The sequence below is a fragment of the Streptomyces sp. NPDC048606 genome (genome assembly GCF_040650855.1).
Lineage (GTDB): Bacteria > Actinomycetota > Actinomycetes > Streptomycetales > Streptomycetaceae > Streptomyces.
Genome location: NZ_JBEZIB010000003.1, coordinates 282,596 through 328,105, shown reverse-complemented (window position 1 = coordinate 328,105; position 45,510 = coordinate 282,596). Strand labels below are relative to the sequence as shown.

41 protein-coding genes, 1 tRNA gene and 1 pseudogene (1 of these 43 running past the window's edge) are annotated in these 45,510 nt (G+C 72.3%); 14 read left to right on the top strand and 29 right to left on the bottom strand.

Annotated features, from left to right (window positions below):
- Window positions 1-177 precede the first annotated feature (177 nt).
- The gene (locus AB0D01_RS05645; RefSeq protein WP_363053731.1) at window positions 178-999 is read right to left on the bottom strand and encodes a diacylglycerol kinase; all 822 of its coding nucleotides are present in this window, start codon (window positions 997-999) and stop codon (window positions 178-180) included.
- A 184-nt stretch (window positions 1,000-1,183) separates the two neighbouring features.
- Between AB0D01_RS05645 and AB0D01_RS05640 the strand changes: the two genes are divergently transcribed.
- Both AB0D01_RS05640 and AB0D01_RS05635 read left to right on the top strand, forming a co-directional pair.
- A complete protein-coding gene (locus AB0D01_RS05640) occupies window positions 1,184-2,467 on the top strand; it encodes an adenylosuccinate synthase (protein WP_030228647.1) in 1,284 nt (427 codons plus the stop codon).
- Window positions 2,468-2,646: 179 nt separating this feature from the next.
- Window positions 2,647-3,618, top strand: a complete 972-nt coding sequence (locus AB0D01_RS05635) for an SDR family oxidoreductase (protein WP_363053730.1) — start codon at window positions 2,647-2,649, stop codon at window positions 3,616-3,618.
- A 51-nt stretch (window positions 3,619-3,669) separates the two neighbouring features.
- Here the strand turns inward: AB0D01_RS05635 and AB0D01_RS05630 are convergent, their stop codons facing one another.
- Complete coding sequence (locus AB0D01_RS05630; RefSeq protein WP_363053729.1) at window positions 3,670-4,686, bottom strand: WYL domain-containing protein; 1,017 nt, start codon at window positions 4,684-4,686, stop codon at window positions 3,670-3,672.
- A gap of 156 nt (window positions 4,687-4,842) precedes the next feature.
- Here AB0D01_RS05630 and AB0D01_RS05625 point away from each other — a divergent pair, with 156 nt between their 5' ends.
- Both AB0D01_RS05625 and AB0D01_RS05620 read left to right on the top strand, forming a co-directional pair.
- Window positions 4,843-5,361: a carboxymuconolactone decarboxylase family protein gene (locus AB0D01_RS05625; RefSeq protein ID WP_363053728.1), complete on the top strand. Its 519-nt coding sequence runs from the start codon at window positions 4,843-4,845 to the stop codon at window positions 5,359-5,361.
- A 102-nt stretch (window positions 5,362-5,463) separates the two neighbouring features.
- The gene (locus AB0D01_RS05620; protein WP_363053727.1) at window positions 5,464-6,699 is read left to right on the top strand and encodes a serine hydrolase domain-containing protein; all 1,236 of its coding nucleotides are present in this window, start codon (window positions 5,464-5,466) and stop codon (window positions 6,697-6,699) included.
- A gap of 53 nt (window positions 6,700-6,752) precedes the next feature.
- Here the strand turns inward: AB0D01_RS05620 and AB0D01_RS05615 are convergent, their stop codons facing one another.
- The 5 genes from AB0D01_RS05615 to AB0D01_RS05595 all read right to left on the bottom strand — a co-directional run bounded on the left by AB0D01_RS05615 (window position 6,753) and on the right by AB0D01_RS05595 (window position 11,641).
- Entirely contained in the window at window positions 6,753-7,625 is an 873-nt protein-coding gene (locus AB0D01_RS05615; RefSeq protein ID WP_363053726.1) for an alpha/beta hydrolase, read from the bottom strand.
- Window positions 7,626-7,842: 217 nt separating this feature from the next.
- Complete coding sequence (gene kynU / locus AB0D01_RS05610) at window positions 7,843-9,117, bottom strand: kynureninase (RefSeq protein WP_363053725.1); 1,275 nt, start codon at window positions 9,115-9,117, stop codon at window positions 7,843-7,845.
- Window positions 9,110-9,958 carry a tryptophan 2,3-dioxygenase family protein gene (locus AB0D01_RS05605; protein ID WP_363053724.1) on the bottom strand — a complete coding sequence of 283 codons (849 nt, stop codon included), beginning with the start codon at window positions 9,956-9,958 and terminating at the stop codon, window positions 9,110-9,112. The genes kynU and AB0D01_RS05605 overlap by 8 nt, the downstream gene beginning before the upstream one ends.
- A gap of 128 nt (window positions 9,959-10,086) precedes the next feature.
- Window positions 10,087-10,515, bottom strand: a complete 429-nt coding sequence (locus AB0D01_RS05600; RefSeq protein WP_363053723.1) for a DUF3151 domain-containing protein — start codon at window positions 10,513-10,515, stop codon at window positions 10,087-10,089.
- Between the two features lie 4 nt (window positions 10,516-10,519).
- Complete coding sequence (locus AB0D01_RS05595) at window positions 10,520-11,641, bottom strand: CE1758 family FMN-dependent luciferase-like monooxygenase (RefSeq protein WP_363053721.1); 1,122 nt, start codon at window positions 11,639-11,641, stop codon at window positions 10,520-10,522.
- Window positions 11,642-11,872: 231 nt separating this feature from the next.
- Here AB0D01_RS05595 and AB0D01_RS05590 point away from each other — a divergent pair, with 231 nt between their 5' ends.
- The gene (locus AB0D01_RS05590) at window positions 11,873-13,249 is read left to right on the top strand and encodes a transposase (RefSeq protein ID WP_363053719.1); all 1,377 of its coding nucleotides are present in this window, start codon (window positions 11,873-11,875) and stop codon (window positions 13,247-13,249) included.
- Between the two features lie 12 nt (window positions 13,250-13,261).
- On the opposite strand, the gene AB0D01_RS05585 is transcribed toward AB0D01_RS05590, so the two are convergent.
- The 10 genes from AB0D01_RS05585 to AB0D01_RS05540 form a co-directional block, all read right to left on the bottom strand.
- Window positions 13,262-15,250, bottom strand: coding sequence for a GAF domain-containing protein (locus AB0D01_RS05585; protein WP_363053718.1), 1,989 nt, complete (start codon window positions 15,248-15,250; stop codon window positions 13,262-13,264).
- A gap of 170 nt (window positions 15,251-15,420) precedes the next feature.
- The gene (locus tag AB0D01_RS05580; RefSeq protein WP_363053717.1) at window positions 15,421-16,128 is read right to left on the bottom strand and encodes a BTAD domain-containing putative transcriptional regulator; all 708 of its coding nucleotides are present in this window, start codon (window positions 16,126-16,128) and stop codon (window positions 15,421-15,423) included.
- Window positions 16,129-16,247: 119 nt separating this feature from the next.
- The gene (locus AB0D01_RS05575; protein WP_363053715.1) at window positions 16,248-16,934 is read right to left on the bottom strand and encodes a ScbR family autoregulator-binding transcription factor; all 687 of its coding nucleotides are present in this window, start codon (window positions 16,932-16,934) and stop codon (window positions 16,248-16,250) included.
- A 262-nt stretch (window positions 16,935-17,196) separates the two neighbouring features.
- Window positions 17,197-18,219 (bottom strand): class II fructose-bisphosphate aldolase, encoded by a 1,023-nt coding sequence (fbaA, locus tag AB0D01_RS05570; protein ID WP_363053714.1) that lies wholly within the window; start codon window positions 18,217-18,219, stop codon window positions 17,197-17,199.
- A gap of 263 nt (window positions 18,220-18,482) precedes the next feature.
- Entirely contained in the window at window positions 18,483-19,022 is a 540-nt protein-coding gene (pyrE, locus tag AB0D01_RS05565; protein ID WP_363053713.1) for an orotate phosphoribosyltransferase, read from the bottom strand.
- Window positions 19,023-19,043: 21 nt separating this feature from the next.
- Window positions 19,044-19,832: an aldose 1-epimerase gene (locus AB0D01_RS05560; RefSeq protein WP_363053712.1), complete on the bottom strand. Its 789-nt coding sequence runs from the start codon at window positions 19,830-19,832 to the stop codon at window positions 19,044-19,046.
- A gap of 19 nt (window positions 19,833-19,851) precedes the next feature.
- A complete protein-coding gene (locus tag AB0D01_RS05555; protein WP_363053711.1) occupies window positions 19,852-20,829 on the bottom strand; it encodes an SRPBCC family protein in 978 nt (325 codons plus the stop codon).
- A gap of 139 nt (window positions 20,830-20,968) precedes the next feature.
- A complete protein-coding gene (locus AB0D01_RS05550) occupies window positions 20,969-22,618 on the bottom strand; it encodes a polyamine aminopropyltransferase (protein WP_363053710.1) in 1,650 nt (549 codons plus the stop codon).
- Window positions 22,619-22,722: 104 nt separating this feature from the next.
- Window positions 22,723-23,241, bottom strand: coding sequence for a DUF2617 family protein (locus AB0D01_RS05545; protein ID WP_363053709.1), 519 nt, complete (start codon window positions 23,239-23,241; stop codon window positions 22,723-22,725).
- 297 nt (window positions 23,242-23,538) lie between these two features.
- Entirely contained in the window at window positions 23,539-23,703 is a 165-nt protein-coding gene (locus tag AB0D01_RS05540) for a hypothetical protein (protein ID WP_363053708.1), read from the bottom strand.
- A 288-nt stretch (window positions 23,704-23,991) separates the two neighbouring features.
- Here AB0D01_RS05540 and AB0D01_RS05535 point away from each other — a divergent pair, with 288 nt between their 5' ends.
- Both AB0D01_RS05535 and AB0D01_RS05530 read left to right on the top strand, forming a co-directional pair.
- Window positions 23,992-25,167 (top strand): pyridoxal phosphate-dependent aminotransferase, encoded by a 1,176-nt coding sequence (locus tag AB0D01_RS05535; protein WP_363053707.1) that lies wholly within the window; start codon window positions 23,992-23,994, stop codon window positions 25,165-25,167.
- 3 nt (window positions 25,168-25,170) lie between these two features.
- Complete coding sequence (locus AB0D01_RS05530) at window positions 25,171-26,511, top strand: hypothetical protein (protein WP_363053706.1); 1,341 nt, start codon at window positions 25,171-25,173, stop codon at window positions 26,509-26,511.
- A gap of 10 nt (window positions 26,512-26,521) precedes the next feature.
- On the opposite strand, the gene AB0D01_RS05525 is transcribed toward AB0D01_RS05530, so the two are convergent.
- Window positions 26,522-27,067, bottom strand: a complete 546-nt coding sequence (locus AB0D01_RS05525) for a YbjN domain-containing protein (protein ID WP_363053705.1) — start codon at window positions 27,065-27,067, stop codon at window positions 26,522-26,524.
- A 158-nt stretch (window positions 27,068-27,225) separates the two neighbouring features.
- Window positions 27,226-29,826 carry an ATP-dependent chaperone ClpB gene (clpB, locus tag AB0D01_RS05520; protein ID WP_363053745.1) on the bottom strand — a complete coding sequence of 867 codons (2,601 nt, stop codon included), beginning with the start codon at window positions 29,824-29,826 and terminating at the stop codon, window positions 27,226-27,228.
- A 111-nt stretch (window positions 29,827-29,937) separates the two neighbouring features.
- Between clpB and AB0D01_RS05515 the strand changes: the two genes are divergently transcribed.
- Entirely contained in the window at window positions 29,938-30,342 is a 405-nt protein-coding gene (locus AB0D01_RS05515) for a TIGR03618 family F420-dependent PPOX class oxidoreductase (protein WP_363053704.1), read from the top strand.
- A 226-nt stretch (window positions 30,343-30,568) separates the two neighbouring features.
- Here AB0D01_RS05515 and AB0D01_RS05510 read toward each other — a convergent pair whose 3' ends face one another.
- Together AB0D01_RS05510 and AB0D01_RS05505 are read right to left on the bottom strand one after the other, a co-directional pair.
- Window positions 30,569-30,886 carry a (2Fe-2S)-binding protein gene (locus AB0D01_RS05510; RefSeq protein WP_363053703.1) on the bottom strand — a complete coding sequence of 106 codons (318 nt, stop codon included), beginning with the start codon at window positions 30,884-30,886 and terminating at the stop codon, window positions 30,569-30,571.
- Window positions 30,886-31,173, bottom strand: coding sequence for a hypothetical protein (locus AB0D01_RS05505; protein WP_363053702.1), 288 nt, complete (start codon window positions 31,171-31,173; stop codon window positions 30,886-30,888). The genes AB0D01_RS05510 and AB0D01_RS05505 overlap by 1 nt, the downstream gene beginning before the upstream one ends.
- 102 nt (window positions 31,174-31,275) lie before the next feature.
- Here AB0D01_RS05505 and AB0D01_RS05500 point away from each other — a divergent pair, with 102 nt between their 5' ends.
- Window positions 31,276-32,307 carry a helix-turn-helix transcriptional regulator gene (locus AB0D01_RS05500; RefSeq protein WP_363053701.1) on the top strand — a complete coding sequence of 344 codons (1,032 nt, stop codon included), beginning with the start codon at window positions 31,276-31,278 and terminating at the stop codon, window positions 32,305-32,307.
- A gap of 194 nt (window positions 32,308-32,501) precedes the next feature.
- On the opposite strand, the gene AB0D01_RS05495 is transcribed toward AB0D01_RS05500, so the two are convergent.
- From AB0D01_RS05495 to dnaK, 4 genes are read right to left on the bottom strand one after another with little or no spacing between them, the layout of a single operon-like run.
- Entirely contained in the window at window positions 32,502-32,966 is a 465-nt protein-coding gene (locus tag AB0D01_RS05495; RefSeq protein ID WP_363053700.1) for a helix-turn-helix domain-containing protein, read from the bottom strand.
- A gap of 1 nt (window position 32,967) precedes the next feature.
- Complete coding sequence (gene dnaJ, locus AB0D01_RS05490; protein ID WP_363053699.1) at window positions 32,968-34,152, bottom strand: molecular chaperone DnaJ; 1,185 nt, start codon at window positions 34,150-34,152, stop codon at window positions 32,968-32,970.
- Window positions 34,153-34,197: 45 nt separating this feature from the next.
- Window positions 34,198-34,875, bottom strand: a complete 678-nt coding sequence (gene grpE, locus AB0D01_RS05485; RefSeq protein WP_363053698.1) for a nucleotide exchange factor GrpE — start codon at window positions 34,873-34,875, stop codon at window positions 34,198-34,200.
- Window positions 34,875-36,716, bottom strand: a complete 1,842-nt coding sequence (dnaK, locus tag AB0D01_RS05480; protein WP_363053697.1) for a molecular chaperone DnaK — start codon at window positions 36,714-36,716, stop codon at window positions 34,875-34,877. Before dnaK ends, grpE begins: the two co-directional genes overlap by 1 nt.
- Before the next feature lie 244 nt (window positions 36,717-36,960).
- Here dnaK and AB0D01_RS05475 point away from each other — a divergent pair, with 244 nt between their 5' ends.
- A complete protein-coding gene (locus AB0D01_RS05475) occupies window positions 36,961-37,485 on the top strand; it encodes a sugar transferase (RefSeq protein ID WP_363053696.1) in 525 nt (174 codons plus the stop codon).
- A 110-nt stretch (window positions 37,486-37,595) separates the two neighbouring features.
- A pseudogene (locus AB0D01_RS05470) lies at window positions 37,596-39,812 on the top strand ((Fe-S)-binding protein); the annotation flags it as partial.
- Between the two features lie 892 nt (window positions 39,813-40,704).
- On the opposite strand, the gene AB0D01_RS05465 reads toward AB0D01_RS05470, so the two are convergent.
- Entirely contained in the window at window positions 40,705-41,727 is a 1,023-nt protein-coding gene (locus tag AB0D01_RS05465) for a hypothetical protein (protein WP_363053695.1), read from the bottom strand.
- A gap of 247 nt (window positions 41,728-41,974) precedes the next feature.
- On the opposite strand from AB0D01_RS05465, the gene AB0D01_RS05460 reads away from it, so the two are divergent.
- Entirely contained in the window at window positions 41,975-42,901 is a 927-nt protein-coding gene (locus AB0D01_RS05460; protein WP_363053694.1) for a Yip1 family protein, read from the top strand.
- A gap of 89 nt (window positions 42,902-42,990) precedes the next feature.
- Here AB0D01_RS05460 and AB0D01_RS05455 read toward each other — a convergent pair whose 3' ends face one another.
- Together AB0D01_RS05455 and dcd are read right to left on the bottom strand one after the other, a co-directional pair.
- Entirely contained in the window at window positions 42,991-43,488 is a 498-nt protein-coding gene (locus tag AB0D01_RS05455) for a phosphoribosyltransferase (RefSeq protein WP_363053693.1), read from the bottom strand.
- Entirely contained in the window at window positions 43,485-44,072 is a 588-nt protein-coding gene (dcd, locus tag AB0D01_RS05450) for a dCTP deaminase (RefSeq protein ID WP_125813236.1), read from the bottom strand. Before dcd ends, AB0D01_RS05455 begins: the two co-directional genes overlap by 4 nt.
- 469 nt (window positions 44,073-44,541) lie before the next feature.
- Between dcd and AB0D01_RS05445 the strand changes: the two genes are divergently transcribed.
- Window positions 44,542-44,612 (top strand) — tRNA-Gly (locus AB0D01_RS05445).
- A gap of 53 nt (window positions 44,613-44,665) precedes the next feature.
- Here the strand turns inward: AB0D01_RS05445 and AB0D01_RS05440 are convergent.
- Window positions 44,666-45,073: a hypothetical protein gene (locus AB0D01_RS05440; protein ID WP_363053691.1), complete on the bottom strand. Its 408-nt coding sequence runs from the start codon at window positions 45,071-45,073 to the stop codon at window positions 44,666-44,668.
- Between the two features lie 185 nt (window positions 45,074-45,258).
- Between AB0D01_RS05440 and sigJ the strand changes: the two genes are divergently transcribed.
- Window positions 45,259-45,510: the 5' end (the start) of an RNA polymerase sigma factor SigJ gene (gene sigJ, locus AB0D01_RS05435; RefSeq protein ID WP_363053690.1), read on the top strand. 705 nt of this gene lie beyond the right edge of the window; the window shows 252 of its 957 coding nt (coding positions 1-252); it begins with the start codon at window positions 45,259-45,261; its stop codon lies off the right edge, out of view.

The window sequence follows — 45,510 nt, the reverse complement described above, 5'->3', positions numbered from 1 at the left end:
GGTACACGTGCTTCCGCCCGGCACGCCGAGAGCACGCACCAGACGCCGCAGGGCCGCCCTCCGGGCGACGACAGGAGTTTGACGACAGGCCCTAGCCCGACCCGGCCGCCGGGAGGCCGCCTCGATCGGCCGCCCGGCCGCCCCGGCCACCCCGACCGACCGACCCGACAGCCCCCGCTACCTCGGCAGCGTCAGCGACCACGCCGCCCGCCGCACCGTCCACGTCCGCCGGCGCACCGGCCCGGCCAGGACGTGGTCGGCCCGGTAGCGGAAGTCCGCCCCCGACACCGTGACCGCCTCGGCACACCCCGTCAGCGGCGGGGCCCCGGCGAGCCGGACCACCACCTCGGCCGGGCCGCCGAGCCCGCCGGTGCGCACGGCGACGTCCTCGACGGGGTGTTCCACGTCCGCGAGCACCACCCCGTCGACCTCCACGCGCAGCCGGTGCACCGGCCGCGCCACGGCGGCGGGGTTCGGCAGCAGGGTGCGCAGCAGCGAACGGTAGGTGCCGCCCCAGCGGGTCACGGGCACCGTGCGCCGCGGCACCCCGATGCGCAGCCCGCCCAGCACCACCCCGTCGCTGTCGTCCACCAGCAGGTCCCGGGGGTGGGGTACGCCGTCCAGTGCCGCGCGCGCAGCCAGTACGGCGGACTGCGGCACGCCGAGCGTGCGGGCCAGCCCCAACGAGGCCGCCGGGCCCACGGGCACCAGCGACACCACCGCCCCCTGCGGATCGCGGCGCCGGGCACCCCGTTCCCGCTGGAGCAGCCCCACGACCCGCACCAGGGCCCGGTCGTCCCCCACGACCACCGGCCGCCGATGGCCCCGGCGGGCGAGGGCCCGCGCGAATTCCTCCTGCGAATCCGGGAGGCAGATTTTCGCCGCCGCTCCCGCTGACAACACATCTTTCGCGATTCGCACGGACTCGCCGTCAAGACGGCGGGCGACCGGGTCGACGAGCACGAGCAGTCCGCCTACCGGCGCACCCGCTTGGCTCATGGCGGGCTCTGGAGCCGACACCTCGGTCCTTCCTCGGGTAGCATCTTTGTGCAAGAGGCCCTTGCGCTATTGCGCCAGGGCCTTCGTCTATTCCGGGGCACCGGTCCGACGGCTCAGCCTGCGGTGTACATCGTCGTACGCCCCCTGACCTTGGACATGCCCCATCCGGAAGAGGTGTACGCCTGTGCCCGCTCTTGTGCTGCTCGGAGCTCAGTGGGGTGACGAGGGCAAGGGAAAGGCCACCGACCTGCTCGGTGGATCCGTTGACTATGTGGTGCGCTACCAGGGTGGCAACAACGCCGGCCACACGGTCGTCGTAGGCGACCAGAAGTACGCGCTGCACCTTCTCCCTTCCGGCATCCTCTCCCCCGGATGCACCCCGGTCATCGGTAACGGTGTCGTCGTGGACCCGGCCGTCCTGCTCTCCGAGCTGCGCGGCCTGAACGAGCGCGGCATCGACACCTCCAAGCTGCTCATCAGCGGTAACGCGCACCTGATCACGCCGTACAACGTCACCCTCGACAAGGTCGGCGAGCGCTTCCTCGGCAAGCGCAAGATCGGTACGACCGGTCGCGGCATCGGTCCGACCTACGCGGACAAGATCAACCGCGTCGGCATCCGCGTCCAGGACCTCTACGACGAGTCGATCCTCACGCAGAAGGTCGAAGCGGCGCTGGAGGGCAAGAACCAGCTCCTCGCGAAGCTCTACAACCGTCGCGCCATCGAGGCCGGCGCGATCGTCGAGGAGATGCTCCAGTACGCGGACCAGATCAAGGGCTACGTCGCCGACACCACCCTGATCCTGAACAACGCGCTGGACGAGGACAAGGTCGTGCTCTTCGAGGGCGGCCAGGGCACCCTGCTCGACGTCGACCACGGCACGTACCCCTTCGTCACCTCCTCGAACCCGACCGCCGGCGGCGCCTGCACCGGCACCGGCGTGGGCCCGACGAAGATCAGCCGCGTCATCGGCATCCTCAAGGCGTACACGACCCGCGTCGGCGCGGGCCCGTTCCCGACCGAGCTGTTCGACGAGGACGGCGAGGCGCTGCGCCGCATCGGTGGCGAGCGCGGTGTCACCACCGGCCGTGACCGCCGCTGCGGCTGGTTCGACGCCCCGATCGCCCGCTACGCGACCCGCGTGAACGGCCTGACGGACTTCTTCCTCACCAAGCTGGACGTGCTGACCGGCTGGGAGGAGATCCCGGTCTGCGTCGCGTACGAGATCGACGGCAAGCGCGTCGAGGAGCTGCCCTACTCGCAGACCGACTTCCACCACGCGAAGCCGATCTACGAAACCCTCCCGGGCTGGTCCGAGGACATCACCAAGGCCAAGACCTTCTCCGACCTGCCGAAGAACGCGCAGGCGTACGTGAAGGCCCTGGAGGAGATGTCGGGCGCCCCGATCTCCGCGATCGGCGTCGGCCCCGGCCGCACCGAGACGATCGAGATCAACTCGTTCCTCTAGGCGGTACGGCCGTACGGCAGTTCCACACGCACCACCGCACCACCGCACCACACCGCAGGGGCGGGCCGCGCACATCGCGCGCCCGCCCCTGCGGCGTGTCCGGGCCCGCCGGCTCCCCGCGTCACGTCCCGGAGAAAAGGTGACGTGTTCTGTCGGGTATGGGGTGAACGATGGACGGCATGACCAACGAGGACATGACCATCCGGAACGTCGACCCCACCCTCCCGGAGCGTCCGCTCGCGGGGCGGATCGCCCTGGTGGCCGGCGCGACGCGCGGTGCGGGCCGCGCGCAGGCCGTGGAGCTGGGCCGGGCCGGCGCGACCGTCTACGTCACGGGCCGCACCACCCGCGCCCGGGCCAGCGAGGTCGGCCGGACCACGGAGACCATCGAGGAGACCGCCGAGCTGGTCGACGCCGCCGGCGGCACCGGGATCGCGGTGCCCACCGACCACCTCGACGAGGATCAGGTGCGCGCCCTGGCCGCGCGGATCGACGCCGAGCACGGCCGGCTCGACGTCCTCGTCAACGACCTGTGGGGCGGCGAGCACCTGCTCGTCCGCTCCGTCTTCGGGAAGCAGAGCTGGGAGACGCCGCTCGCCGACGGTCTGCGGATCCTGGAGCTCGGCGTCCGCTCGCACGTGATCACGGCGGCGCTGCTGCTGCCGCTGCTGATCCGTTCGGACGCTCCGCTGCACGTGGAGGTCACCGACGGCACCGCGCGCTTCAACCGCCGCTACCGCGACAACATGTACTACGACCTGGCGAAGAACGCCCCGATCCGGCTCGCGTTCGGCCTGGCCCAGGAACTGGCGCCGTACGGGGGCACGGCGGTCGCGGTCACCCCGGGTTTCCTGCGCTCCGAGCAGATGCTCGCGCACTTCGGGGTCGCGGAGGAGAACTGGCGCGACGTCGTCGCGCACGAGCCGTCGTTCGGGATCTCGGAGTCGCCGTACTACCTGGCGCGGGCGGTCGCGGCGCTGGCGGCGGACCCCGACCGGGCCGACCGCTGGGCCGGGAAGTCCACGTCCAGCGGTGAACTCGCCCGGGTCTACGGGGTGCGGGACGTGGACGGCAGCCGGCCGGACGCCATCACCTACTTCGAGGAGGTCGAGTTCGGCGGCAAGGAGGCCCCTCCGGAGGACTACCGCTGACCCGGACGACCGCCGGCCCGGGCCGTCACCGGTCCGGGCCGTCGCCGACCGCTACCCGTAGAGGGTGGCCAGGGCCCGCGCGCGGTCGCGGAAGCGGGCGCGCAGGGCGTCCGGGGCCAGTACCTCCGCGTCCGCGCCGAGCCCGGCCAGCTGCTCGAACGCCACGTCCTCGGACTCGGTGGGCAGGTCGAGCGTGACCAGCCCGGCGGCGTCGGGGGCGCTCGCGCGGGCCAGTGCCTCCTCGACGGCGGCCCCGTCCACGACGGCGGGCAGCCGGCGCAGCCCCCGGGCCGTCAGCCGTACGGTCACGGTGGTGCGCAGCAGCGCCCGCGCGAAGGCGGCGGCCTGGGCCCGCCAGTGCGCCGCCAGGTCGAAGCCCGGCTCGCGCGCGAACGGCTCGGGTGCCCCGGGCGCGGGCGCCAGGGCCGTGATCCGATCGACGCGGTGGGTGCGCCAGGCGGCGGCCCGGTCCTCCCGCGCGGCGTCCGGGAGGCGGACCACGACGTACCAGGTGCCGGCCTTCAGGACGAGCCCGTACGGCTCGACGGTACGGGTCACCGTGGCGGCCGGGGCGCCGCCCCGGCCCGGGCGGGCGTAGGACAGCTCGACGGTCCGGTCGTCCCACACGGCCCGGGCCAGCTCCGGCAGCAGTTCGGGCGTCGAGGGCTCGCGGAACCAGGCCGGGGCGTCGAGGTGGAAGCGGCGCACCGAGGACTCGGCGGCCTCGCGCACGGACGGGAGCAGGGTGGCCGTCAGCTTGAGGCGGGCGACCTCGGCCGCGTCCGACAGCCCGAGGTCCCGCAGCGCCGACGGCAGCCCGGACAGGAACAGGGTCTCCGCCTCGCCGCGGTGCAGGGTGGTCAGCCGGGTCCGGTGGCCCGGGGCCAGGAAGTAGCCGCCGACCCGGCCCCGGTCGGAGCGGACCGGGATCCCGGCGTCCTGGAGGGCCTGGGCGTCACGGATCACGGTCCGCTCGGAGACCTCCAGCTCCCGGGCGAGCGCGGCTCCGGTCAGGCCGGGGCTCGACTGGACGAGGAGGGCCATGCGGATCAGGCGGGCGGCGCGCATGCCCCCAGCATCGCGCCCGGGACCGGTCGCGAAAAACCGGCCGGGAGAAACCGGTCGCGAAAACCGGCCGGGAAAAACTTCCCGGTTCCCGTCACATCCGCGCGCTCCCCCGGGTCATCGCAGTGAAGCCGCCGAACGATCCCGAGGAGAGCAGCCATGACGAACGACAACGCCACCGCCCCCGCCACCACCTCGACCTCGATCTCCCGCATGCCGAACCCGGGCGAGTTCGTGCCCGAGCTGGCCGACGTCAGCGCCGCCCTCTTCCGGGCCACCGGCAACCGCTCGGTGCCGCGCGCCACGATGAGCCTGGTACACCTGCGGGCCGGTCAGATCGTCGGCAACACCTACCTGACGGTCCTCAACACCGGCTTCCTGCGCAAGGCCGGGGTGTCCGAGGAGCGCATCACGGCCGTCTCCTCCTGGCAGGACGCCCCGTACTTCACCGACGCCGAGCGCGCCGCGCTCGCCCTGGTCGAGGCCACCCTCCAGCCCGCCCCGCACGGCCGGGAGCGCGTCACGGACGAGCTGTACGCCGAGGTGGCGAGGCACTACGACGAGAAGGCGCTGGCCACCCTGACGATCGCGATCGGGCAGATCAACTTCTTCATCGCCCTCGCCGTCATCGGCAAGCCGCAGCCGGTGGCCTCGCTCGCCGATCAGCAGTGGGACTGACCTCCCGTCCGCGCGGGGGGGGCGGGGCCGCCGCGCGGCCCCGCCGGTCCGGGCCTAGCCTGGGTGGACCGTCCAGGTCCCCCGGACGACGGGAGAAATCAGATGAACCCCATCCCCGTACGGGTGCGCCGGGCCGCTCTGGCCGCCGCGGCGGCGGCCCTGCTCATCGCTCCGGCGGGCACGGCGGGCGCGGTGTTCGCGCACGGGGCGACCGCCGCCCCGACGCCGACGCCCACGACGACCGCACCCGTCGCCGCCGACGACACGCCCTTCCCGCAGCTCACCCCGGCCGTGGCGGCGAAACTCGACGCGGCCATCGCGAAGACCCTGCGCGAGACGAAGGTGCCCGGCGCGGTCGTCGGACTGTGGGCCCCGGGCAAGGGCTCCTACGTGAAGACCTTCGGGGTGTCGGACAAGGCGACGAAGGCCCCGATGGCGACGGACATGAACTTCCGCATCGGCAGCGAGACCAAGACGTTCACCGTCACCGCCCTGCTCCAGCTCGTCGACCAGGGCAAGGTGGGCCTGGACGACCCCATCGGGAAGTACGTCGCGGGCGTCCCGAACGGCGACCGCATCACCCTGCGCGAACTCGCCGGCATGCGCAGCGGGCTCTACAACTACAGCGAGGACCCGGACTTCGACAAGGCGCTCCTCGCCGGGCAGACCTTCACGCCGCAGCAGCTGCTCGACTACTCGTTCAAGCACGGGGTGCAGTTCGCGCCGGACGCGGAGTTCGAGTACTCCAACACCAACCTGATCCTGTTGGGCCTGGTGATCGAGAAGATCACCGGCAGACCGCTCCGACAGGTGATCAACGAGGACGTGGTGAAGCCGGCCGGACTGCGCCACACCCTCTTCCCGACGGGCGCCGAATACCCGAGGCCGCACCCGCAGGGCTACACCGACGACGGCGGCAAGAGCGTCGACGCCACGGACTGGGACCCCTCCTGGGCGTGGGCCGCCGGCGCGATGATCTCCGACCTCGAAGACCTGCGGAGCTGGGCGAAGACGCTGGCCACGGGCACGCTGCTGAAGCCCGCGACCCAGGCGCAACGGCTGGCGGTGAAGCCGATCGGCGGGATCCCCGGCGCGGGCTACGGCCTGGGCATCTTCGACGTGCAGGGCTGGATCGGCCACAACGGGTCCCTGCCCGGCTACGAGAGCCTGACCGTGTACCTGCCGCAGGAGCGGGCGACGATGGTGGTCCTGCTCAACACGGACTCCCTGGTCGACGGGCAGGAGCCGAGCACGCTCTTCGGGGAGGCGATCACCTCGATCGTGACCCCGGACCACGTCTACCCGGGCAAGAAGGAACCCCTCACGCGTCCCCGCTGACCCCCGCGCAGGACGGCCGGGCGGCCGGGCCACCGGGCGACCGGGCCACCGGGCTACCAGGCGAGTTGGGAGATCTCCTCGCAGACCACCGCGCAGGCGTCCGCCGCCGGGTCGATCAGCGGGAAGTGCCCGACGCCCTCCACCAGCGTCAGTCCCACCATCTCGCCCGCCTTGGCCGCCGCGGCCACGTACGACTCGGCCACCGCGGGCGGGACCACGATGTCCTCCCGCCCGTGCACCACGGCCGTGGCGATCCCCGTCGGCAGCAGCGCCGCCGGGTCGGCGGACGGCAGCCGCTCGTCCCAGTGCTCCGGCCCGCCCAGCAGCTGCCCGGACGCGCCCCCGCACACCCCCAGCCCCTGCGCCACCGCGAAGTCCGCGATGGGGGCCAGGGCCACCACCCCGCGCAGCGGCGGCGGGGAGGGGAGCCGCCACGGGGACCCGTACGGCAGGACGTGTCGGGCGGCGGCCCACAGTGCGAGGTGGCCGCCCGCCGAGTGGCCCGTCACCACGGTCCGGCGGACGTCGGCGGCGGGCAGTGCCGCCGCCGCCAGTTCGGGCAGCGCGTCCATGGCGGCGGCCACGTCGTCGAAGGTCTCCGGCCAGCGCCCCGCGACCGGCCCCTCCGCGTCCTGGTGGGGCAGGGAACTCCCGCGCCGGTACTCGACGTTGGCCACCGCGAAACCGCGTCGGGCCAACAGGTCCGCGAACGGGGTGACGTGCCGGCGGTCGTACGGGGCCCGCCAGGCCCCGCCGTGCAGGAGCACCACCAGCGGGGCGGGGGCGCCGGCGCCGCGCGGGGCGTAGAAGTCGACGACCTGGTCGGGGTGTTCCCCGTAGGCGGCGGTGGCGTCGGGGGCGACCGGGGGGTGGGCGAACGCCGACGCGGCCTCGGCGGCGTCCCGTTCGACTGCGGGGTCCGTCATCGGCTCCACCTCTCGGTACGAGTAACGCGTGGGACAGCGGGGCACAGCGGGGTACAGCGGGGACAGATGTTCCGGTGTTTCCCGTGTTTCCGGCAGAGCGGGACCGTATCAGGCCGGACCGCGCCGTTCCGGGGCGGGAGAGGGCCACGCGACGACGGGCGGGGCCGCAGCCCCGCCCGTCCCGCGCCGTGACGTTTCGCTACGGCGTGCTACCGCGTCACCCGAAAATGTGACCCAGTGTGCGGGCCGCGCGCTCGGCGTCCGCGAAGGAGACGTAGAGCGGGGTGAACCCGAAGCGCAGCACATCGGGGGCCCGGAAGTCCCCGACGACACCGCGCGCGATCAGCTCCGTCATCACCGCGCGGGCGTCGGCGGTGCGCAGCGAGACCTGGCTGCCGCGTTCGCCGTGCCCGGCCGGGGTGACGGACTCCACCGCCCCCTCGGGGACGTACGCGGCCACGCACTCCAGGAAGAAGTCCGTCAGCGCGAGGGACTTGGCGCGGACGTCCTCGACGTCCACCCCCTCCCACACGCCGAGGGCCGACTCCAGGGCGAGCATGGACAGGATGTCCGGGGTCCCGACCCGGGCGCGGGCGGCGCCCCGTGCCGGCTCGTACTCCGGGGTCATCGCGAAGGGCTCGGCGTGGCTGTTCCAGCCCGGGAGCGGGGAGTCGAAGGCATCCTGGTGGCGTGCGGCCACGTAGAGGTACGCCGGGGACCCCGGGCCGCCGTTGAGGTACTTGTAGGTGCAGCCCACCGCGAGGTCGACGGCGTGCGCGTCGAGCCCGACGGGCAGGGCGCCGGCCGAGTGGCACAGGTCCCACACGACGAGCGCGCCCGCCGCCCGCGCCGCCCGGGTGAGGGCGGGCAGGTCGTGGAGCCGGCCGGTGCGGTAGTCGACGTGGTTGAGGAGGACCACCGCCGTGGCGTCGGTCATCTCGCGCACCGCGTCGGACGGGTCGACGGGGACGACCTCCAGGCCTGTCAGCCGGGCGGCGGAGGCGGCGATGTAGCCGTCCGTCGGGAAGGTCGTGGCGTCGACCAGCATCCGGGTGCGGCCGGGTGCGGCGAGCCGGGCGGCGCCGACGAGCGCCTTGAACAGGTTGACGCTGGTGGAGTCGCCGACGGTCACCTGGCCGGGGGAGGCGCCGACCAGCGGGGCGATCAGGTCGCCGATCCGCTCGGGCGCCGTCCACCAGCCGCTCTCGTCCCAGGATCGGATGAGGAGTTCACCCCATTGGCGGCGCACCACGTCCTCGACGGCGCCCGGGACGGCGGCCGGGAGGGCGCCGAGCGAGTTGCCGTCGAGGTAGACCACCCCGTCGGGGAGGGTGAAGCGCTCGCGGAGCTTGGCGAGCGGGTCGCCGTCGTCGAGCCGGGCGGCGCGGGCGAGGAGATCGGCGCGGCCCGGGAGATCGGCGCGGCCCGGGAGATCGGCGCGGCCCGGGAGGTCGCAGGCGCCCCCGCGGCCGGGGGCTATGGCGTCAGACATGGCTGCGCGCCGTCCACAGCTCGGGGAAGACGTTCTTCTGGGCGCGCTTCTCCAGCCAGGTCACCCCGGCGGAGCCGCCCGTGCCCGTCTTCGCGCCCATCGCGCGGCGGGTCGCCACCAGGTGGTCGTTGCGCCAGCGCCAGACCAGTTCGGCGACGTCGGTCAGGACCTCGCCGAGGCGGTGCAGGTCGGAGTGCTCGCCGCGCGGCTCGGCGTACAGGGCCGTCCAGACGGCCTCGACCGCCGGGGAGGGCTCGTAGCGCAGCGCGAGGTCGCGCTCCAGGACCTCGGCCGGGACCGGCAGGCCCCGGCGGGCCAGCAGGCGCAGGGTCTCGTCGTAGAGGCTGGGCTCCTGGAGGGCCTTCTCCAGCTCGCCGTGGACGCGGGGCGCGCCCCGGTGCGGGACCAGCATCGACGCGGACTTCTCGCCGAGCAGGAACTCCATGCGGCGGTACATCGCCGACTGGAAACCGGAACCTTCGCCCAGGGCGCCGCGATAGGCGTTGAACTGGGCGGGAGTGAGCTGGGCGAGGGGTCGCCAGGAGGCGTTCAGGGCCTCCAGCTCGCGGAGGGATCGTTTCAGCGCGTCCATCGCGACGGGGATGTCGTCCTCGCGAAGGGCGCGGGCGGCGGTCTCCCACTCGTGGACGATCACCGTGAACCACAGTTCCATGACCTGGGTCGTGACCAGGAACACCATCTCGCCGGGATCGTCCGAGCGCAGGTGCTGGAGGTGGGTGAGGACGTCGGCCTGGACGTAGTCCTCGTAGGGGGTCGTGCCGGCGAAGTCGAGGTTCGGGGTGTCCGAACCGGCTCCGGAGGCATCAAGGGCGTGCGACATTTCTGTCTCCTCGACACGTGCTTCCGGGTAGCGGTCCGCTCCTTCCGATGAGGTAAGTGGAGCCCCGGTCCCCTGCCTCGCATCATAAGCGGGGGATCCGGAGCGCCTCTAGGGGAGACTTCGCGTGGTTATGCGAGCGTGTCCGGGGCGAGCACGTCCGCGGCGGTCTCGGAGGAGTCGCGCAGGAACGTCGAGCAGCGCGCGTACTCCTCCTTCTCGCCGATGGCGCCGGCCGCGCGGGCCAGGGCGTTCAGCGCGCGCAGGAAGCCGCGGTTCGGCTCGTGCTCCCACGGCACCGGGCCGTGGCCCTTCCAGCCGGCGCGGCGCAGGGCGTCGAGGCCGCGGTGGTAGCCGGTACGGGCGTACGCGTACGACTCGACCGTGTTGCCGGCCTCGAAGGCGCGGTCCGCGAGGGCCGCCCAGGCGAGGGACGAGGTCGGGTGCGCGGCGGCCACCTCGGCCGGGTCGGTGCCGGCGGCGAGGGCCTCGCGGGGCGCGGGCTCGTCGGGCAGGTGGGTGGGGGCGGGACCCCCGAGCAGGTTCTGGTGAATCGACATGGGATCAGTGTGTACCGACGGCGCCGGCGACGGGGTCGAGGGGCCCGCGCGCGGCCGGCCGGCCGGGGCCCACGGGGACCGCCGGCGCGGGCCCGTCCGGGACCCCCGGGCGGGGGGTGGCCAGCTCCCGGCGCAGCGCGGGCACGATCCGCTCGCCCAGCAGGTCGATCTGCTCCAGCGCGGTCTTCAGCGGCAGCCCGGCGTGGTCCAGCAGGAACAGCCGGCGCTGGTGGTCCCCGCAGGCCTCGCGGGAGGCGAGGAGCTTCTCGACGATCTGGTCGGGGCTGCCGACGGCCAGCGGGGTGCGGGCGGCGCACTCCTCCAGGGAGCCGTGGCCGCCGTAGACCGGGGAGCGGTCGAAGTAGGGCCGGAACTCGCGGAACGCGTCCTGTGAGCGCGCCCGCGCGAAGAGGTGTCCGCCGAGGCCGACGACGGCCCGTTCGGCGGGGCCGTGGCCGTGGTCGGCGTACCGCGACCGGTACAGGTCGACGAGGCGGGCGTGGTGCTCGACGGGGCCGAGGGGGTCGTGCACGAAGAAGCCGTCGCCCCAGTACGCGGCCCGCTCGGCGGTGTCCGCGGAGCGCACGGCGGCGTGCCACACGAAGGGCGGTACGCCGTCCAGCGGGCGGGGCACGGAGGTGAAGCCGTCGAGGCGGGCGCGGGAGCGGCCCCGCCAGTCGACGTCCACCTCGCGCCACAGGCGGTGCAGGAGGGCGTAGTTCTCGCGGGCCAGGTCGAGGCCCTGGCGCAGGTCCTGGCCGAACCAGGGGTAGGCGTTCGGGTTGTTCCCGCGGCCCGTCATCAGGTCGAGCCGGCCGTCGGCGAGGTGCTGGAGCAGCGCGTACTCCTCGGCGATCCGCACCGGGTCGGTGGTGGTGATCAGGGTGGTGGCGGTGGAGAGGAGCACCCGCTCGGTGCGCGCCGCGAGGTAGCCCAGCAGGATCGGCGGCGAGGAGGTCACGTGCGGCGGGCCGTGGTGCTCGCCGGTGGCGAAGACGTCGAGCCCGACCTCCTCGGCCCGTACGGCGAGGGCCGTCATCGCCTTGATGCGCTCGTGCTCCGTCGGGATCCTGCCGGTGGTCGCGTCGGGGGCGACGTCGCCGAGCGAGAAGATCCCGAACTGCACCCCGACCCCTTCACGGCTTTCCGTCCGAACTGCCCCGTGCCTCGACCGTGCCGGACGCCGGCCGGCGGGACCAGGCCCGTCGGGGCAGTCCGTCAAGTCGTCGCCGATCCGCCCGGGGTGGTGACAGGCCCACCACCTTTCGCCGAAGTGCGGTGGTCGGACCACCTCCCGAGAAAGGGGGTCACGGCCCGACGGTAGAGGGCAGTGGACGCACGCCGGGGGAGGCATGACGTGAACGCGATCACCCAATGCAGCACGGACAGCAGCACGGACAACGCCGTCGGACACGCCGTCGGACACGGCATCGAGCACGGCATCGAGCGGGGTACGGACCGCCGCTCCGCCCGCGACACCGACGGCGGTGCGGGCCGGGCGCCGGCCGCCGCACCGCACCACCCGCCGGCCCGGCGGGAACCGACCCGACGCGACCCGGCCCGACAGGCCGCCGACGACCTGTGCGACACCGTCTTCGCCTCGCTGCGCCGCAAGGACCAGCGGGAGAAGGGCCGCCAGTACGTCCAGGGGCTGCTGTCCCTCCCGGGCCGCAAGTCGATGCGGGGCATCGCGGGCCGGCTCGGCGGGCCCGCGGCCGAGCAGAGCATGCACCACTTCATCTCCGGTTCCACCTGGGACTGGGAACCCATCCGCGCCTCGCTCGGCGCCTTCCTCCAGTCGGCGACCCCGCTGACCGCCTGGGTGGCCCAGCCGATGGCGATCCCCAAGGGCGGCGAGCACTCGGTGGGCGTGGCGCACCGCTTCGACCCGCACCAGGGGCAGATGTTCCGGGGGCAGCAGGCCTTCGGCACCTGGTTCGCCTCCGCGGGCCTCGTCAGCCCGGTGGGGTGGCGCATGTTCCTGCCGGGCGAACCCGAGGCGGAGCCCGCCGGGGGTCCCGACCGGCCGCGGGCGCGGCGGGGACCGCTGACCGGTCCCGACCTCGCCGCCCGGGCCGCGTACGAGGAGAGCGCCTACGCGGAGTCGGCGACGGCCTCCGTCATCGAGACGGTGCGGCGCGGCGGCGGGGCCCCGCGCCCCGTGGTCCTCGACATCATGCGGATCGGCACCCGCTCGACGATGAACCGCTTCGCGGAGGCCGGGCTGCCGGTGATCGCCCGCGTCAGCCCGACGACCCCGCTGCTGGTCACCGATCCGGCGCTGCCCGGACACGGCGGCGGGGCCCGCTCCGCCCGGGAGATCCTCCAGTCGGTCAAGGGGCTGTGCACCCCGGTGGAGTGGACCGACCCCGACCCCAGGCACCCGACGGGCCGGCACCGCAGCACCCTCGCGGTGGCCGTCCGCGTGATGATGCCGGACCCCTCCCCCGCCCGGCGCCGGCACCTGCTGCTGGTCGGGGAGTGGACCGATCCCCGCCGTCCGCCCGCGCACATGTGGGTGACCGATCTCGTACGCCTCCCCGTGGGCCCGCTGCTGCGGCTGACGAAGCAGGGCCTGCGCGTGGGCCACGCGGCCGAGCACAGCGGCCGGGAGGCGGGGCTGCGCGACTTCGCGGGCCGCGCCCTGCCCGGCTGGCACCGGCACGTCACCCTGGCCTCCGTCGCGCACGCCGCCCGGGCCCTGACCGGGACGGAGCGCTACCCGCTCGCGTAGCGCGAGGAGTCCCTACGGGGCTTCGCCCGCCGTGCGGCGGTCGTGCAGGACGGTACGGGCCCGGCGCAGGCGCAACGCCATCTGGATCTCCAGCGCCCGGCCGGGCTTCTGCCAGTGCTCGCCGAGCAGTTCGGCGATCCGCTCCAGCCGGCGGGAGACCGTGTTGGGGTGCACGTGCAGGGCGTCGGCGGCGCGGGTGGGACTGGAGCCGGAGGCGAAGTAGGCCTCCAGGGTGCGGGTCAGCTCCGTCAGCCGGTCCGCGTCGTAGTCCAGGACGGGCCCGACGGTGGCCGCGATGAAGGACTCCACGTCGTGGTCGGCGGACAACAGCAGCCCGAGGAAGCCCAGTTCGCGCAGCGAGGCGGTACCGCCGACCCCGTCGAGGGCGGTCAGCGCGTCCAGGCAGCGGACCGCCTCCGCGTACACCCGGGCCACCGCCCCGGGGCCTTCGGTGGGGCCGGCGGCGCCGGTGGAGACGGCGTGGCCGAGCAGCGGCGACAGCTCGCCGGAGGCCCGGTGCGCGACGGCGGAGGCGTCGGTGCCGGGCAGCACGAGCACGATGCAGCCCCGCCGCACCCCCTTGAGCCCGCCCATCCGGTAGGCGTACGAGGACGCCCAGGCGACGGCCTTGCCCAGCTCGCCGCCCTCGGGCCGGGCGACGACCACCACGTGCGGGCGGTCGAGGTCGATGCCGAGGCGTCGGGTGCGCTCCAGCAGGTGCAGGTCGACGGAGTGCGGCCGGTCCAGCAGGTCGGCGAGGATCTCGTCGTGGACGGGGCCCTCGGCGGCGGCCGTGCCCCGCTGGATCAGCATCAGCGAGGCCACGCACTGGGCGGCCAGCTGGAGCAGGCGCACGTCCTCGTCGGAGAGCGGGGCGGAGGCGCTGAGCAGCAGCACCCCGAGGTCCTCGGCGCCCGCGAGGACGGGCGCCAGCCACAGGTCACCGGGCAGTCGTACGGGCCACCGGTCGGTGAGGGCCTGGAGGGCGGCCCGGGTCACCGCCTCCTCGTCCAGGTCGGGGAGTTCACCGGTGGCGGTCAGTGGGCGCCCGCCCGGGTCGCGCACCTGGAGCACCCCGTCCAGGGCGTCGGCGGTGGCGCGGGCGAGGGTGGCGAGGCCGGCGCCGTCCAGGACGAGCCCGGCGAGCCGGGCGTGGCACTCCCACAGGTAACGGACCCTGGTCAGGGCCGTGTTGGTGCGCGAGCCGAACGCCTCCAGTTCGGTGACCTCGTCGCGGGTCTGCTCCAGCAGGCGGGCCTTCTCGATGGCGACGGCCGCGAGGTCGGCGAGGGAGAGCAGCGTGCCGATCTCGTCGGGGGTGAACTCCCGCACCGAGCGGTCGGATCCGTAGAGCGCGCCAAGGGTGGAGTCGCCGCGCCGCAGCGGGACGGCGATGATCGCGTGCAGGCTCTCCGCCTTGACGACGGCGTCGATGCCGGGGGCGTGCGCGATGGCGGGGTCGTTCAGGTAGTCGGCGGTCCACACCGGGGAACGGCGCGCCTGGGCGATGCTGCCCAGGCCCCGGCCGGTGCCGAGTTCGAGGCCGACGTTCAGCGCGGTGGTCTCGCCCTCGGAGGTGCGGACGTACGCCGATCCGTCGGGCCGCGACAGCGACAGCCAGGCCATGTCGAAGCCGAGGAGGCGACGGGCGCGGCGGGTGATCAGGCGCAGCAGGCCGTCGATGTCGTAGGGGGAGGTCAGGTCGTGCGCGGTGTCGACGAGGGCGGTGAGGGCCGCCTCGCGCTGCTTGTGGCGGCTGGCGCGGGCCCGTACGGAGCGGGCCAGGTCGACGGCGCGGGCGATGTCGGCGAGCGCGGGCCCGTCCGGCCCGTCCGGGCCGTGCGCGTCGGCGGCGCGGGAGCGGGCGCGGGCCAACAGGTCGTCGTAGGCGCTCTGCGGGGCGTCCGCCGCGAGCAGTTCCAGTACGGCCAGGGCGTCGCGGCCGTCACGGCCCTCACCACCCTCGCCGCCGTCGCCGGCATCGCCGTCGACCTCACGCATCCGCGGTCCCCTCGTCCCCCACCCGACCAGGCGTTTTCCAGCCCGCCCCGAACCTAGGTTCCGGGCGGCGGGGGGTCAAGGCGGCCGCGGGGGACGGAGGTCCGGGGCACGGGCGCAGGCGTGGGGCGCAGGCGTGGGGCGCAGCCGGACGCGTGGGGCGCGGGGCCCGGTCAGCAGCCCGTCGTGCACGCCAGGCTCGGGCCGACGAGGGGGTGGGCGCCGCGCGCCGTCAGGGAGCGGTCCTCGGCGCGGCGCAGCGCGGCCAGGTAGTCGTCGCCGAGGGGACGGCCGCCGGCTCCGCGCAGTCCGGCCAGTTCCAGGCGCAGTTCGCGGTGGCGTCCGAGCGCGAGTTCCGCCTCGACCCACTGGCCGAGCACCGAGAGCCGTTCGGAGTCGAGGACGGCGATCCGGGCGCCGAGCCAGTCCCCCGCGTCGATCCCGTCCAGGGCCGGTCCTCTCCACAGCGACAGGGCCCGGCGCAGCCTGGGCGCCGCCCGCTCGAAGTCCCCGCGGCCCATGGCCCGGTAGCCGGCGCCCGCCTCGCGGGCGAACTCCCGCACGTCGGAGCGACCGCCGCCGGTGTCGAGAAGATACCCGCCGGGCCGTGTCGACAGCACCGTCTCGGGAGTGCGTACCGAGCCGGCGCCGAGCGCCTCCGCGAAACGCTCGCGCAGCCGGCGCACGGCGGTGTGCAGGGCCCCCCGGGTGTGTTCGGGCGGGGTGCGGCGGGAGAGTTCGTCGGCGAGGACCGACACGGGCACCACCCGGTCGGGAGAGACCGCGAGGACCGCGAGGACATGTCTGGACTCGGGCGTGGGCGCCGTGATGGGCACCCCGTTCTCGATGACCCGTGGTGCTCCGAGTACCTCAATGTCCACAGTTTTCCCCCTGGGCAGTCGAGCGAAAAAATAATACCCAGAAGGATCTTTTTTGGAAGGGGAGGGGACGGGGATACGGCAGACGGAAGCCGACTCCCGGCCACCGGCCGCCCACCGCGCTACTGCCCGCCGAGACAGCCGATCTCGCACGGATGCGTGCCCTGCGGACCGTACAACGCCCGGGCGCCGCGCCCCGGGGCCGTGTCCAACCGGATCGCCACGGCCGGCACCACCACGTTCGGCATCACGTGCGTGTACAGCTCCGACACCTGCGCGTCGAGGTCCAACCCGAGCATCTGGGACATGGTGTTGAGCCCCGCGTACGCGCCGACGATCAGCCGCGACGGCACCACCGGGTCCACGTTCGGCAGCAGTTCCCCGCGCCGCTGCGCCTCCTCCAGCACGGTGACGTGCAGGTCGATCCACGCCTGGTAGGGCGCGGCCTTGTCCAGTTCGCGGCCCGCGTGTTCCAGGGTGAGGCGGGCGCTTGCCCGCATCAGCGTCTCGTGCCGCAGCCGGTGGGAGAAGACCATGCCGATGTCCAGGAACTCCTGCGCCTTGTACGGCTGCGGCAGCACCGTGGGCCGGGAGGCGTTCTGGGCGTCGATGACGGACTGGGCGAGGCCTTCCTTCGAATCGAAGTGGAAGTACAGGGCGCCCTTGGTGACCTTGGCGATGTTGACGATGTCCGAGAGCTTGGCCGCGTCGTACCCGTGCTCCTCGAACACCTCGGCCGCCGCGTCGATGATGGCCTGACGCGTGCGCACCGCCCGGTCCTGCTTCACCTGGGCTCGCTCTGTCCTCATGTCGTGGCGTCGCCTCTCCTGGCCCGCCGGCGTTTACATCCCCACGGGTACGTTTTTTCTGTGCGTAGATTTCACACCATCGGGCGGCATCCGTCCAACGCCCCCCGCCCCCTCCGTCAGGTCCCCCCGAACCGCCCGGACATGCGCCCGGACCCACGATCGACGGCGCGGCGGGACACACGGCCGGAGGGGGTCCACCACCCCTGACGGGCGGTGGACCCCCTCCGGGTCCTCGTACGGTCTGCCGACTGCCGGCCGCCGACTACTTCAGGCGGGTACCGGTGGAGCGCAGGTCGGCACAGGCGGCGGCGACGCGCTTGGCCATGCCGGCCTCGGCGAGCTTGCCCCAGGTGCGCGGGTCGTAGGTGGACTTCTTGCCGACCTCGCCGTCGACCTTCAGGACACCGTCGTAGTTGCGGAACATGTGGTCCGCGACCGGGCGGGTGAAGGCGTACTGGGTGTCGGTGTCGAGGTTCATCTTCACGACGCCGTTCTCCAGCGCGGTGGCGATCTCCTCGGCCGTGGAGCCCGAACCGCCGTGGAAGACGAAGTCGAACGGCGAGGCCTTGCCGAACTTCTCCGCGACACCGGCCTGGAGGTCCTTGAGCAGCTCGGGACGCAGGACGACGTTGCCCGGCTTGTACACGCCGTGCACGTTGCCGAAGGAGGCGGCCAGCAGGTAGCGGCCCTTCTCGCCCAGGCCCAGCGCCTCGGCGGTGCGGATCGCGTCGTCGACGGTGGTGTACAGCTCGTCGTTGATCTCGTGGCTGACGCCGTCCTCCTCGCCGCCGGTCGGGGTGATCTCGACCTCAAGGATGATCTTCGCGGCGGCGGCCTTGGCGAGCAGCTCCTGGCCGATGGCCAGGTTGTCGGCCAGGGTCTCGGCGGAGCCGTCCCACATGTGCGACTGGAAGAGCGGGTTCAGACCGCGCGCCACGCGCTCGGCGGACACCTCCAGGAGCGGACGTACGTAGCCGTCCAGCTTGTCCTTGGGGCAGTGGTCCGTGTGCAGCGCGACGGTGATGTCGTACTTGGCGGCGACGACGTGCGCGAACTCGGCCAGGGCGACGGCGCCCGTGACCATGTCCTTGTTGTGCTGGCCGCCCAGGAACTCCGCACCACCGGTGGAGATCTGGATGATGCCGTCGCTCTCGGCCTCGGCGAAGCCGCGCAGCGCCGCGTGGAGGGTCTGCGTCGACGTCACGTTGATGGCCGGGTAGGCGAACTTGCCTGCCTTCGCCCGGTCGAGCATCTCGTTGTAGATCTCGGGGGTTGCGATGGGCATCTGTCCGCTCCTTGGTTGTGCGGGGAAGGGTGCTGATTGCGGGCCCTGACCTGGGGGCGACGTCATCGTCGCGCCTATCTTTCCAGACTCGGCGCGACACTCCACCCCCCTCTGCGCCCCACGGTGCGCGAACCGGGTGGAGCGTTTCACGTGAAACACTCCACCCGACCCGAAAAGGGCAGGTCAGGACGGACTCGGGGACAACCCGGGACCTTCGTCACGAGTTGTCGCCCTCCGTCCCCTCGCTCAGCCTCCGCCCCGGATCAAGAAAGACCCAGGTCGCCCAGCTCGTACCCGGTCAGGTACGGGAGCCCCGCGCCCGCGATGGCGTCCGCCGCGCCCCGGTCCACGATCGTGGCGACCGCGACGACCTCGCCGCCCGCCTCGCGGACGGCCTCGACGGCCGTCAGCGGGGATCCACCCGTGGTCGAGGTGTCCTCGACGACGAGGCAGCGCTTGCCCTTGACGTCGGTGCCCTCGATGCGGCGCTGCATGCCGTGGGCCTTCTGCGCCTTGCGGACGACGAAGGCGTCCAGGCGCTCGCCGCGCGCGGCGGAGGCGTGCAGCATCGAGGTGGCGACCGGGTCGGCGCCCAGGGTGAGGCCGCCGACGCAGTCGTATTCCAGGTCGGCGGTCAGGTCGAGCATGACCTGACCGACGAGCGGGGCGGCCTCGCCGTCGAGGGTGATGCGGCGGAGGTCGATGTAGTAGTCGGCCTCACGGCCGGAGGAGAGCGTCACCTTGCCGTGCACGACGGCCTTGTCCTTGATCTGCTGCAGAAGCGCATCGCGTACGTCAGTCATGCCGTCGAGCTTAGAGGGGCTCTAGCCGAGCCGCCGCCAGGTCCACGTGGTGGAGATCTCCAGCGGGTCGACGGGCGTGACCAGGCGCGGGAGGGTGTTCAGCCCGTTCGGCGGGCCGGACTGGGGCTCCACGCAGACGGCTTCCTCCTGCTCGTCGTAGACGACCACCCATTCGGTCGGGCTGGTGACCTTCAGCTCCAGCTCCCCGGGCCAGGTGAGGGTGACGTCGACCCCGTCGGGCATCCCGAAGCAGTCGTCCCAGGGACCCGGGAGCGGGTCGACGCGGCGGCCGGTGGGCAGGTGGTCGTCGCCGCGCTCCTCCTGCCAGGCGGGCTCGAAGGCGATCTCGGCCCGCGCGCCGCCCTCGGTGAGCACCCGGTTGAACCACGGGTGCCAGCCGGCCTGCGCCGGGAAGGAGTCCTGGTACGTCTCCACCCCCATGGTGATCTTCAGCGAGCTCTCGTCCAGCTCGAAGATCTGCGTCACCCGGCCGGAGTAGGGCCACGGGTCGGTGAGGTCGTAGGTGAAGACCGCCTCGGTGTCGGTCGTCCTGGCCGCCTTCCAGGGCGCGTTGCGGCCGAAGCCGTGGATGGCGTGCGGGGGGTGGTTCAGCGGCATCTGGTGGACGTGCGCGCCGTCCCGGAACCGCCCGTTCTCGATGCGCCCGCACCAGGGCACCATCGGGAACGCCCCGAACTGCGGTCCCTGGCGCAGCAGCTCGGTGCCGTCGACGCGCAGCGCGCTGATCCGGCAGCCGTTCTCCTGGTCGATGGTGATGTCGGCGCCGCCGGCGCTCAGTCGCGTAGTCATACGGTGACCCTACGGCGCGTCAGCGGCGGCGGCGCAACGCCCTTCCGACGACGACGGCGGAGGCCAGCGCCAGGGCGGCGGCGGGCCCGATCCAGCGCAGCGCGGGAGCGGTGCCGGCGGTGGAGGGGGCGGGGACCGGTGCGTAACGCCCGCGCGGGGGCGCGTGGTCGACCTCCTCGGCGCTGCGGCCGATCATCGTGCGGCGGGCGTGGGCGGCCTCGGCCGGGGGCCGCGGGGGACGGCCGGGTTCGCCCGCTCCGGCGCCGGTCGCGGTGAAGTCCGTGTCGAGGAAGGGGTCGAGGGCGGGGTCGAGGGACGGGGGCGGCACGTCGGTGTCGAAGACGGACGCGCCCGCCGGCTCCCCGGGCCCCTTCCGCCCGGCGCCCTCCCCGTCCGGTTCCGCGGCGTCCCCGGAGTCGCCGGGGGCCCCGGAACCGTCGGGCTCCCCGGACCGCCCGGAGCCCGCGGCGGCCTCCTGCGCCTTTCGCGCCTCCTCGGCCTCCTCCGCCTCGGCGACGGCGTCGCGCAGTTCGGAGTCCTCCCGGCTGCCCGGGACCACGGGGCCCGCGCCCGCCTCGGCGGCGAGGTTCGCGGTGAAGCGGTCCAGGAGCCGCCGTACGGCGGTGACGGTGGCCTCGGGTTCGAAGCCGGCGGCCCGGCCGTCGGCCTCGGCGGAACCGGCGAACTCCAGCCGGGTTCCGCCGTCGTGCGGGGTCAGCCTCAACCGGAGCGAGAGCGTGACGGTGCCGCTGCCCCGGACCTCGGTGCCGCCGCCCTCGACGTCGAACCGCTCCGGGGAGGGCTCGGTGACGGTCAGGCCGCCCCGGTAGGTGACGGTGTGGCCGCCGACGCGGACCCTGAGCCGCCCGGCCAACGATCCCGACCCGTCGCCGGCGTCGTGTTGGAGCCCGGGTACGCAGCGGGCCACCCGGGCGGGGTCGCGCAGCGCGGCGCGGAGGTCTTCTGCCGGTACCGGAACGAACACCTGATGCTCCATGCGGTCGAGCCTACCGACGGGAGCCGTCCCTGCACACGGACCCGCACCCGGACACGACGGCCGGCCCGGTAGTGCTTTGCCGGCCGGTGTCGTGGGGCTGCGGGCGCACCAGCCGACAAAGCACTACCGGGCCCGGGGCTCAGCTGTAGCGCGGGTGGGGCAGCGTCGAGGGGGGCAGCCCCTCGGCGGGGCGTCCCCGGGCGGCCTCCCGGGCGGCGTCCCGCAGGGAGCGGGTGGACACCGCGCGCAGGGCGGGCGCGTTCTGGTCCACGCGCAGCTCGGGCGTCCCCTCCCGGGCGGCGAGGACGAAGCCCCAGTCCTGCGGGAGCGCCGCCGAGCCGCCGCCGAGGGTGCGGTCGGGACCGGCGGCGAAGCCGGAGAGCCGGCCGCCCGCGCTGTACGGGGAGGTGTGCAGGCCGGCCGCGCGCAGGGTGGACTCGACGGTCCAGTAGGCACGCGGGCGGGTGGTGAAGGGGCCCGCGTGCACCGCGAGCCGGCCGCCCGGGTTCAGGGCCCGCGCGGCGAGCCCGTAGAACTCCTGCGAGTACAGCTTCGTGCTGGGGGTGATCCCGGGGTCGGGCAGGTCGGAGACGATGACGTCGAAGCGGTCCCGGGCGGCCGGTCCGCGCAGCCAGCCGAAGGCGTCCTGCGGGGTGACGACGCCGAGGCGGGGGTCCTCGTAGGCACGGCCGTTGAGGGCGGACAGCATGGGGTCGGTACGGGCCAGGCGCACCACGCCGGGATCGAGCTCGACGACGGTGACGGAGGCGACGTCCCGGTAGCGCAGGACCTCGCGGGCGGCCAGCCCGTCGCCGCCGCCCAGGACCAGGACGCGGGCGTGCCGGCCGGTCATGGCGGGGTGCACCAGCGCCTCGTGGTAGCGGTACTCGTCGTATCCGCTGACCCGCAGCCGGCCGTCGAGGTACAGGTCGAGGGAGCGGGGGGAGCCCACGGACGGTCCGGTCAGCACCAGCTCCTGCACCCCGGTCTGGACGGCGACCCGCACCTCCGCGCCGTAGACGGCCCGGCGGGCGACGCGCTCGAAGTCGTCGACGAACAAGGTCGCGCCGGCGAGGACGGCGAGGACGACCGCGTTCAGGGCGATCAGCAGCCGGCGGCAGCGCGGGCTGAGGTCGCCCCGGAACAGCCACAGGACGAGCGCCCCGCCCACGGCGGCGTTGACGGTGCCGGTCACCATGGCTCCGGTGAGCTGCCCGAACACCGGCAGCAGCAGGAAGGGGAAGGCGAGCCCGCCGATCAGGGCGCCCACGTAGTCGGCGGCGAACAGGTCGGCGACGGCGCCGCCCGCGTCCTGCCGGCGGATCCGCTGGATGAGGACCATCAGCAGGGGGATCTCGGCGCCGATGAGCACCCCGATGGCGAAGGAGAACGCGACGAGCGCCGGACGGGACTCCCCCAACCAGGCGAAGCTCGCGTACAGGGCCATGGCGGAGAGGCCGCCGAGCAGGGCGAGGACCGCCTCGATCGCGCCGAAGCCGAAGGCGGGCCGCCGGCACAACCGCTTGGCGAGCAGGGAGCCCACCCCCATGGCGAAGACCATGACGGACAGCACGACGGACGCCTGGGTGACGGAGTCGCCGATGAGGTAGGAGCCGAGGGCGAGCAGTTCCAGTTCGTACACGAGCCCGCAGGCGGCGCACACGAACACCGTGGCCAGGACGAGGAGTCGGCCGGTCCGGGGGTGTACGGGCAGGGCGGCCGAGACGGTCTGCACGCCCCGCGGATCCGGCGCCGGGAGCACCCCGCGCGGGGCGGAACGGTCGATCATGAAGCGAACCGTACGTCACCGCCCACTGACACCCTGTCACCCACATGGGTGCAACTGTCGCTCTCGTCCGGCCAGTTGGCGTAACGCCTCGTCAACACCGGTGTCTAGACGGGCGCCCCCATCCGCACGCCGACCCGGGTGCGGGTGGCCACCAGTTGGCCCTCCTGCGGGTAGGCGTGCCAGGTCCGCCAACGCACCTGACCCTCGTGGCGCTGCGCGAGCAGCGCGGTGAAGGCGTGCGGGCTGCCCGGGAAGGTGCCCGCCAGCCCGTTCGGGTGGTCCGCGACCAGGGCGAGCAGCTCCTGGGCCCGTCCGGCGAACGAGCCGCGCGAGAGGGTCTCGACGCGCGCGGCGAACTCGTACTCCCAGTCCCCCACGCGCTTCGCCACGCCGAGCGGCAGTGGCGTGCTGCTGCCGGGCATGCACGCGACGGTCTCCGAACAGAACACCTCGCCCTCCTCCAGGAGCACCTGGTGCGAGGCCCCGAGCAGGCGCAACTCCACCTTCGCGTCGGCGAGCCGGAGGTTCAGTACGGCCAGGGCGGGCAGCCGGTCCCGTCCCAGGGCCCAGGCGAGATCGGCGGCACGCGTGTCGGTATAGGTGGTCTGGAGGGTCGTGAGCATGAGTCGGCTCCGCAAACGCGCGAGGGAGAGGGGCCGGGGCCCGCCAGCGGTGGTCAACGGGTGGGGGGACACCGGCACGGGTCCACAGGAAGTCCCGGGAGGTCCGGGGACTGGTCTACTCAACCGAGGGAATCATGAAAGGCACGGCACTCACAGCGTTTTTACCCAACTTGACGGGGTTTACATCCCCCCGGGGGCCACCCGGTTCACGTGTTCAACAACATCCCGCCCGTACGCCGTAACGCCGAGCCGAACAACAGGACGCCCAAGGGAAGTTGTCCCCACCGGGCGGCCTGTTCACGCAGGTCCGGACACCCCCATCAGTGTCAGCTCCCGCCGCATCCTCCGCCACCGCAGGAGGACGAGGACCCGCACGACGAGGAGGAACCGCAGGACGACGAGGAGGAACCGCATCCTCCGGACGAGGAGCCGCCGGACGACGAGGAGCTCCCGGCCACCCACCAGCCGCTGTCCCGGCCGCTGCCGCGGGAGCCGGTCCCGCTCTTGCGGAGGCGGTCGGTCGCGCGCCTGGCCGCCCGCACGGACGCGTAGACGATCGAGCCGATCACCACGGCGGAGACGATCACGATGAGAACGATGACGAGGGCCATGTCCTCTCCCCCTTCCTGAACACCCCGGTCCCCCGGGGCCCGGGATCCCCATGTCCCGGCGTGTCGTGGTGATTCCCTCGGCCCGTTCCGGCCAAAGCGCACTTGAGCAACTCCAGAGGTTCCCCGCAGGATGACGCCCATGAGCGCACCCGCGAGCAGCAGCCGTCCCTTCCTCAACCGCCGTCTGGCACCCTTCGGCACCACGATCTTCGCCGAGATGTCGGCCCTGGCCGCCCGCACCGGGTCGATCAACCTGGGCCAGGGCTTCCCCGACACCGACGGCCCCGCCGAGATCGCCGAGGCGGCCGTACGCGCCATCCGCGACGGCCGGGGCAACCAGTACCCGCCGGGCCCCGGCGTCCCCGAGTTGCGCACCGCGATCTCCGCGCACCAGGAGCGCTTCCACGGGCTGTCCTACGACCCCGACACCGAGGTCCTGGTCACCGCCGGCGCCACGGAGGCCATCGCCGCCTCCCTGCTCGCCCTCCTGGAGCCGGGCGACGAGGTCATCGCCCTGGAGCCCTTCTACGACTCCTACGCCGCCTGCATCGCCATGGCCGGCGCCGTCCGCGTGCCCCTGACCCTGCGCGCCCCGCACTTCCGCCCCGACCTGGACGCCCTGCGCGACGCGATCACCCCGCGCACCCGTCTGCTGCTGCTGAACACCCCGCACAACCCGACCGGCACCGTCCTGACCCGCGAGGAACTGGCCGTCATCGCCGAGCTCGCCGTGGAGCGCGACCTCCTCGTGGTCACCGACGAGGTCTACGAGCACCTCGTCTTCGAGGGCCGGCACGTCCCGCTCGCCTCGCTGCCCGGGATGCGCGAGCGCACGGTCACCATCTCCAGCGCGGGGAAGACCTTCTCCTTCACCGGGTGGAAGGTCGGCTGGATCACGGCCCCGCCCGCCCTGGTCGGCGCCGTCCGTTCGGCCAAGCAGTTCCTGACGTACGTCTCCTCCGGGCCCTTCCAGTACGCCGTCGCCGAGGCCCTGGCCCTGCCGGACTCCTACTACGAGGACCTGCGCCGCGACCTCGCGGACAAGCGCGACCTGCTCGCCGGGGGCCTGGAGGCCGCCGGTCTCCAGGTCTTCCGCCCCCAGGGCACCTACTTCATCACCACCGACATCGCCCCCCTGGGCGAGAAGGACGGCCTCGCCTTCTGCCGGGCGCTGCCCGAGCGCTGCGGGCTCGTCGCCATCCCGAACCAGGTCTTCTACGACGACACGGCCGCCGGCGCCACCCAGGTGCGGTGGGCCTTCTGCAAGCGCGTGGAGATCCTCCGGCAGGCCGTCGACCGACTGGTGCGGCTCTGACCCATGAGACCCGCCCCGACCGACACCACCGTCGACACCCCGATCAGCGCCACCGCAGGCACCACCACCGCCCCGAGCGCCACCCCGAGCACCGCCCCCGGCTCCACCCCGAGCGCCATCCCGAGCGCCGAAACCGCCACCGTCCCGCCCCGCGCCCGGACCACCGCCGCGCCCACCGCCACACCCGCCGCCGCGCCCGCCACACGACCCGCACGGCCCGCCGGGCCGGGGCGGCGGGACCTGTGGGCCCGCGCCGCGGCGGCCCCGCCCCACCTGCTCGCCCTCGCGGTGTTCCTCGCCGTGCGGGGCGTCGGGGCGGTGGTCGTGACCGTCGGCGCCTGGTGGGTCGACCGCAACCCCGTCCGGGTCCTCGGCGGCTCCTGGGACTCCGTCTGGTACCTCGGGATCGCCGGCCACGGCTACGGCCGCACCCAGATGTGGGCCGACGGCTCCATCCAGAGCGACTACGCCTTCTTCCCGCTCTTCCCCGCCCTGGTCCGCCTCGCCGGGGGCACCCCGCTGTCCGCCCTGGCCGTGGCCTGGATCGCCGCGGCCGTCGCCGCCGTCGGCGTGTACCGGATCGGGGAGCGGCAGCTCGGGGCGCGGGCCGCGGTGCTCCTGGTGGCCCTGTGGGCCGCGCTGCCGCACGCGGTGGTGCTCACCCTCGGCTACACCGAAGCGCTGCTGTGCGCGCTCGCCGCCTGGGCCCTGTACGCCCTGCTGCGGGAGCGCTGGGCCCTGGCGGCGGGGCTCGCGCTGCTCGCCGGGCTGACGCGCCCGACGGGGATCGCGGTGGCCGCCGCCGTGAGCCTCCTCGCGCTGCGGGCCGCGGTCCGGGGCGAGCGGCGGCCCGCGGTGTGGGCGGCGGTGCTGCTGGCCCCGGCGGGCTGGGCGGCGTACGTCCTGGCGGTCGGCGCGCGCCGGCACGACCCCTTCGGGTACTTCACCGTGCAGCGGCAGTTCGGCTCGCGGTTCGACTTCGGCGTCGGGACGCTGCGTTCGATCTGGAAGGTGCTCTCGGGCGCCCCGGTGCCGTTCGCCACGACCGTCACCGTGGGCGTCCTGGCCGTGGCGGTGCTCCTCGCGGCCCTGGCGGTCCGGCGCCGGCTGCCCCTGGCGCTGCTGGTGTACACCGGGACCCTGCTGGTGATCACGCTGGGCGGGGCCGGGTTCTTCGAGTCGAAGCCTCGGTTCCTGGTGCCGGCGTTCCCGCTGCTGCTGCCGGTGGCGGCCGCGATGGCCAGAGCCCGGCCACGCGCCGCGGTCGTGATGACCGGGTGCCTGGCCGGGCTCTCGTACGGCTACGGGGTCTACCTGCTGCTCGCGGCGGACGTGCCCCCGTGAGCGCGGCGGATCAGTTGCCGTCGCCGTCCTCGGGCTTCTCGTCGCCCTCGGCGGAGTCGACTTCCTTCTCCAGCCCGAGCTGCTCGATGAGCCACTTGTCGAACTCGATCGAGGCGCGGACCCAGCTCACCGTGGAGGACACGAAGTGCTCCAGGCTGACGCCGGTGCCGATCAGCATCTGGGCTTCGCCGATGAGGCGGACGGAGCCGTCGTCGTGGGTGTGGCTGTAGACCTTGGGCCACAGGGTGCGGCGGTTCCAGTCGTCGATGGACTCCAGGAGCTGCGGCTTGTCGTCGATCGCGTGCGGGCGGTCGTAGAAGGTCCGCACGGAGAAGACCTGCTGCTCGTCCTCGCCGCGGAACATGAAGTACGTCCGGAAGTCCTCCCACGGCGCCGCGAGGTCACCCTCGTCGTCGACGACGTACTTGAGCTCCATCTGCTCCAGGAGCTGCTTGACGAGCTCCTGGTCGGGGACGACGGGGCCCGCCGGTCCTGTGGCCTGCGGCTCGGGCTGCTGCCCTCCGAAGTTCGGAATCGAGGCCGGGTCGATGCTCACCGTGTACTTCCCTTCGTGCGGATACCTTCATCCTCCACCATCCGGCCCGCTTCGTGTCCAGCCAACGGGCACGATCCGCTCCGGGCGGACAGCCGGGCCGGGCGGGGCGGGCGCCCTCCCGGCACCCGGCCCGCCCGGCTCGTCCCCCTACAGGGCCTTTACGGGACCTTTCCGACCAGCAGGCCCTCGCCCGCCACGTCCACGCGTACGGTGTCCCCGTCGCGGACCTCGCCGGCGAGGATCTCCTTCGCGAGGCGGTCCCCGACGGCCGTCTGGATCAGCCGGCGCAGGGGGCGCGCCCCGTACGCCGGGTCGTTGCCCTCGTCCGCCAGCCAGGCCAGCGCGGCCGGGGTGACGTCCAGGGTGAGGCGGCGTTCCGCCAGGCGCCGGGCGAGGCGGCCGATCTGGAGCTCGGCGACGTGGGCCAGCTCGTCGCGGGTCAGCGCGGAGAAGACCACCAGGTCGTCGAGGCGGTTGAGGAACTCCGGCTTGAAGCTCGCCCTGACCACGTCCAGGACGCGGGCCTTCTTGTCCTCGGGCGTGGTGGTCGGGTCGACGAGGAACTGGCTGCCCAGGTTCGAGGTCAGGATCAGGATCGTGTTGCGGAAGTCGACCGTGCGGCCCTGGCCGTCGGTGAGGCGGCCGTCGTCGAGGACCTGGAGCAGGACGTCGAAGACCTCCGGGTGGGCCTTCTCGACCTCGTCGAGCAGCACCACGGAGTACGGGCGCCGGCGGACGGCCTCGGTGAGCTGGCCGCCCTCCTCGTAGCCCACGTAGCCGGGCGGGGCGCCGACCAGGCGGGCGACGCTGTGCTTCTCGGAGTACTCCGACATGTCGATGCGGACCATGGCCCGCTCGTCGTCGAAGAGGAAGTCCGCGAGCGCCTTGGCCAGCTCCGTCTTGCCCACGCCGGTCGGGCCCAGGAAGAGGAACGAGCCGGTGGGCCGGTCGGGGTCGGCGATGCCGGCGCGGGTGCGGCGCACGGCGTCGGAGACGGCCCGCACGGCCTCGGTCTGGCCGATCAGGCGGCGGCCCAGCTCGTCCTCCATGCGCAGCAGCTTCTGCGTCTCGCCCTCCAGGAGGCGGCCGGCGGGGATGCCGGTCCAGGCGCCGACCACGTCCGCGATGTCGTCGGGGCCGACCTCGTCCTTGACCATGGAGTCCTTGGCGGAGCCTGCCTGGGCGGCGGTGGCCTCCTCCTCCGTGGCCTCGGCCAGCTCCCGCTCCAGGGCCGGGATCTCCCCGTAGAGCAGCTTCGAGGCGGCGTCGAAGTCGCCGTCGCGCTGGGCGCGCTCGGCCAGGCCGCGCAGGTCGTCCAGGCGCTCCTTGAGCTCGCCGACCCGGTTGAGGGACTGCTTCTCCTTCTCCCAGCGGGCGGTCAGGCCGCGCAGCTCCTCCTCGCGGTCGGCGAGGTCCTTGCGGAGCTTGTCGAGGCGCTCGCGGGAGGCGGGGTCGGACTCGTTCCTCAGGGCCAGCTCCTCCATGCGCAGCCGGTCCACGGAGCGCTGGAGCTCGTCGATCTCGACGGGCGAGGAGTCGATCTCCATGCGCAGCCGGGAGGCCGCCTCGTCGACGAGGTCGATGGCCTTGTCGGGCAGGAAGCGGGAGGTGATGTACCGGTCGGAGAGGGTGGCGGCGGCGACGAGGGCGCTGTCGTTGATGACGACCTTGTGGTGGGCCTCGTAGCGGCCCTTGAGCCCGCGCAGGATCGCGATGGTGTCCTCGACGCTGGGCTCGGCGACCAGCACCTGCTGGAAGCGGCGCTCCAGGGCGGGGTCCTTCTCGATGCGCTCGCGGTACTCGTCGAGGGTGGTGGCGCCGACCATGCGCAGCTCGCCGCGGGCCAGCATGGGCTTGAGCATGTTGCCCGCGTCCATGGCGGAGTCCCCGCCGGCGCCCGCGCCGACGACGGTGTGCAGCTCGTCGATGAAGGTGATGATCTGGCCGTCGCTGGACTTGATCTCCGCCAGGACGGTCTTGAGCCGCTCCTCGAACTCGCCCCGGTACTTGGCGCCGGCCACCATCGCGCCGAGGTCGAGGGAGACGAGCCGCTTGTTCTTCAGCGACTCGGGGACGTCGCCCTTGACGATGCGCTGCGCGAGGCCCTCGACGACGGCGGTCTTGCCGACGCCGGGCTCGCCGATGAGCACGGGGTTGTTCTTCGTACGGCGGGAAAGGACCTGGACGACGCGGCGGATCTCGTGGTCACGGCCGATGACGGGGTCGAGCTTGCCCTCGCGGGCGGCTGCCGTGAAGTCCGTGCCGAACTTCTCCAGGGCCTTGTACTGGCCCTCGGGGTCGGGGGTGGTCACCCGCCGTCCTCCTCGTGCGTCTCGGAAGGCGGCCAGCAGCTTCTTCGCGGTCGCGCCCTGTGCGGAAAGGACCTCGCCGGCCGCGCCGCCCTTGGCGGCGACGGCGATGAGGAGGTGTTCGGTGGAGAGGTAGTCGTCGCCGAGCCGGCCGGCCTCGGCGTCGGCCTCCGCGAGGACGGCGAGCAGCTCACGGGTGGGCTGGGGCGGGGCGACGGTGGAGCCGGTGACGCTGGGCAGGGCCGCGAGGAGCCGCTCGGCGCCGGCGCGTACGGCAGCCTGGTCGGCCTCGGTGGCGGCCAGCAGGTCGGTGATGTTCTCGTTGTCCTCGCCGGCGAGCAGGGCCAGCAGCAGGTGGGCGGGGGTCAGGTCCGCGTGGCCGTCCTTGACGGCCCTGCTGGTGGCGGCGTTGAGGGCGTCCCGGCTCCTGTTGGTCAGTTCGGCGTCCACGTGCGACTTCTCCTCTCCGGAGGGATCGGGTACGTGCATGGATCTGACACGTACAGCGTGCGTAAAGTTGAGTCTATTCCACTCAAGGCAGCGCGCCGTACGCTTCGGCGCATGTCCCATGACGTACTCAACCCGACGCCCGAGTACCTCGCCTTCTGGCGGGAGCGGCACGTCTGCACCCTGACCACCCCGCGACCGGACGGAACGCCGCACGTGGTGCCCGTCGGGGTCACCTACGACCCCGAGGCCGGACTGGCGCGGGTGATCAGCAATCGGCACAGCAAGAAGGTCCGCAACGTCCTGGAGGCGCCGGAGGGCTCGGCGCGGGTCGCGGTGTGCCAGATGCAGGGGAAGCGCTGGGCCACCCTGGAGGGGCGCGCGGCGGTCCGTACGGACCCGGCGTCGGTGGCCGAGGCGGTGGCGCGCTACGCGGAGCGCTACGGGCGGACCCCCTCGCCCAACCCGGACCGGGTGGTCCTGGAGATCACCCTGGACCGGGCGATGGGTCGCGCCTGAGGCACGGCGGGCGGAGGACGGCCTCAGGCCGACGGCGCCCTGCCCGCGGCCGACGGCACCCTGCGTCCGGCCGGCGGTGCCGGACGCCCCGGGGCGCCACCTCGATGATTGTCCGGTTCAACCACTGGACGCGGACATCACAACGGCGCCATCGTGGTCAGGTCCACGATGGCGCCGTTGTGTGGGGGTAGCACCTGAGGCGATCTGCAACGACGGGGGAATCGCTTCAGGCACTGCGGGGGGTGGCGGCGGTGGTGACATCGGGTTCGAAGAGCTGGTGGTCGCGCTGATCGAGGTTGACGAAGACCATGCCGTACCGCACTTCGCAGCGGACGGGCTGCGGTGCGCCCCGGGGGCGGCGCAGGCAGCGGTAGGCGCGGACGTCTTCGTCCTCCTCGCGCACGACGACGATCGGCTGGCCGAACAGGGTGACCATCAACGAGTCGCCGGCGTAGGGGATTGCGGTGACGAGATCGATGAACTGCCAACCCGACCGGTACGCCGAAGCCATCTCGCGTCGGAAGTCGCGGTCGTCGGGGGTCATCAGACGACCGTCACGGGGGTGGTGTTCCAGCCGCTGTCCGACTCGTCGTTCGGTCCGACGATGTTCCAGCCGCTGTCGAAGTCGGCTGCGACGATGTTCCAGCCGCTGTCCGCCTCGCCTGCCGGCGTGGCGTTCCAACCGCTGTCGGGCTTACCTGCCGGCGCGGTGTTCCAACCGCTGTCGGCCAGAGCGCTCCCCGCATCTCCGCTGGCGGCGCTGACTGCCCCAAAGACCGCAACAGCGGAGAAAACAACGGCAAGCGCCGAGCGAAGCATTCTCTTGTACATGGTCGGCTTCGTCCTCACTTGATGGAATCCTCTCCCCCGCACGTCAGACCATGGCTCATTCAGGCACGTTACGGCCACAGGGACGATGCATCATGTTCTTGCATGTTCAGGACCCTGGGGGGTGGAGATTTGCCCATAAGAGACACAAACCCGACACATCCCCACCCCGTGACGGCCATGTGCGACGAGGGCGCGCGACTGTACGCGGCGGCGCTCAGCACGGGCCGGGTGCCGAGGGGAGAAGTTGAAAACGTCCCCTGCCTGCTTGAATTCGCCCTGCTGCGACCCGACCCGGATGACGCGAACCAGCTCCGCGCGGTTCCGCCCGCGGTCGCCCTCGCACAGCGCCTGCACCCCCTGGAACGCGAGATCCAGGACCGCAGGCGCAGCGCCGTCGACCTCACCGATGCATTCGAGCCGTTCCTCGCGCTCAGCGCGCAGAACCCCGCCAACACCCACGCCATCACTGTGCTGGAGGGATTCGACCAGATCAACGCCGCGCTCGATCTGGCGACGGCCGAATGTCATACGGAGATGCTGACCGTCCAGCCCGGCGGCGCACGGCCCTCCTACGCCCTCAGCGAGGCCCTGGAGCGCGACGCCCCGCTCATCGACCGGGGCGTGAGCATCCGGACCCTCTACCAGCACACCGCCCGCCACAGTCAGGGCACGCTCGCCTACGTGGACCGGATCTCCACGGGAAAGGTCGAGATCCGCACGCTGGAAGAACTCATCGAGCGGCTCATCGTCTTCGACCGGACCGTGGCCTTCATCCCGGTCAGCGACGACCGCCGGGTCGCGTTGGAGCTGCGCCACCCCGGGCTGGTGGACTACCTCATCAAGGTCTTCGAGCAGCTGTGGCGGCGCGCCGTGCCGCTGAGCGACGAGGTCACGTACACGCACACGCCCGACGGGATCTCGGGCGTGCAGCGCTCCATCGCCCAGCTGCTGGTCGAGGGGCACGTGGACGAGGCCATCGCGCGCCGGCTCGGGATGAACGTCCGCACCTGCCGGGCCCACATCGCACGCCTCGCGACGGCCCTGGGCAGCGGCAGCCGGGCACAGCTCGGCTACCTCATCGCCCAGTCCGGCATCCTCCACCACGCGGGAGCGCCGGAGGGCCCGGAGGCCTGAGCGGCCCCCGGGGGCCCGTACGGACCCCGGGGCCACCCGGAACCCCTCGCACCGCCCCCGCGGGGCCCCACGGAGCCCTGGAGGGCCTCGGCGGGGCTTCCCGGGCCGGACTTCCCGGGCGGACGTACGACGAACAGACGCGCGAAGGCCCCGCCCGGAGTCCGGGCGGGGCCTTCGACGCGCTGTGCGGGCCGTCAGTCCATCGGGCGCTTGGGGCGCCAGACGACGAGGGCGTTGCCCGGCTGCGGCGGCTGGTACGGCACCAGGTCGCGGCGGTACGAGGCGTGCACCTGCGCCTCGCGGGCCTGGAGGGCGGCGGCCGCGCCGTCCACGGCGGTGGACAGCTCGGCGACGCGCTGCTGGAGCGCCGCCACCTGGTTCTCCAGTTCGATGATCCGCTTGATTCCGGCCAGGTTGATGCCCTCGTCCTGCGACAGGGCCTGGACGGTGCGGAGCAGTTCGATGTCCCGGGCGGAGTACCGCCGGCCGCGGCCGGCCGTCCGGTCCGGGGAGACCAGCCCGAGACGGTCGTACTGGCGCAGGGTCTGCGGATGCAGGCCCGAGAGCTGGGCGGCCACCGAGATCACGTAGACCGGGGTCTCGTCGGTCAGTTGGTAGGGCCCGTTACCGAAACGGGGCTGACTGCGGCGGCCGTCCATTTCATGCTCCCTTCACGGAGTCGAACAGCTGGGCGCGCGGATCCTCCGATACCGTCGCGTCCCGGTACATCTCCAGGGCCTCCCGGGCCTTGTCGGACAGCTCCGTCGGGACCGCCACCTCCACCGTGACGAGGAGGTCGCCGCGGGTGCCGTCCTTGCGGACCGCACCCTTCCCGCGGGCCCGCATCGTACGGCCGCCGGGGGTGCCCGGGGGGAGCTTCAGCGTGACCGAGGGGCCGTTCAGCGTGGGGACCTTGATCTCCGCGCCCAGGGCCGCCTCGGCGAACGTCACCGGAACGGTCACCGTGAGGTTGTCGTCCTTGCGGCCGAACACCGGGTGACTGTCGACGTGCACCACCACGTACAGGTCGCCGGCCGGGCCGCCGCGCTCGCCCGGGGCCCCCTTGCCGCGCAGCCGGATCCGCTGGCCGTTCGAGACGCCTGCCGGGATCCTGACCTGCATGGTCCGCGAACTGCGGGCGCGCCCGCTGCCCTTGCAGACCTCGCAGGGGTTCTCCGCGATCAGGCCGCGGCCCTTGCAGTCCGCGCAGGGGTCGGTCAGCGAGAAGCCGCCGCCGCTGCCCCGCGAGACCTGGCCGGTGCCGACACAGGTCGGGCACACCCGGGGGGTGCCGTTCTTGTCGCCGGTGCCCGAACAGGCCTTGCAGGGAGCCTGCGAGGACATCCGCAGCGGGACGGTCGCCCCGTCCACGGCCTCCGTGAAGGAGAGCGTGACCTCGGACTCCACGTCCTGACCGCGGCGCGGCTGGGTACGGGGGCCACCCGCGCCGGCGCCGCCGCCGCGGTTGAACAGGCCGCCGAACACATCGCCCAGGCCGCCGCCGAAGCCGCCGCCCGGACCGCCCTGCTGGGTCCCGCCGAAGAGGTCGCCGAGGTCGAAGTTGAACGAACCGCCGCCCGCGCCCGGGCCGGGGCGGAAGCCCCCGCTGCCGAACAGGGCGCGCGCCTCGTCGTACTCCTTGCGCTTCTTGGCGTCCCCGAGGACGTCGTTCGCCTCGGAGATCTCCTTGAAGCGCTCCTCGGCCGAGGCGTCGCCCTTGTTGGCGTCCGGGTGGAACTCGCGCGCGAGCTTCCGGTACGCCTTCTTGATCTCGGCCTCGGTGGCGTCCTTCGGGACACCGAGGACCTTGTAGTAGTCCTTCTCGACGAAGTCCTTCGTGCTCATCCCCGGTGTCCCTCCTCTCGGATCCCTCTGCCTACATGGTGTGCGTCAGCCCTTGTCGGGGGCATCCGCGTCCTTGTCAGACGGCGTGTCGCCATCCGCGGACTCGGACTTGGCGGCCGGCGCCGCGCCCGGCTGGGGCTCGGCCACGGCGACCCGCGCGGGGCGGATCGTACGCTCGCCGATCCGGTACCCGGGCTGCAGGATCGCCACACAGGTCGTCTCCGTGACGTCCGGCGCGTACGAGTGCATCAGGGCCTCGTGGATCGTCGGGTCGAAGGGCTCGCCCTCCTTGCCGAACTGCTGCAGCCCCATCTTGGCGGCGGCGGTCTCCAGCGATTCGGCCACCGACTTGAAGCCGCCGACCAACTCGCCGTGCTCCCGGGCCCGACCGATGTCGTCCAGGGTCGGGAGGAGCTCCGTCAGGAGGGACGCGACCGCGATCTCCTTGACGGCGACCCGGTCCCGCTCCACGCGACGGCGGTAGTTCTGGTACTCGGCCTGGAGCCGCTGGAGGTCCGCGGTGCGCTCACCGAGCGCGGTACGGGCCTGGTCCAGCTGCGCCAGCAGGGCCGTGTCCTGGGCGGACTGTGCTGCGGAGTCCCCGGCCGGGGCCGCGGCCTCCTCCTTGGAGGAAGCTGCGGCCTTCGGCTCGGCGGCGTCGTCAGGCGTGCCGTCGGCGGGGACTTCGGGCTTCTCGTCGAAACCCGGGGTCTCCTCCGACATCAGGCAGCGCCACCCTTCGGCTTCTCGTCGTCGACGATCTCGGCGTCGACGACGTCGTCGTCGGCCTTCGCCTGGGCGCCCTCGGCGCCACCGGCGGCCTGGGCCGCCTGGGCGTCGGCGTAGATCGCCTGGCCGAGCTTCTGGCTGACCGCGGCGAGCTTCTCGGTCGCGGTGCGGATCTCGGCGGCGTCGTCGCCCTTGAGCTTGTCCTTCAGCTCGGTGACGGCCGTCTCGACCTCGGTCTTGACCTCGGCCGGGACCTTCTCCGCGTTGTCCGCGAGGAACTTCTCCGTCTGGTAGACGAGCTGCTCGCCCTGGTTGCGGGACTCGGCCGCCTCCTTGCGGCGCAGGTCCTCGTCCGCGTACTGCTCCGCCTCCTGGCGCATGCGGTCGACCTCGTCCTTGCCGAGCGAAGAGCCGCCGGTGACGGTCATCTTCTGCTCCTTGCCCGTGCCGAGGTCCTTCGCGGTCACGTGCATGATGCCGTTCGCGTCGATGTCGAAGGAGACCTCGATCTGCGGGACGCCACGCGGGGCCGGCGGCAGGCCGGTCAGCTCGAACATGCCGAGCTTCTTGTTGTACGCCGCGATCTCGCGCTCGCCCTGGTAGACCTGGATCTGCACGGACGGCTGGTTGTCCTCGGCCGTCGTGAAGATCTCGGACCGCTTGGTCGGGATCGTGGTGTTGCGCTCGATGAGCTTGGTCATGATGCCGCCCTTGGTCTCGATGCCGAGGGACAGCGGGGTCACGTCGAGGAGCAGGACGTCCTTGACCTCACCCTTGAGCACACCGGCCTGGAGGGTGGCGCCGATGGCGACGACCTCGTCCGGGTTGACACCCTTGTTGGCGTCCTGACCGCCGGTGAGCTCCTTGACGAGCTCGGCGACGGCCGGCATGCGGGTGGAGCCGCCGACCAGGACCACGTGGTCGATCTCGGACAGCTGGATGCCGGCGTCCTTGATGACGTTGTGGAACGGGGTCTTGCAGCGGTCGAGCAGGTCGGCCGTCAGCTGCTGGAACTGGGCGCGCGTGAGCTTCTCGTCCAGGTGCAGCGGGCCCTCGGCGGAAGCCGTGATGTAGGGCAGGTTGATCGAGGTCTCCGTGGAGGAGGACAGCTCGATCTTCGCCTTCTCGGCGGCCTCGCGCAGACGCTGGAGCGCCATCTTGTCCTTGGACAGGTCGACGCCGTGACCGTTGGCGAACTGCTTCACCAGGTAGTCGACGACGCGCTGGTCCCAGTCGTCACCACCGAGGTGGTTGTCACCGTTGGTGGCCTTCACCTCGACGACGCCGTCACCGATCTCCAGGAGCGACACGTCGAAGGTGCCGCCACCGAGGTCGAAGACGAGAATGGTCTGGTCGTCCTTGTCGAGGCCGTAGGCCAGGGCGGCGGCGGTCGGCTCGTTGACGATGCGCAGGACGTTGAGGCCCGCGATCTCACCGGCCTCCTTCGTCGCCTGACGCTCGGAGTCGTTGAAGTAGGCCGGGACGGTGATGACCGCGTCCGTGACCTTCTCACCCAGGTAGGCCTCGGCGTCGCGCTTCAGCTTCTGCAGGATGAAGGCGCTCATCTGCTGCGGGTTGAAGTCCTTGCCATCCAGGTTGATCTTCCAGTCAGTGCCCATGTGGCGCTTGACGGAGCGGATGGTCCGGTCCACGTTCGTGACCGCCTGGCGCTTGGCGACCTCGCCGACGAGGACCTCGCCGTTCTTGGCGAAGGCGACGACGGACGGCGTGGTCCTGGCGCCCTCGGCGTTGGTGATGACGGTGGGCTCGCCGCCTTCGAGAACGCTGACGACGGAGTTAGTGGTGCCCAGGTCGATGCCGACCGCACGTGCCATTTCGATTCCTCCAGCTGACTTGAGTGGAACAGGCTCAAGAATGCCCCACCAGTGCGCTCGCGTCAACAGAGGTGAGTCGAAGGGACTCAACCTTTAGGCAGCCCTTACGCTCATGGACAGATCGGACAGGGTGGAACCGGGCGCCCGACCGGGCACGGGCGGGGCCCGCGGGACTCCCCCCATGCGGGGGACGCCCGCCGCGCGGCGCGCCCGGGGCGCGGCGGGCGTCCGGCACGCTGCCGGCATGCCTCTGCTGCTCACGCTCCCCGCCCGACCCGGGCCGTGGCCGGCCAAGCGGGTGTTCGACCTGGTCGGCGCGGCGATCCTGCTCGGGCTGCTCCTCGTGCCGCTGCTGGTGGCCGGCGCCGCGCTCGGCCTGCGCCCGCGAGCGCGGGTCCTCGTACGCGAACCCGTGCTCGGGATGGGCGGGCGGCCGTTCCGTGCCTGGCGGCTGCGCACGGAGGGCGCGGGGCGGGTGGGCGCGTGGATCCGGCGGTGCGCCCTCGACGGGACGCCGCAACTGCTGAACGTGCTGCGCGGGGAGATGTCGCTGGTCGGCCCCCTCGCGCGGGCCGAGGCGGATCGACCCCTGCGCCTGTGGGTAAGACCCGGAATGACCGGATTGTGGCAGGTCAGCGCGCGCTCGGACCTCCCCTGGGAGGAGATGGACCTGCTGGACCGGCACTATGTGGAGAGCCATTGGCTGGGGATGGATCTCGCGATCCTCGCTCAGACGCCTCGGGCGGCCTACCGACAGAGGCATGCCTGAGCGACACAGATCACCGCTCGCTCACCTACAGTGCGGCGCGGGAAATGGGTAACCTCAAGCCTTGACTCAATAAGTTACCGCTTAGTAAGTCCCGCCCGAGGAGCCCTTCCATGCAACTCGCCGCGATCATCGTGTCGCTGGTCCTGACCGTGGTCGGCGTCGCGCTGCTCGCCCGAGCCGTGGCGCAGATCTACCGGTTCGTGAAACTCGGCCAACCCGTCCCGGCGGGCAGCCGCACGGACCGTCCGAAGGAACGAACGATCACCCTGGTCAGGGAGTTCCTCGGGCACAGCCGGATGAACCGCTGGGGCATCGTCGGCTTCGCCCACTGGTTCGTCGCGATCGGCTTCCTGACGCTGCCGCCCACCCTCGTGCAGGCGTACGGCCAGCTGTTCCAGGCCGACTGGATGCTGCCGATCGTCGGCGAGTTCCTGCCGTTCGAGATGTACACCGAGTTCATCGGCATCATGACGGTCGTCGGCATCGTCGTGCTGATGGTCATCCGACTGCTCAACCTCCCCTCGCGGGCCGGTCGCAAGTCGCGCTTCGCCGGCTCGAAGGCCTGGCAGGCGTACTTCGTCGAGTACATCATCCTCACCATCGGCCTCGCGATCCTCGCGCTGCGCGGGCTTGAGGGCGCGATCCACCACGTGGACTCGTACGAGCCGGCGTACTTCGTCTCGTACCCGCTGGTCCTGGCCTTCAAGGGGATGTCGCTCGGCGCCCTCCAGAACGCCATCTACTTCACCGCGATGATCAAGATCGGCACCTCGCTGATCTGGATGATCACGGTCTCGCTGAACACCAACATGGGTGTCGCCTGGCACCGCTTCCTCGGCTTCCCGAACATCTGGTTCAAGCGCAACGCCGACGGCGCCACCGCGCTCGGCGCGCTCCAGCCGATGACCAGCGGCGGCAAGGAGATCGACTTCGAGGAGCCCGGCGAGGACGACGTCTTCGGCGTCTCCCAGGTCGAGCAGTTCTCCTGGAAGGGCATCCTCGACTTCTCCACCTGCACCGAGTGCGGTCGCTGCCAGTCGCAGTGCCCCGCCTGGAACACGGGCAAGCCGCTCTCCCCGAAGCTCCTGATCATGTCGCTGCGCGACCACGCGCACGCCAAGGCCCCGTACCTGCTGGCCGGCGGCGGCAAGACGATGGAGGGCGAGGAGAAGGCCACCGCCGAGCAGCTGAAGGACGTCCCGGCGGCCGCCCTGGCCGAGGCCGAGCGCCCGCTGATCGGCACCGCCGAGGAGAACGGCGTCATCGACCCCGACGTGCTGTGGTCCTGCACCACCTGCGGCGCGTGCGTGGAGCAGTGCCCCGTCGACATCGAGCACATCGACCACATCGTGGACATGCGCCGCTACCAGGTGATGATCGAGAGCGCGTTCCCGTCGGAGGCGGGCACGATGCTCAAGAACCTGGAGAAGAAGGGCAACCCCTGGGGTCTGGCCAAGAAGCAGCGCGTGGAGTGGACGAAGGAGGTCGACTTCGAGGTCCCGATCATCGGGAAGGACGCGGAGGACCTCTCCGAGTTCGACTACCTGTACTGGGTCGGCTGCGCGGGCGCCCTGGAGGACCGGGCGAAGAAGACCACGAAGGCCTTCGCGGAGCTGCTGAACATCGCGGGCGTCAAGTTCGCGATCATGGGCGGCGACGAGAAGTGCACCGGTGACTCGCCCCGCCGCCTCGGCAACGAGCCGCTGTTCCAGCAGCTCGGCCAGGAGAACGTGGCCATGCTGAACATGGCCTTCGGCGAGGACGACGACGACCCGTCGACGAAGAAGCCGAAGTCCGCGAAGCGGATCGTCTCGACCTGCCCGCACTGCTTCAACACCATCGCGAACGAGTACCCGCAGCTCGGCGGCGAGTACGAGGTCATCCACCACACCCAGCTGCTCCAGCACCTGATCGACGAGGGCCGGCTGCTGCCGGTGACCCCGGTCGACGGCCTGATCACGTACCACGACCCCTGCTACCTGGGTCGGCACAACAAGGTCTACACGCCGCCGCGCGAGATCATGTCGGCCGTTCCGGGCCTGCGCCAGCAGGAGATGCACCGCCACAAGGAGCGGGGCTTCTGCTGTGGCGCGGGTGGCGCGCGGATGTGGATGGAGGAGCGGATCGGCAAGCGCATCAACAACGAGCGCGTCGACGAGGCCCTGTCCCTGAACCCGGACATCGTGTCCACCGCCTGCCCGTTCTGCCTGGTCATGCTGACCGACTCGGTCAACGGCAAGAAGAACGACGGCCAGGCCAAGGAGTCCGTCCAGGTCGTGGACGTCGCCCAGCTGCTGCTGGAGTCGGTCAAGGCCCCGGAGCCGACGGAAGAGGAACTGGCCGCCGCGGCGGCGGAGGCCGAAGCGGTGGCGAAGGCCGCCGCGGAGGCCGAGGCGAAGGCGGCCGAAGAGGCCGCTGCCGCCGCCGCTGCCGCGAAGGCGAAGGCCGAGGCGGAAGCCGAAGCGGCTGCCGCCGCGAAGGCGAAGGCGGAGGCGGAGGCGGAAACCGCCGCCAAGGCGGAGGCGGACGCGGAGGCCGAGGCGAAGCCGGAGCCGGAGGCCGAGGCTGCCGCCAAGGCCGAAGCCGAGGTCAAGGCCGAAGCCGAGGCGGAGCCGGAGGCCGACGCGAAGCCCGACGCTGCCGAGGCGAAGGCCGAGGCCGCTACCGAGCCGGAGTCGAAGCCGGAAGCCGAGGCCGCTGCCGAGGCGAAGGCCGACGACGAGGCCGCCGTCGAGTCCGAGCCCGAGCCCGAGGCCGAGGTCAAGGCCGACGCCGCGCCCGAGGAAGACGCGAAGGCCGAGACGGAGCCGGAAGCCGGGGCGAAGGCGGACACCGCCGACGAGGCCGAGGCCGAGGCGGCTGCCGAACCCGAGGCGAAGGCCGACGACAAGGCCGCCGTCGAGGCGAAGGCCGAGCCCGAGGCCAAGCCCGAGGTCGACGCCGCGGCGGAGGAGACCGAGCCGGAAGCCAAGGCCGAGAAGGCCGAGGAGGCCGGGCCCGCCGTGGACGCGGAGGTCGAGGCGAAGGCCAAGGCGGACGAGACCGAGACCGAGGCCAAGGCCGCCACGACCAAGGCGGACGACGCCAAGGCGGACGAGGCCAAGTAACCGGCGGCGCCCCCGGCGCCACCCGTCACGACGGACGACGGCCGGTCCCCCTCAGGGGGACCGGCCGTTCCCGTATCCGTACCGCGGTGGGCGACCGGAGGACCAGCGGCGCCTAGCGGCGCCGCAGCATCGCGAAGCCCAGGCCCGCCGCGCCGACCGCGGCCATGCCGCCACCGGCGGCCAGCAGCACCGGGGCCTCGGCCCGCGGGGTGTGGACGCCCTCCGCGCCGGCCTTCACGGCGCCCTTGGGAACGACCCGCTCGGGGGCGCCGGTGACCGCGGCGGGAACCGGCTTGCCGCCGCGGCCCCGCTCGACCTTGTACGTCTCGATCAGTCGGCCGGTGGCGAAGTCGTAGACCCAGCTGTCCCCGCCGCCCTTGCCGTCGATGACGACGAACTTGACCCGCTTGCCGTCCTGGACGAGCTTGTACGTCCAGCCGTCCTTCATCACGCTCGGGTGCTTCAGGTCGATCGTGCCGAGGAGGTGCCCGTTCGAGGTACGGATCTCGACGCGCTCGCCCTTCGGGCCGTCGATCAGCTTCGCGACGCACCCGTCCGGCACGGCGATCCGTACCGAGCGCTCCTTGCGGACCTCGCGGTCCGGCTTCGGGTCCGGCTTCGGCTCCGGCTTGGGCTTCGGCTTGGCGCCCTCGATCCACGAGGTGACGGTGCCGTTCGGGTGGAGGACCACGTGCAGGCCGTTGTGCTGTCCGTACGCCGGCTTGCCGCCCTTGCTGACCAGGGTGTCGAGCTTCGTGCCGCCCGCGAGGACGTCCGCCTCGAAGTGGCCCCCGCCGATCCGGTAGACCTTGGCGATCGAGCCGTCGGCCAGCTTCACCGTGGTGACGTACGCACGACCCTCGACCGGCGGCTTCACGGCCGGGTCGGTCGGCCGGGTGCTCGGGTCCACCGCGGGCAGCACGGAGGGCTCGACCGACGGCTCCACCTTCGGCTCGACCGACGGGTCCACGGCCGGCCGCTCCACCCCCGGCAGGACCTCCGGCTGCTCCGGACCCGTCGGCGAGTCCGCGAAGGCGGCGCCCACGGGCAGCGCCAGGACGGCGGCGGCTCCGGCGAGGACGGTGGCGGTACGAAGGGTGCTGCGGCTGGTGCGTCGGGTGCTGCTGCTGCGCATGGTGAGGGACTCTTTCCGTGCTCGTGCGTCACTCCTTGGCGGCGACATCGACGAAGCTACGGGCCCGATATGTAGGCATTCCCTCGACAATGTAACGAACCTCCGCAGACTGACCCGCAACCGGGTAAATCGCCCACCGGATCCCCGTCCCCCACTCCCCCTAGGGGATGTCACAGCTCAGCCGCAAAGGCGGCGTGTTCCGGCGGCCCGGCCACCCTCGCCCGGCGGAGCAGGTACTTTCGATCACGTGGCTGGATTCAGGATCGGACGCGGGCGCGACAACAACCGCCCCCCGCAACAACCCCCGCACACCCCGCGGCAGCAGCCGTACGGTCAGCAGCAGCAACCGCCGCAGGCACCGTACGGGCATCAGCCGTACCCTCCCGCAGGCCCACCGCCGCAGCAGGCCTGGCCCCAGCAGGGCGCGGCCGGGGGGCACGGAGAGCCGGAGTACTTCGACCCGTACGGGCAGCAGCCGCAGCAGCCGCAGAGCCCGTACACGGCCCCGCACGAGTCCTCGTACGCGAACAACCCGGGCCACACCCAGGCCTTCTCCTTCGGCGAGGACCCGTACGGCCAGGCGGCGAGCTACCAGGCGGGCCCGGGCCCGGCCCCGGCCGCGGCGCCGGTGGGACCGCGGCTGCACTGGAAGGAGCTCCTGCGCGGCATCGTGATGCGCCCGGGGCCGACGTTCCTCCAGATGCGCGACTACGCCGTGTGGGGTCCCGCGCTCGTCGTGACGTTCCTCTACGGCATGCTCGCGGTCTTCGGCTTCGACAAGGCCCGCGAGGACGCCATCAAGGCGACCCTCACCCAGGCGATCCCGATCGTGCTCAGCACGGGCGTGGCCTTCGTCATCTGCGGGCTGATCCTGGGCGCGGTCACGCACACGCTGGCGCGTCAGCTCGGCGGTGACGGCGCGTGGCAGCCGACGGTGGGGCTGTCGATGCTGGTGATGTCGATCACGGACGCCCCGCGTCTGGTGTTCGCGATCTTCCTGGGCGGCGACAACATGTTCGTCCAGGTCCTGGGCTGGATCACCTGGCTGGCCGCCGGCGCGCTGTTCACCTCGTTGGTCAGCAAGTCGCACGACCTGCCCTGGCAGAAGGCGCTGGGCGCGTCCGCGATCCAGCTGGTCGCCCTGCTGTCGATGATCAAGCTCGGCACTCTCTAGAGCCACGCGAGAGGGGCCCGGCGCACGCTGTTCCGCGTGTGCCGGGCCCCTCTCGCATGCGCCTTGCGCGTACGTCTTGCGCGTACGCCCTACGCGTCGAGGACCTGGCCCTCGCGCTTCACCACGGGCGGCTGGACCGACCAGGGGAACTCGATCCAGTCGTCGGTGCGCTTCCACACGTACTCGCACTGGACGAGCGAGTGCGACTTCTCGTAGATGACGGCGGAGCGGACCTCGGCGACGTGGCCGAGGCAGAAGTCGTGGACGAGCTTGAGCGTCTTGCCCGTGTCGGCGACGTCGTCGGCGATCAGGACCTTCTTGTTCGTGAAGTCGATCGCCTCGGGGACGGGGGCCAGCATGACCGGCATCTCCAACGTCGTCCCGACGCCCGTGTAGAACTCGACGTTCACGAGGTGGATGTTCTTGCAGTCCAGCGCGTACGCCAGGCCACCGGCCACGAACACGCCGCCGCGGGCGATGCTCAGGATGATGTCGGGCTCGTAGCCGTCGTCGGCGATGGTCTGGGCGAGTTCTCGGACGGCGTTGCCGAAGCCCTCGTAGGTCAGGTTCTCGCGTACTGCGCTCATGCGTCGTGCCTCACCTGGGTGCGGTGGAAGTTCTGGAAGGAGCGCGAGGCGGTCGGCCCGCGCTGTCCCTGGTACCTGGAGCCGTAGCGTTCGCTGCCGTACGGGAACTCCGCGGGCGAGCTGAGCCGGAACATGCACAGCTGCCCGATCTTCATGCCCGGCCAGAGCTTGATCGGAAGGGTGGCCAGGTTCGACAGCTCCAGGGTGACGTGCCCGGAGAAACCGGGGTCGATGAACCCGGCGGTCGAATGCGTCACCAGACCCAGCCGGCCGAGGCTGGACTTGCCCTCCAGACGGGAGGCGATGTCCTCGGGGAGGGAGATGACCTCGTACGTCGAGGCGAGGACGAACTCACCCGGATGCAGGATGAAGGCCTCGTCCCCCTCGGGCTCGACCATGCGCGTCAGGTCGGGCTGCTCGATCGCGGGGTCGATGTGCGCGTAGCGGTGGTTCTCGAAGACCCGGAAGAACCGGTCGAGGCGCACATCGATGCTGGAGGGCTGCACCATCGACTCGTCGAACGGGTCAATGCGAACCCGTCCGCTGTCGATCTCGGCCCGGATGTCTTTGTCGGAGAGAAGCACGTCCCGAGGATACGCAGAGCGCGCGGGCCACCCCCAATCGGAGCGGCACCCGCGCGCCCGGCCCAATCCCGTCCGCTAGCGCTTGGGCGAACCGCCCACGGGCACGGCGTGACGCAGCCGCGCGCACCGCGGACACCGCAGCAGCCGTCCGGGCCCGATCCGGCCGGCACCGAGATGCTGCAGCGGGAACGAAGCGGTACTGAACACGTGCCCTTCGGCACAGCGGACGACGGTGTGCTCCATCGAGTCCCTTTCCCCAACGAGCCGTACTGCGATGAATCGCCACATTAGGGGATGAAGAGGACCCCGCGCCGGCCGCCGCTCCGCACCGCTACGGTACGCCCCAACTCCCGCCCCCACGAACCGCGATGCCACCCGAAAACACCGACGACCCCACGGGTCGATTCACCGGGGGTCGATCATGGGGTACAGTGTGCAACGATACGGCTCCAGGAAACTGGACCGCTGTGCGGATGTAGTTTAATGGTAGAACATGAGCTTCCCAAGCTTATAGCGCGGGTTCGATTCCCGTCATCCGCTCTTCAACGAAGGCCCAGGTCAGCAATGACCTGGGCCTTCTGCGTTTTCCAGACCTATCGCGGAGGTCGGGTGGCGGTGCGGTGGGTGGAGAGCATGCGGAGCAGTGCCGTCGCGCTCAGGCCGAACATCAGGACGCCCAGGGGGACATGGAGCGACGACACGTGCGCGACGCCCAGGACCACCTGCGCCGACGCGAGGGCGAGGAAGCCGGTCGCGTACAGGATGGGGCGGGGCGAGCCGCCGCCCGGGCGCCACGCCAGGACCGCGGCGACGACGTACAGCATCGAGGCGCCGTACATCACCTTCGATCCGGCGTCGTGCAGCGCGTAACCGTGGGACGAGGAGAGCAGCATTCCGGCGGTGACCGCCTGGAAAAAGAGGGCCACCGTCTGCAGGGCCATGGCAACCTGCGGAAACGTGACTCTGCCCGGTACTGCCGTCGTCGTCGTGTGTGTGGCCATGACGCGGTCCCCTCTTCTGCCTCGCGGCGGCGGATCGTGGTGTCTCGGTGGTACGACGACGTGGCTCCTCGAAATGTGAGGTGGGCCGGCGGACCTGACCTTTCGGGGTGCTGTCTCGTCGAGGTGGTCGAGGTACCGAAGTGGCGGGCGCGAGCGAACGAGAAGCACAGGGAGCGATCACGACCATGAGCACCCCATCCGAGCCGGAGCTGAGCGCCGTCGTCGACGAACGGCGCCGGCTGATCAACCTCGCCTACCGGCTGCTCGGTTCACTGGCCGAGGCCGAGGACGCCGTGCAGGAGACGTACACGCGCTGGTACGCGATGTCGCGCCGGCAGCAGGAGGCCATCGCGTCCCCCGGCGCCTGGCTGACGACGGTGGCGGGCCGCGTCTGCCTGGACATGCTCGGCTCGGCCCGGGCCCGGCGGGAGCGGTAC

Bases quoted from the DNA above. Each gene is read 5' to 3' on its own strand.
- AB0D01_RS05645 (WP_363053731.1), bottom strand. From the start codon at position 999: ATGAGCCAAGCGGGTGCGCCGGTAGGCGGACTGCTCGTGCTCGTCGAC.
- AB0D01_RS05535 (WP_363053707.1), top strand. From the start codon at position 23,992: ATGAGCGCACCCGCGAGCAGCAGCCGTCCCTTCCTCAACCGCCGTCTG.
- AB0D01_RS05555 (WP_363053711.1), bottom strand. From the start codon at position 20,829: ATGGAGCATCAGGTGTTCGTTCCGGTACCGGCAGAAGACCTCCGCGCC.
- AB0D01_RS05600 (WP_363053723.1), bottom strand. From the start codon at position 10,515: ATGTCGATTCACCAGAACCTGCTCGGGGGTCCCGCCCCCACCCACCTG.
- kynU (WP_363053725.1), bottom strand. From the start codon at position 9,117: ATGTCTGACGCCATAGCCCCCGGCCGCGGGGGCGCCTGCGACCTCCCG.
- AB0D01_RS05475 (WP_363053696.1), top strand. From the start codon at position 36,961: ATGCCTCTGCTGCTCACGCTCCCCGCCCGACCCGGGCCGTGGCCGGCC.
- AB0D01_RS05635 (WP_363053730.1), top strand. From the start codon at position 2,647: ATGACCAACGAGGACATGACCATCCGGAACGTCGACCCCACCCTCCCG.
- dnaK (WP_363053697.1), bottom strand. From the start codon at position 36,716: ATGGCACGTGCGGTCGGCATCGACCTGGGCACCACTAACTCCGTCGTC.
- AB0D01_RS05530 (WP_363053706.1), top strand. From the start codon at position 25,171: ATGAGACCCGCCCCGACCGACACCACCGTCGACACCCCGATCAGCGCC.
- AB0D01_RS05465 (WP_363053695.1), bottom strand. From the start codon at position 41,727: ATGCGCAGCAGCAGCACCCGACGCACCAGCCGCAGCACCCTTCGTACC.
- grpE (WP_363053698.1), bottom strand. From the start codon at position 34,875: ATGTCGGAGGAGACCCCGGGTTTCGACGAGAAGCCCGAAGTCCCCGCC.
- AB0D01_RS05630 (WP_363053729.1), bottom strand. From the start codon at position 4,686: ATGCGCGCCGCCCGCCTGATCCGCATGGCCCTCCTCGTCCAGTCGAGC.
- AB0D01_RS05560 (WP_363053712.1), bottom strand. From the start codon at position 19,832: ATGACTACGCGACTGAGCGCCGGCGGCGCCGACATCACCATCGACCAG.
- AB0D01_RS05545 (WP_363053709.1), bottom strand. From the start codon at position 23,241: ATGCTCACGACCCTCCAGACCACCTATACCGACACGCGTGCCGCCGAT.
- AB0D01_RS05625 (WP_363053728.1), top strand. From the start codon at position 4,843: ATGACGAACGACAACGCCACCGCCCCCGCCACCACCTCGACCTCGATC.
- AB0D01_RS05585 (WP_363053718.1), bottom strand. From the start codon at position 15,250: ATGCGTGAGGTCGACGGCGATGCCGGCGACGGCGGCGAGGGTGGTGAG.
- AB0D01_RS05505 (WP_363053702.1), bottom strand. From the start codon at position 31,173: ATGTACAAGAGAATGCTTCGCTCGGCGCTTGCCGTTGTTTTCTCCGCT.
- fbaA (WP_363053714.1), bottom strand. From the start codon at position 18,219: ATGCCCATCGCAACCCCCGAGATCTACAACGAGATGCTCGACCGGGCG.
- AB0D01_RS05615 (WP_363053726.1), bottom strand. From the start codon at position 7,625: ATGACGGACCCCGCAGTCGAACGGGACGCCGCCGAGGCCGCGTCGGCG.
- AB0D01_RS05620 (WP_363053727.1), top strand. From the start codon at position 5,464: ATGAACCCCATCCCCGTACGGGTGCGCCGGGCCGCTCTGGCCGCCGCG.
- AB0D01_RS05510 (WP_363053703.1), bottom strand. From the start codon at position 30,886: ATGACCCCCGACGACCGCGACTTCCGACGCGAGATGGCTTCGGCGTAC.
- AB0D01_RS05440 (WP_363053691.1), bottom strand. From the start codon at position 45,073: ATGGCCACACACACGACGACGACGGCAGTACCGGGCAGAGTCACGTTT.
- AB0D01_RS05550 (WP_363053710.1), bottom strand. From the start codon at position 22,618: ATGATCGACCGTTCCGCCCCGCGCGGGGTGCTCCCGGCGCCGGATCCG.
- AB0D01_RS05495 (WP_363053700.1), bottom strand. From the start codon at position 32,966: ATGGACGGCCGCCGCAGTCAGCCCCGTTTCGGTAACGGGCCCTACCAA.
- pyrE (WP_363053713.1), bottom strand. From the start codon at position 19,022: ATGACTGACGTACGCGATGCGCTTCTGCAGCAGATCAAGGACAAGGCC.
- AB0D01_RS05605 (WP_363053724.1), bottom strand. From the start codon at position 9,958: ATGTCGCACGCCCTTGATGCCTCCGGAGCCGGTTCGGACACCCCGAAC.
- AB0D01_RS05515 (WP_363053704.1), top strand. From the start codon at position 29,938: ATGTCCCATGACGTACTCAACCCGACGCCCGAGTACCTCGCCTTCTGG.
- AB0D01_RS05455 (WP_363053693.1), bottom strand. From the start codon at position 43,488: ATGAGCGCAGTACGCGAGAACCTGACCTACGAGGGCTTCGGCAACGCC.
- dnaJ (WP_363053699.1), bottom strand. From the start codon at position 34,152: ATGAGCACGAAGGACTTCGTCGAGAAGGACTACTACAAGGTCCTCGGT.
- AB0D01_RS05575 (WP_363053715.1), bottom strand. From the start codon at position 16,934: ATGAGGACAGAGCGAGCCCAGGTGAAGCAGGACCGGGCGGTGCGCACG.
- AB0D01_RS05500 (WP_363053701.1), top strand. From the start codon at position 31,276: ATGTTCAGGACCCTGGGGGGTGGAGATTTGCCCATAAGAGACACAAAC.